The following is a 57335-nucleotide window of genomic DNA, read 5'->3' on the forward strand; positions in this document are numbered from 1 at the left end:
CGTTCGAGAACCAGGGAGATGCGTCGTTGACCGATGACCCCGGTTCAGGCTTCACGACAGTGTGGAATGCGGTCGTTTCCGAGCTCAACGGTGACCCGACCGCGGACGGCGTAGCCGCCAACCGCACCACTGGTGACTCCCCTCACCGCAGCAACGGGCGTGGCTGAATTTGGTCCGGCCGCTGACGATCGTCGAGGGATTTGCCCTGCTGTCCGTCCCGAGCAGCTTCGTGCAAAACGAGATCGAACGGCATCTGCGGGCCCCGATCACCGATGCGCTCAGCCGCCGGCTCGGACAGCAGATCCAGCTGGGAGTCCGCATCGCTCCCCCACCCGACGATGTCGAGGACGCCCTGATCCCGCCGGCGGAGCCGTTCCCGGGATCCGACGGTTCGATTCCCGGCGACGACGCCGCGCTCGACACCGACGAGCCGTTGGAAAACGGCGAGGCCGTCGACGGCGCCCAGCCGGGCTGGCCGAATTACTTCACCGAGCGGCCGCACGCCATCGACCCCGCCGTCGCCGCCGGCACGAGCCTCAACCGCCGCTACACGTTCGACACGTTCGTCATCGGCGCCTCCAACCGGTTCGCCCATGCCGCGGCCCTGGCGATCGCCGAGGCCCCGGCCCGCGCATACAACCCCCTCTTCATCTGGGGCGAATCCGGTCTCGGCAAGACCCACTTGCTGCACGCCGCCGGCAATTACGCCCAGCGCCTGTTCCCGGGGATGCGGGTCAAGTACGTCTCCACCGAAGAATTCACCAACGACTTCATCAACTCGCTGCGCGACGATCGCAAGGTGGCCTTCAAGCGCAGCTATCGCGACGTCGACGTGCTGCTCGTCGATGACATTCAGTTCATCGAGGGCAAGGAAGGTATCCAGGAGGAGTTCTTCCACACCTTCAACACGCTGCATAACGCCAACAAGCAGATCGTCATCTCCTCGGACCGGCCGCCCAAGCAGCTCGCCACCCTGGAAGACCGGCTGCGAACACGGTTCGAATGGGGTCTGATCACCGACGTGCAGCCGCCGGAGCTGGAAACCCGGATCGCCATCCTGCGCAAGAAAGCTCAAATGGAGCGGCTCGCGGTCCCCGACGACGTCCTCGAACTCATCGCCAGCAGCATCGAGCGCAACATCCGCGAGCTCGAGGGCGCCCTGATCCGGGTGACCGCCTTCGCCTCGCTGAACAAGACCCCGATCGACAAGGCGCTGGCCGAAATCGTGCTCCGCGATTTGATCGCCGACGCCAGCACCATGCAGATCAGTGCGGCCACCATCATGGCCGCCACCGCCGAATACTTCGACACCACCGTGGAGGAACTCCGCGGCCCCGGCAAGACGCGGGCGCTCGCCCAGTCACGCCAGATCGCGATGTACCTGTGCCGTGAGCTCACCGATCTTTCGCTGCCCAAGATCGGGCAGGCCTTCGGCCGCGACCACACCACGGTCATGTACGCGCAGCGCAAGATCCTGTCCGAAATGGCCGAGCGGCGTGAGGTTTTTGATCACGTCAAGGAGCTCACCACCCGCATCCGGCAGCGCTCCAAGCGCTGAATCCCCGGGTTTCGGCGCCCCTGCGCGCAATTTTTTCGAGAAACTTCTCGCGCGTCCGTCACATCCGCCACACCCAGGGCATGTGCGCAGCCCTGTGCACACAGCCTTCAAACTCCAGTGCAGTACGGGGCGTTCCGTGCACACCCGTCGTTCGTCCCCACTGGACCAACACCTGACTCACAGGCGCCGCCGCGACGATCCACATCCCGATCGTCGCGCTAGCTGGGCCGGGGCGACGCTGTCCCCAGAATGCACAGGCCTTAATACTGTTACTGAGATCTCTACATCGGTTCTTCTTTGAAATACAGGCCTGGGGACGTTCGGTGCACACCCCTCGCCGAGGCCGTCGTCAGATCGTTTTGTCGGCCTTCGCGATTAGCTTTCAAGATGGCCCCGGAGGATCTACGGTTGTTCTTCGACTGCCGTTACGGTCGTCGTCGGCGCGTTGCGTCGCCGGCGCTCGTGGCGGGGCCCCGTGCTAGCGGGGGGAGGCTAGCCACAATGGATTCGAAAACGCTGAAGGTGAAGGGACGCTATGGACGCGGCGACGACAACGGCTGGCCTCAGCGACTTGAAGTTTCGTTTGGTGCGGGAGTCTTTCGCGGACGCGGTGTCGTGGGTGGCGAAGAACCTGCCGTCCAGACCCGCGGTGCCGGTGCTGTCCGGCGTGCTGCTGTCCGGGACCGATGAGGGCCTGACGATCTCCGGATTCGATTACGAGGTATCCGCGGAAGCTCAGGTTGCGGCCGAAATCGCTTCTCCCGGAAGCGTTTTGGTCTCCGGACGGCTCTTGTCAGACATCGTTCGGGCGTTGCCGAACAAGCCGATCGACTTCTACGTCGACGGCAACCGGGTCGCGCTGAACTGCGGAAATGCCAGGTTCTCGTTGCCGACGATGGCGGTCGAGGATTACCCGACACTGCCGGCCCTCCCGGACGAGACCGGGACGCTGCCCGCCGATCTGTTCGCCGAGGCGATCAGCCAGGTGGCCATCGCGGCCGGGCGCGACGACACGTTGCCCATGTTGACCGGGATCCGGGTTGAGATTTCGGGCGACACCGTGGTGCTGGCCGCCACCGACAGGTTCCGGCTGGCGGTTCGCGAGCTGACCTGGTCGGCGGCCTCACCGGACATCGAAGCCGCGGTCCTGGTGCCGGCCAAGACGCTGGCCGAAGCCGCCCGGGCCGGCACCGACGGCGCTGAGGTTCGGTTGTCGTTGGGCGCGGGTGCCGGCGTCGGAAAGGACGGGTTGCTCGGCATCAGCGGGAACGGCAAGCGCAGCACCACGCGCCTGCTCGATGCGGAATTCCCGAAGTTCCGCCAGCTGCTGCCGGCCGAGCACACGGCCGTCGCGACGATCAACGTGGCGGAGTTGACCGAGGCCATCAAGTTGGTCGCGCTGGTCGCCGACCGCGGGGCGCAGGTGCGGATGGAATTCAGCGAGGGATCGCTGCGGCTGTCCGCGGGGGCCGACGACGTCGGCCGGGCCGAAGAAGACCTGGCGATCGATTTCGCCGGCGAACCGCTGACCATCGCCTTCAATCCGACGTACTTGACCGACGGACTGGGTTCGGTGCATTCCGAGCGGGTGTCGTTTGGTTTCACGACTCCGGGCAAGCCCGCGTTGCTGCGCCCGGCGCTGGACGACGACAGCCACCCGACCGGGCCGGGACCGTTCAGCGCCCTGCCGACCGATTACGTCTACCTGTTGATGCCTGTCCGGTTGCCTGGCTAGGTGTACGTCCGGCATTTAGGACTGCGCGACTTCCGGTCCTGGGCACACGCCGACCTCGAATTGCAACCCGGTCGGACGGTCTTCATCGGCTCCAACGGGTTCGGGAAGACGAATCTCCTTGAGGCGCTGTGGTATTCGAGCACTCTGGGTTCACACCGGGTGGGAACTGATGCGCCGTTGATCCGGGCCGGCGCCGCCCGGGCGGTCGTTTCCACGATCGTGGTCAACGACGGCAGGGAATGCGCCGTAGATCTGGAAATCGCTGCGGGGCGGGCGAATAAGGCGCGGCTGAATCGCTCACCGGTGCGCAGCACCCGCGAGGTCATCGGGGTCTTACGCGCGGTGTTGTTCGCCCCCGAGGACTTGGCGCTGGTGCGCGGCGACCCGTCGGAGCGACGCCGCTACCTCGACGACCTGGCGACGCTGCGCCGGCCGGCCGTGGCGGCGGTGCGCGCCGACTACGAGAGAGTGCTGCGGCAGCGGACCGCGCTGTTGAAATCCCTGTCTGGCGCGCGGTACCGGGGCGATCACGGGGCGTTGGACACGCTCGACGTGTGGGACAGTCGCCTCGCCGAACATGGGGCCCAATTGATGTCCGCCCGTATCGATTTGGTGAACCAGCTGACGCCCGAGGTGGAGAAGGCCTATCAACTGCTGGCCCCGGGATCACGTGCCGCGTCGATCAGCTACCGTTCCAGCCTGGGCGCCGACGCCGCGGCGGACATCGCCGGCGGGGACCGCGAATTCCTCGAGGCCGCTCTGTTGGCCGCTTTGGCGGAGCGCCGCGGTGCGGAGCTGGAGCGCGGCATGTGTTTGGTCGGTCCGCACCGGGACGACCTGGAGCTGTGGCTCGGCGATCAGCCGGCGAAAGGCTTTGCCAGCCATGGGGAATCGTGGTCGTTCGCGTTGGCGCTGCGACTCGCCGCCTACGAGCTGCTGCGCGCCGACGAAAGCGACCCCGTATTGTTGCTCGACGACGTCTTCGCCGAACTCGACGCGACCCGGCGCTGCGCCCTCGCAACCGTGGCCGAATCGGCCGAGCAGGTGCTGGTCACCGCCGCGGTCGTCGAGGACATCCCGGCGGGCTGGGACGCCCGACGGGTCTACGTCGACCTGCATGACAGCGACTCCGGCCGGGTATCGGAGATGCGCGCATGACCGGCACGGGAGAGGGTCCGGGCCGCGACCCCGGCGGGCCGTCGGGCGAGATGAGCGGGATCGACTTGGTCAGGCGCACCCTCGAGGAGGCCCGGGCGGCGGCGCGCGCGCAGGGGAAGGACCCCGGCCGCGGCCGCGCCGTATCGCCTTCCCCGCGCCGGGTGGCGGGCCAGCGGCGAAGCTGGTCGGGGCCCGGGCCGGACGGGCGCGACCCGCAACCGCTGGGCAGATTGGCGCGCGACCTGGCGAAAAAGCGGGGCTGGTCCGCGCAAGTCGCCGAGGGCACCGTGCTGGGCAACTGGACATCGGTGGTCGGCCACCAGATCGCCGACCACGCCGTCCCGACCGCCCTCAAGGACGGCGTGCTGAGCGTCTCCGCGGAATCGACGGCGTGGGCCACGCAGTTGCGGATGATTCAGGCGCAGTTGTTGGCGAAGATCGCCGCCGCGGTCGGCAACGGGGTGGTGACGTCGCTGAAGATCACCGGGCCGGCCGCGCCGTCGTGGCGCAAGGGGCCGCGCCACATCGCCGGGAGAGGCCCGCGGGACACTTACGGTTAGCGCCGTTCGGGGCGCCGCCCGATCCCCGGGCAGACGTTTATCCACAGGCCGCTCAAATCGGCCAGAATCCCGTAGACACCCTTGATGTACGTCGGGACGCGGCCAGAATAAAGAAATCGTCCGCACGGCGCGGTTAGCTGGGTAGAAACGCGGCTAGAAAATCGGTGCGGACGGGGGATCACGCTAGACTAGCCGCATGCGACTGTTGCGGTGATGAGGAACCGCCCGCATGAAACCCCAAGGAGAGCATTCCGACCGTGGCTGCCCAGAAGAAGAAGGCGCAAGACGATTACGGCGCTTCAGCGATCACCGTGCTCGAAGGCCTCGAAGCCGTCCGCAAACGCCCCGGCATGTACATCGGGTCCACCGGCGAGCGTGGTCTGCACCACCTCATCTGGGAGGTGGTCGACAACTCCGTCGACGAGGCGATGGCCGGCTATGCCAACAAGGTCGACGTGCGGATACTCGACGACGGCAGCGTCGAGGTCGCCGACAACGGGCGCGGCATCCCGGTCGCGATGCACGCGACCGGCGCCCCCACCGTCGACGTCGTGATGACCCAACTTCACGCCGGCGGCAAGTTCGGCGGTGAGAACAGCGGTTACAACGTCAGCGGTGGCCTGCACGGCGTCGGCGTCTCGGTGGTCAACGCGCTGTCGACCCGGCTCGAGGTGGACATCGCCCGCGATGGCTACGAATGGTCGCAGTTCTACGACCACGCCGTACCCGGAACGCTCAAACAGGGTGAGGCCACCAAGCGGACGGGCACCACGATCAGGTTCTGGGCCGACCCCGACATCTTCGAGACCACCGAGTACGACTTCGAGACGGTGGCGCGCCGGCTGCAGGAAATGGCGTTCCTCAACAAGGGGTTGACCATCAACCTCACCGACGAGCGGGTGAGCAACGAGGAGGTTGTCGACGAGGTCGTCAGCGACACCGCCGACGCACCCAAGTCCGCCCAGGAAAAGGCGGCGGAATCGACTGCGCCACATAAGGTTAAGCACCGCACCTTCCACTACCCCGGCGGTCTGGTCGACTTCGTCAAGCACATCAACCGCACCAAGAGCCCGATCCAGCAGAGCATCATCGACTTCGACGGCAAAGGCCCCGGCCACGAGGTCGAGATCGCGATGCAGTGGAACGGCGGCTACTCGGAATCCGTGCACACCTTCGCCAACACCATCAACACCCACGAGGGCGGCACCCACGAAGAGGGTTTCCGCAGCGCGCTGACGTCGGTGGTGAACAAGTACGCCAAAGACAAGAAGCTGCTGAAAGACAAGGACCCGAACCTCACCGGCGACGACATTCGCGAAGGCCTGGCCGCGGTGATCTCGGTCAAGGTCAGCGAACCGCAGTTCGAGGGCCAGACCAAGACCAAGCTGGGCAACACCGAAGTGAAGTCGTTCGTGCAGAAGGTCTGCAACGAACAGCTCACCCACTGGTTCGAGGCCAACCCCGCGGACGCCAAGGTGGTGGTCAACAAGGCGGTGTCGTCGGCGCAGGCCCGGATCGCCGCGCGCAAGGCGCGAGAGTTGGTGCGTCGCAAGAGCGCCACCGATCTGGGCGGGCTGCCCGGCAAGCTCGCCGACTGCCGCTCGACGGATCCGCGCAAGTCGGAACTGTATGTGGTGGAGGGTGATTCGGCCGGCGGCTCGGCGAAGAGCGGCCGCGACTCGATGTTCCAGGCCATCCTGCCGCTGCGCGGCAAGATCATCAACGTCGAGAAGGCCCGCATCGACCGGGTGTTGAAGAACACCGAGGTGCAGGCCATCATCACCGCCCTGGGCACCGGCATCCACGACGAGTTCGACATCACCAAGCTGCGCTATCACAAGATCGTGCTGATGGCCGACGCCGACGTCGACGGCCAGCACATCTCGACGCTCTTGTTGACTCTGCTCTTCCGTTTCATGCGGCCCCTGATCGAAAACGGGCACGTGTTCTTGGCGCAACCGCCGCTGTACAAGCTGAAGTGGCAGCGCAGCGACCCCGAATTCGCCTACTCCGACCGCGAGCGCGACGGCTTGTTGGAAGCAGGGCAGAAGGCCGGCAAGAAGATCAACAAGGACGACGGCATTCAGCGCTACAAGGGCCTCGGTGAGATGGATGCGAAGGAATTATGGGAAACCACAATGGATCCCACCGTCCGGGTGTTGCGCCAAGTCACGCTGGACGACGCCGCGGCCGCCGACGAGCTGTTCTCGATCCTGATGGGCGAGGACGTCGATGCGCGCCGCAGCTTTATCACCCGTAACGCCAAGGACGTTCGCTTCTTAGATGTCTAAGACGGCTGAGCGATGCAGACCTGCCACCGTTGACCGACCAACGAGGAATACATGACTGACACCACGCTGCCGCCAGGTGACGACTCCGTCGACCGGATCCAGCCGGTTGACATTCAGCAGGAGATGCAGCGCAGCTACATCGATTACGCGATGAGCGTGATCGTCGGCCGCGCGCTGCCCGAGGTGCGCGACGGCCTCAAGCCGGTGCACCGCCGGGTGCTCTATGCGATGTATGACTCCGGGTTCCGCCCGGACCGCAGCCACGCCAAGTCGGCGCGGTCGGTGGCCGAGACGATGGGTAACTACCACCCGCACGGCGACGCCTCGATCTACGACACCCTGGTGCGGATGGCGCAGCCTTGGTCGCTGCGCTATCCCCTGGTCGACGGGCAGGGCAACTTCGGTTCGCCCGGCAACGACCCGCCGGCGGCCATGAGATATACCGAGGCGCGGCTGACCCCGCTCGCCATGGAAATGTTGCGTGAAATCGACGAGGAGACAGTCGATTTCATCCCCAACTACGACGGACGGGTCCAGGAGCCCACCGTCCTGCCCAGCCGGTTCCCGAACCTGCTCGCCAACGGTTCCGGCGGCATCGCGGTCGGGATGGCGACCAACATCCCGCCGCACAACCTGCGCGAGCTGGCCGAGGCCGTCTACTGGTGCCTGGACAATCACGAGGCCGACGAAGAGGCCACCCTCACCGCGGTCTGCGAGCGGGTCAAGGGCCCCGACTTCCCCACCCACGGCCTGATCGTCGGGTCACAGGGCATCCACGACGCGTACACCACCGGACGCGGCTCGATCCGGATGCGCGGAGTCGTTGAGGTGGAAGAGGATTCACGTGGACGCACCTCGCTGGTCATCACCGAGCTGCCGTACCAGGTGAACCACGACAACTTCATCACCTCGATCGCCGAGCAGGTCCGCGACGGCAAGCTGGCCGGCATCTCCAACATCGAGGACCAGTCCAGCGACCGGGTCGGCTTGCGCATCGTCGTGGAGATCAAGCGCGACGCCGTCGCCAAAGTGGTGCTGAACAACCTCTACAAGCACACCCAGCTGCAGACCAGCTTCGGCGCGAACATGCTGTCGATCGTCGACGGGGTGCCGCGCACGCTGCGCCTCGACCAGATGATTCGCCACTACGTGGCGCATCAACTCGACGTCATCGTGCGGCGCACCACCTACCGGTTGCGCAAGGCCAACGAACGTGCGCACATCTTGCGCGGACTGGTCAAAGCGCTCGACGCGCTCGACGAGGTCATCGCCTTGATCCGCGCGTCGGAGACCGTGGACATCGCACGGGCCGGGCTGATCGAGCTGCTGGATATCGACGAAATCCAGGCGCAGGCGATCCTGGACATGCAGCTACGCCGCCTGGCCGCCCTGGAGCGCCAGCGCATCATCGACGACCTGGCCAAGATCGAAGCCGAGATCGCCGACCTCGAGGACATCCTGGCCAAGCCCGAGCGGCAGCGCCGGATCGTGCACGACGAGCTGTCCGAGATCGTCGACAAACACGGCGACGAGCGGCGCACCCGGATCATCGCCGCCGATGGGGACGTGAACGACGAGGACTTGATCGCTCGCGAGGACGTCGTCGTCACCATCACCGAGACCGGCTACGCCAAGCGCACCAAAACCGACCTGTACCGCAGCCAGAAACGCGGCGGCAAGGGCGTCCAGGGCGCCGGGCTCAAGCAGGACGACATCGTGCGGCACTTCTTCGTGTGCTCGACGCACGACTGGATCCTGTTCTTCACCACGCAGGGCCGGGTCTACCGCGCCAAGGCCTACGAACTGCCGGAGGCGTCCCGCACCGCGCGCGGTCAGCACGTCGCCAACCTGCTGGCGTTCCAGCCCGAGGAGCGGATCGCCCAGGTCATCCAGATCCGCGGCTATGAGGATGCGCCGTACCTGGTGCTGGCCACCCGCAACGGCCTGGTGAAGAAGACCAAGCTGACCGACTTCGATTCCAACCGGTCGGGTGGAATCGTGGCGATCAACCTGCGCGACAACGACGAGCTGGTCGGCGCGGTGTTGTGCTCCTCCGACGAGGACCTGCTGCTGGTGTCGGCCAACGGCCAGTCCATCAGGTTCTCGGCGACCGACGAAGCGCTGCGCCCGATGGGGCGCGCCACCTCCGGCGTGCAGGGCATGCGCTTCAACGCCGACGATTATCTGTTGTCGCTCAACGTCGTTCGTGAGGGCACCTACCTGCTGGTGGCGACCTCCGGCGGGTACGCCAAGCGCACCGCGATCGAGGAGTACCCGGTGCAGGGCCGCGGCGGCAAGGGCGTCTTGACGGTGATGTATGACCGGCGGCGTGGCCGGCTGGTCGGCGCGTTGATCGTCGACGAGGACAGCGAGCTGTACGCGATCACCTCGGGAGGCGGCGTCATCCGGACCGCGGCCGGCCAGGTCCGCAAGGCGGGACGGCAGACCAAGGGTGTGCGGCTGATGAACCTGGGCGAAGAAAACACCCTGTTGGCCATCGCCCGCAATGCCGAAGCGAACGCGGACGAAGCCGTCGAGGAGGTCGAGGGCGCCGAGTCGGAGAGCTAGTCGGTGTAAAACCACTAGACTCAGCCCGATGACGATGCGGGCCGCGGCGCGGCCCGAGGAGGACCGGGGCATTTAGACTCAGCCCGATCAGACATGACGCGACTGCACCGCCTGCGCGGCCGGGGTAGCAGACCTAAGGAGTCGGGGTGACTTCACCGAACGAGCCGGGCGCCCCCAAAAAGGGAGACGTTCCCAACGGGGATGGTGCGGCCGAGCGCGCCGGGGTGCGGCGCCCGGCGCCGTCCGCGCAGGGTGGCCGTCCCCAGGAGCCCGGGGACGGACCGCCGTGGCAGCGTGGCGGAACCCGGCCCCAGCAGCCACCGTCTCGCCAGAGCGAGCCTCCGACCGAGAAGCGACCATCGGGTCCGGCCGGCGGGGTCGAGGCGAGGCTGAACCGTTTCATCTCCGGCACCGCGGCACCCGGAGCCGGCGCCGCGGCGCATGCGAAAGACGCCGACGCGGCACCGGCCCGCGAAGGATCGCCCGCTGAGGCCTACGCCAGCGAGTTGCCGGACCTGTCCGGCCCGCTACCGCGCGGCCCGCACCGCAAGCCCGCACCCGAACAGCGGACGTCCGAGAGTCCGTCGGGAGCCGGCCGGCCTTCGACCACGGAAAGCCGGGAAGCCCGGGAGAACCGCGACCGCGTGCAGGTGTCACGGCGGACGCGAGGACCCGTCCGGGCCAGCATGCAGATCCGCCGGATCGACCCGTGGAGCACGTTGAAGGTGTCGCTGCTGTTGTCGGTGGCGCTGTTCTTCGTGTGGATGATCGCCGTCGCGTTCCTCTACCTCGTGCTCGGCGGCATGGGCGTCTGGTCGAAGTTGAACAGCAACGTCGGCGACCTGCTGAACAACACCAGCGGCAGCAGCGGCGAACTGGTATCCAGCGGCACGATTTTCGGCGGCGCCGTCTTGATCGGCCTGGTAAACATCGTGCTGCTGACCGCGATGGCGACCATCGCCGCGTTCGTCTACAACCTGACCACCGATCTGATCGGCGGCATCGAAGTGACGCTGGCGGATCGCGACTAGCTGATGGCTAGCTCTGGTGCTGCGTTTTTGGGAGTCGGGCGGCTAGTGCGGTAATCTCGTCGCTCGGCCGTACGCGAGTACGGGCCTATAGCTCAGGCGGTTAGAGCGCTTCGCTGATAACGAAGAGGTCGGAGGTTCGAGTCCTCCTAGGCCCACAACCATGTGCCCGTCAAGACGTTGCGTACGACTCGCACTGCCACTGGCACTGATCGCCGTATTGGCAGCGGTGGCGTGGTCACGACGTGGAGTCGAGGTCTGGCACGTGGCTGTGGATGACCCCGGTCAACCACCCAGTCACGATGAGGGGCCTTAGCTCAGTTGGTAGAGCACCGCCTTTGCAAGGCGGGTGTCAGGGGTTCGATTCCCCTAGGCTCCACAAGCCGATTCCCTTTGCACGCCTAATTGGCCATCCCTGTCCGCGGCGCGTAGGACGGGCCGAGGAAGCGTTCCACCAAGGCGCGTTCGGCGGCCGGATCCTTGAGCGGCCAGGCCCACAGCCCCAGGAAGACGCGAATCAGCCACTGTGCGGCCAGCGGATGATGGTTGCCGGGGCCGAGCATCTCGGCGGCCAAGCTCGTCACGGTCGGCGAGCTGATCACCCAGTCGCTGACCGGGGCCGCGTGGATCGATCGCATGAGCTGGGCCAGTGGGTCCGACCGCAGGCGTTCTAACGCGATGATCGTGGCGGCGACGACACGATCGGGCCCGCGGAGGTCCTTGATGGCTTCCCGTGTGGTGTCGACGATGCGAGCCGCGTGGATGGCGACGACGGCATCGCGGATGGTGGCCTTGCCGCCGGCGTGCCGGTAGATCGTCGCGGGTGAGCAGTGAACCCGGGCGGCCAGGGCCTCGATCGTGAAACCTTCATACCCCCGGCGAGCGATGAGATCGGCCGCGGCGCTATAGATCCGCTCGGCCGCTTCGCTACGGCGATCACGGCCCACCAACCAGTCGTCGCGTGGCATCCACCCATGCTCCCCTACGCTGCGGGATGCGAAAATAGCTCTCGCAGGATGAGAAGTATTGGTCTATTTTTCTCACACAAACGTCCTGCTGGCGACCGGTGTCCCTGGTCGCGCGCCTTCGGCGACGGTCGCGCGGGTTCCTCAACTTCTGCGCGATCCATTGACCCCGCGGTGGGCCGCGTCGAGCCTGAAACGCGTGGCGGTCTTGGACAGTGCGATTCGGTTCTTCGGTAGCGAGGCGATACAGGATCCCTACCCGCTGTATGACCGCATGCGTGCGGAGGCACCGGTGCACCGCATCGGCGGTTCAGAGTTCTACGCCGTCTGCGGTTGGGACGCGGTGCAAGAGGCCGTCGAGCGGGTCGAGGATTTTTCGTCGAACCTCACGGCGACCATGGTCTTTCACGAGGACGGCACCGTCGCTCCGCTCGACATGGGACCGCCCGGGGATTCGATGCACGCATTGGCCACCGCGGACGACCCCGTGCATGCGATGCACCGAAAGATCTTGTTGCCACACTTGTCGGCCAAGCGCGTCCGGATCATCGAGGAATTCGCGGCTCAGACCGCCGACCGCCTGTGGGAGCAGAACCTGCGCAACGGCGAAATCGAATGGATGAGCGGCATCGCCAATCGGCTGCCGATGATGGTGGTCTGCAAGCTGCTCGGTCTCCCCGATGACGACGTCGACAAACTCATCCGCCTCGGCTACGCCACCACCACGCTGCTTGACGGGATCGTCACGCCCGCCCAGCTCGCAGAGGCCGGAGCCGCGGCGATGGAACTCTTCGGCTATGTCCTCGAGCGTTTCGAAAGGACAAGCGCCAACGGTGAATACGGCCTGATCGCCGACCTCGCGGCTCGTTACGCCTCGGGGGAACTCGAACAAACACCGGCGCTCGGGATCATGCTGACCCTCTTCAGCGCGGCCGGCGAGTCGACGGCGTCTCTGCTGGGAAGCGCGGCGTGGATCCTCACCGATCGCCCCGCGATCCAACAGCAACTCCGCGAAAAGCCGGAATTGCTAAGCGCTTTCATCGAAGAGACCTTGCGCTTCGAGGCGCCGTTCCGGGGCCATTACCGACACGTGTGGCGCGACACCACGCTCGGTGGGGTCGCGGTGCCGGCCGACTCACATCTGCTGTTGATGTGGGGGGCGGCCAATCGCGACCCGGCGCACTTCGAGGCCCCGAACGAATTCCGGCTCGACCGCGCCGCGACCAAGAGCCACATGAGTTTCGGCAAGGGCGTGCATTTCTGCGTGGGCGCCGCGCTGGCCCGCTTGGAGGCCCACATCGTGTTGCGGATGCTGCTCGAGCGCACCACCTGGATCGACGCCGCCGAGGTCGGAGAATGGTTGCCCAGCATCCTGGTTCGGCGCCGCGAACGCTTGCGCCTCAGCGTGCGGTGAACCTACGGACGCGGCTGTACCTCGACACTGGGCGGGCGCGACTGCGGCTCCTGAGGCTTCGCCCGCACCGAGCGCCGGACGATGCTGAATGCCACGGCGCCGCCCGCGAGGACCGCGACGGCCACCCCCGCAATGATCAACGGCCGCTTGCCGCGACGCTGCGCTCGCCGCGCCTCCTGCAGTGCCTGGGGCAGGTTGGTGACCACTTCCTGCGCGGCGGCCAGTTCCTGGGCGAGGGCCTCTTGGGCCGCCGCGATGTCGGCGGCCAAGCGCCCCTCCCGATACCGGCGACGCAGCTGCGCCGCGGTCGACTGCGCCGACTGGACGCTGAGGCCGACGACTCCGCGGGTGACGTCCACCGGCCCCCTCGTCGAGTAGGTCAGGCCGCGGGCCAGTCGCTCCCGGGGGGTCAGCCGGGACTCCGTCTTCGCGCTCATCTGCCGCCCTTCTGTTCCGCTGGTGACGCCTGTCGTGAGGCCGGCGCGCCGGGCCGGCCCGATACTGAACAGACTGCCAGCATAGGGACGTCGGCGGCGCGGGTGCGCGTTCGCGAGGTTTCGTCGGCGGGTCGGATGGGTGGCACCGCGTGCGGGCGCGCTCACGCGTAGTGGCAGACTCTCATGCCGTGACTAACAGCCCCTTTCAGACTGCTACCGCCACGCTCCACACCAACCGCGGCGACATCAAGGTCGCCCTATTCGGAAACCACGCGCCCAAGACAGTCGCCAACTTCGTCGGCCTGGCGCAGGGGACCAAGGAGTACTCGACCCAGAACGCATCGGGAGGCTCGTCCGGCCCGTTCTACGATGGCGCGGTCTTTCACCGGGTGATCCGGGGCTTCATGATCCAGGGCGGCGACCCGACCGGCACGGGCCGCGGTGGCCCGGGGTACAAGTTCGCCGACGAGTTCCACCCCGAACTGCAATTCGACAAGCCCTACCTGCTGGCGATGGCGAACGCGGGCCCGGGCACCAACGGCTCGCAGTTCTTCATCACCGTCGACAAGACGCCGCACCTGAACCGGCGCCACACGATCTTCGGCGAGGTGACCGACCCGGACTCCCAGCAGGTGGTCGACGCGATCGCCACGACGAGCACCGACGGCAATGACCGCCCCTCCGAGCCGGTCGTCATCGAGTCGATCACCATCTCGTAACCGACCCGCCCGCGCGGGGCGTTCAGGGCTGCGAACGGCCCGCGTAGCCGGCTGCGGTGAGCGCGTCCAGCACGTCCAGCGGGTCGGTCCCAAGGTCCCAGCGGGAGAACAGCACCAGGCCGCCGTCGGCGGTCTCGACCTCCAGCAGCCGCACTTTGCGTCCGTAACGGCGGAACTCGATGATGCGGATGATCTTGATGTCGGATTGCTGCAATAGCTGCGTCCGGAACCAGCCGCGCAACGCCAGGCCGTCGGGCGTGATTGCCAGTTTCGGGCGCGCGCGCCACGACATCCCCGCAAACAACAGCAGACCCCCCGCGGCAACGCCCGCCAGAACCCGCCCCGGCGGGTCTGTGATTAGGGTCACACCGGCGATAGCCAACAAGACGCCCGCGGCTCCACAACCTGCGATTCCGGTCGCGTGTGGCTCCCATTGAGTTTGCTGCATGCGGTCCTTAGCCCCTCCCACCACTGCCGATGCAGTTATCCACAATCTCTATCAACAGTGGGGATAAATCACACGCGTGTGATTGGGTGGTCGGAAAGTTGCTGGCGCAACGACAAATCAGCCCGAAAATGAATTCATTCCGTCGGTCGTGCTGCTCAGTGCCAGCGCATCGTGAGCAACAAACCGGTGATCATGAAAGCGAACGCGATGGCGTAGTTCCAGGGGCCCAGTTGGGCCATCCAGTTCAGCGCGGTCGGCGCCTGGGATCCGACGGCGGCTAACTGAAACACCATCAGCCAGACGAGCCCGATCAGCATGAGGCCGATGAACAGCGCGACAAACCACACGCTGGACGGTCCGACCTTGACCTTCACCGGGGTGCGGCTGACCGCGCTGACGGTGAAGTCGTTCTTCTTGCGGACCTTGGACTTGGGCATGATTACCTCGCGGATTACCTCAACGACACGGTGAGCGGGACGGGGTGCAACGATGAACACGGCAGCTGCACCCATAGCTTGGCTACGAGACTAACGCACCTGGGGCGGTGACCAGGAAATGGAGACTCGATGATCCAGACGCGCCAGTCGCCATGGCGCTTCGGCGTCCCGGTGGTGTGCGCGCTGGCGGGATTGCTGCTCGCCGCCACGCACGGGGTATCCGGCGGCGCCGAGATCCGGGGCAGCGACGCCCCGCGGCTGGTGGACCTGGTCCGTGAGACCCAGTCGTCGGTGAACCGCCTCAACGCCGAACGCGAGGAACTCGCGAAGAAGATCGACACGGCGCACGGGCGCTCTTCGGACGCCGCGCTGGCCGCGATGCTGCGGCGCTCAGCGCAGCTCGCCGGTCAGGCGGACATGAATCCGGTGCACGGACCGGGCCTGGTGGTCACCCTCGAGGACGCGCAGCGCGACGCCAACGGCCGGTTCCCGCGCGACGCGTCACCCGACGACCTGGTGGTGCACCAGCAAGACATCCAGGCCGTGCTCAACGCGCTGTGGAGCGCGGGCGCCGAGGCGATCCAGATGCAAGACCAACGGCTCATCGCCACCTCGGTGCCCCGCTGCGTGGGCAATACGCTGCTGCTCAACGGGCGCACCTACAGCCCGCCGTACACGATCACCGCGATCGGCAACTCCGCGGCCATGCAAGCCGCCCTCGCCGCCGCTCCCCTGGTGGTCCTCTACAAGCAGTACGTGGTCCGGTTCGGCCTCGGCTACCGCGAAGAGGTCAAATCGGACGTGCAGGTCGTCGGGCACTTCGAGCCCGACCGGCTGCATTACGCGCTGCCCAACGGCCCGATCGCCTACTGACGCCGCCCGACCGGTGGCGCGCCCTCGGGCGGTAACCTGGCACGATGCGGATCCTGGTTGTCGACAACTACGACAGCTTCGTGTTCAACCTGGTGCAGTACCTCGGGCAGCTGGGTGTGGACGCGGACGTCTGGCGCAATGACGACGACCGGCTCTCCGACGAGACCGCGGCCGCCCGGCAGTTCGACGGCGTGCTGCTCAGTCCGGGGCCGGGCACCCCGGAGCGCGCGGGCGCTTCCATCGGGATGGTTCGCGCCTGTGCCGCCGAGCAGACCCCGCTGCTCGGGGTCTGCCTGGGGCACCAAGCCATCGGCGTGGCCTTCGGCGCCACCGTCGACCGCGCCCCCGAACTGCTGCACGGCAAGACCAGCAGCGTTCACCACACCAATGTCGGTGTGTTGCAAGGCCTTCCGGATCCCTTCACGGCGACCCGCTACCACTCGCTGACCATCCTGCCCGAATCGCTGCCGCCGGTTCTGGAGGTCACCGCCCACACCGACAGCGGCGTGATCATGGGGGTGCGCCACGCCGAACTGCCGATTCACGGCGTGCAGTTCCATCCCGAGTCGATCCTGACCGAGGGCGGCCACCGCATGCTGGCGAACTGGCTGGCCGTGTGCGGGTTGGTGCGCAACGACACGCTGGTGCGCCAGCTCGAGAATGACGTGCACGCCGCGGTGCGGCCGTATTTCCCGGCCGACCCGGCGGCTACTGACCGAACTTCAGCGTGATGATCCCGTCCCGGTTCACCCCGGAGCCGGCCGGCGGGTTCTGATACACCACCCGGTGGGACTGGGAGCCACCGGCGTCGACGTCGGCGCCCTTGTCGAGGATGCCCGTCCAGCCCAGCGCCCGCAGCCGGGGTTCGGCGTCCGTCCAGAACATGCCGGACAGGTCGGGCATGACGAACTGATTGCCCTTGGACACCTGCAGCTCGATGACCGAGTCCACCGGAACCATCTGTCCCTTGGGCGGATTGGTCCCGATCACCTCACCGGCCGGCCGGGGGCTGTCCACCTGCACCTGGGTCACCTTGCTGAACCCGTAGACGGTGAGGTTGCGTTGCGCGATGTCCACGGTCTGGCCCGCTATGTCGGGAACCTGCTTGGTCTCCGGCCCGGAGCCGACGATGACGGTGATGACGTTGGTGATCGCCGACGTCTGGTTGGCCGGCGGGTTGGTCCCGATCACCTTGCCCAGCAGCTCCGGTGTCGACGGCGAATTGGCCTGCTTGAACTTGGTGAATCCCGCGGCTTTGAGCTTGGTGACCGCGTCGGAGTAACTCAACGAGGACACGTCTGGCACCTCGCGTTGCTCCGGGCCGGTGGAGACGTTGACGGTGATCTCGTCGCCGGCGCTGACCGACGCGTTGGCGCCGGGGTCGGTGCCGATGACGTGGTCGGGCGGAACGATCGAATCCGGCTTTTGCAGCGTGCGCGTTTTGAAGCCGCGGTTTTGCAGCGCCGCGATGGCGTCGGCGGACACCTGCCCGCGCACGTCGGGCACCTGAACGTCACGAGCCCCGCCACCGAAGGTGTTGAACGCGATCACCACAACGATCGTCAGGACGGCCAGTGCCGCCACCGCGACGATCCAGCGACCGACCGACCCGACGGTGCGGTCCTCGCCCGCGTCGGCGAGAACCTGGCGGGGCAGCGGATCGGTCCGGGGCGGGCCCGCGCTGCCGGGGCTCGATGACAGCATCGAGCTTCGGTCGGCGTCGGTGAAAACCTTTGGCGCCTCGGGCTTTTCGCCGTTGTGCACCCGGACCAGATCGGCGCGCATCTCCGCCGCGGTCTGATAGCGGTTTTCGGGATTCTTGGCCAGCGCCTTGAGCACGACGGCGTCGAGGTCGGGCGAGATGCCGTCGTGGCGCTGCGACGGCGGCACGGGGTCCTCGCGGACATGTTGGTAGGCAACCGCGACCGGCGAGTCTCCGACGAAAGGTGGTTCGCCCGTGAGGATTTCATAAAGAACGCAGCCCAACGAATACACATCGGAGCGGGCGTCGACGGCGTCGCCGCGGGCCTGCTCGGGCGAGAGGTACTGCGCGGTGCCGATCACCGCGGCGGTCTGGGTGACGCTGTTGCCGCTGTCGGCGATCGCGCGGGCGATACCGAAATCCATCACCTTGACCGCGTTGGTGGTGCTGATCATGATGTTGGCCGGCTTGACGTCGCGGTGGATGATGCCGTTCTGATGACTGAAGTTCAGCGCCTGGCACGCGTCGGCGATGATCTCGATCGCCCGCCGCGGCGGCAGCGGCCCGTCGGTGTGCACGATGTCGCGCAGGGTGACGCCGTCGACGTACTCCATGACGATGTAGGGCAGCGGCCCGGTGGGGGTCTCCGCCTCGCCGGTGTCGTAGACGGCGACGATGGACGGGTGATTCAGCGCGGCGGCGTTTTGCGCCTCCCGCCGAAAGCGTAGGTAGAAGCTGGGATCGCGGGCCAGATCCGCGCGCAGCACCTTGACCGCGACGTCGCGATGCAGGCGGAGGTCGCGGGCCAGGTGAACCTCGGACATCCCCCCGAAACCGAGGATCTCGCCGAGCTCATAACGGTCGGACAGGTGCTGCGGGGTGGTCATTGCGATGTCCCGTGTCCCGCCGGTCCGCCGCGGAATCCCGACATCCCTATCGTGCCGTCATCCGGCCACTCGAGACGCATGCCTGCCGAACCGCTCGGGGTGTTGGTCGGCGCGGGCGCCGATGCCGGCGGGGTGCCGGTGTCGGTGACCGTCGGGGGCTGTTGCTGCTGATCCCCCCGGGAATTGATGACGATGAGCACCGCGATGATGATCGCCAGCGCGCCGAGTACCCCGGCGGCCCAGAGCAGCGCGCGCTGCCCCGACGAGAAGGTGCGCCGGGCCGGGGGCGGGCGGTGCCCGCCGGTGGTGGGGCGGGATCGACGCGGCGCCGCGCTGCGCGGGGACACCGCGGCCGCCCGGGTCGTCGGGCTGGACGGTATCGCCGCCGGCGAGGCCCGGCCCGGGGGCGGTGACTGGCTGGGGCGGGGCGGACGGCGACCGGCGCGCACCGCCGCGACGGCGTCGGCGAACGGTCCCCCGCTGCGGTACCGCATCGCCGGGTTCTTGACCAGCGTGATCTCGATGAGTTCTCGCACGTTGGGCGGCAGCTCCGCGGGCAGCGGCGGCGGTGGTTCCTTGATGTGCTTCATCGCCACGGTCAGGGCGCCGTCACCGGTGAACGGCCGCTTGCCCGAAACGACCTCGTAGCCAACAACTCCCAGCGAGTACACGTCGCTGGACGGGGTGGCGTCGTGCCCGAGCGCCTGTTCGGGCGCGATGTATTGGGCGGTGCCCATGACCATGCCGGTCTGGGTCACCGGTGCGGCGTCGACGGCCTTGGCGATGCCGAAGTCGGTGATCTTCACCTGGCCGGTCGGGGTGATCAGTATGTTGCCCGGCTTGACGTCGCGGTGGACCAGCCCGGCGGCGTGCGCGACCTGCAGCGCGCGGCCGGTCTGCTCGAGCATGTCCAGGGCGTGCCGCAGGGACAGCCGGCCGGTGCGTTTGAGCACCGAGTTCAGCGGCTCGCCGTTGACCAGCTCCATCACCAGGTAGGCGGTGCGGCCCTCCCCGTCCAGCTGGCTCTCGCCGTAATCGTGGACCGCCGCGATCCCGGGGTGATTGAGCATCGCCGTGGTCCGCGCCTCAGCGCGGAAGCGCTCGATGAACTCGGGGTCTTGGGAGAACTCCTGCTTGAGCACCTTGACCGCGACGCGTCGGCCCAGGCGGCTGTCCACGGCCTCCCAGACCTGACCCATGCCGCCGGTGGCGATCAGGCGCTGCAGGCGGTATCTGCCAGACAGCGTCACACCAACTCGCGGGCTCATGGTCCTCCCTGTAGCGCGGCCTGGATCACAGCCCGTCCGATCGGCGCGGCGAGTGCACCCCCCGTCGCGGACAGGCGGTCGGCGCCATTCTCCACCAACACCGCCACGGCGACTTTCGGGGTCTGTGCGGGCGCGAAAGCGATGTACCACGCGTGCGGCGGTGTGTGCCGCGGATCGGTGCCATGTTCTGCGGTACCCGTCTTGGATGCGATCTGCACGCCGGGAATGGCCCCTTTCTGCTGTGCGACCTTCTCGGCGCCGACCATCAGCTCTGTTAGCTTAGCGGCGACCTGCGGCGACACGGCGCGCCGCTGCTCATACGGTGCCGTGGTGCTGATCGTGGTCAGGTCCGGCCCCTTGAGGCTGTCGATCAGATACGGCTGCATCGTCACCCCGCCGTTCGCGATGGTCGCCGCGATCTCGGCGTTCTGCAGCGGCGTCATCGCGACATCCTTCTGCCCGATGCTCGACATGCCCAGGGCGGCCGCGTCCGGGATGATCCCGATGGTCGACTCCGCGACCTGAAGCGGGATCACGCTCGGGGTGCTGTCCAGGCCGAATGAGCGCGCCATGCCACGCAGCGCGTCGGATCCGGTGAGCATGCCGAGTTGGACGAACGCGGTGTTGCAGGACAGGGCGAAGGCCTGCTGCAAGGACACGGTCGGCTCGTTGCCACACGACTGTCCACCGTAGTTCTCCAGCGTCGCGGTGCTGTTCGGCAGCGGAATCGACGGCGCGGCGGTCAGCTGCTCGGTGTCGGAGGCGCCGGCCTGCAGCGCGGCCGCGGTGGTGATCACCTTGAAGGTGGAGCCGGGCGGGTAGGTCTCCGAGATGGCACGGTTGGTCATCGGGTTGTCGGGATCGTCGCGCAGCAACTGCCAGGCCTTGGCCTGCACCTCGGGATCGTGCGACGACAGCAGGTTGGGGTCGTAGGACGGCGACGACACCATCGCCAGGATCTTGCCGGTGGACGGTTCGAGGGCGACCACGGCGCCTTTGCACGGCGGGCCGCCGCAGCCCTGCTGCATCCCGTCCCAGGCGGCCTGCTGGACGCGCGGCTTGATCGTGGTGTCGACGTTGGCCCCGCGCGGGTCGCGGCCGGTGAAGAAGTCGGCCAGCCGGCGCCCGAACAGCCGTTCGTCGGAGCCGTTTAACAGCGGGTCCTCGGCGCGTTCCAGGCCGGTGCTGGAATAGCGCAGCGAGTAGAACCCGGTGACCGGCGCGTACGTCGCGGGGTTGGGGTAGACCCGTAAGAAGCGGAAGCGGTTATCGGTGGCGACGGAGTACGCCAACAGCTGTCCGCCCGCCACGATCTGGCCGCGCTGGCGCGAATACTCATCGAGCAGCACGCGCTGGTTGCGCGGATCGGCGCGCAGCGAGTCGGCGGCGAAGACCTGCGTCATCGTGGCGTTGATCAACAGCAGCACGATCAACGCCATCACGGTCACCGAGATCCGGCGCAGGGAGGCGTTCATACTTTCTCGATCACCTCGGTGCCGGCCGCCGCGATCGGCGGCTCATGGCGCGCGGGGGCGCGCAGGGGACGACGGGCGCTGTGCGAGATGCGCGCCAGGATGGCCAACAGCACGTAGTTCGCCAGCAACGACGAACCGCCATAGGACATCCACGGGGTGGTCAACCCGGTCAGCGGAATGAGTTGGGTTACCCCGCCGACGACGATGAACAACTGCAGGGCCAGCGTCGACGCCAGGCCCGCCGCGAGCAGCTTGCCGAAGCTGTCCCGGGTGGCGATCGCCGTGCGCATGCCCCGCACGATGACGATGGTGTAGAGCATCAAGATGCTCGCCAGGCCCACCAATCCCAGCTCTTCGCCGAACGCCGCGATGATGAAGTCGGTCGACGCGGCGGGCACGGTGTCGGGCTGACCGTTGCCGAGCCCGGTGCCGAAAATCCCGCCGGTGGCGAAGCTGAAGAGCGACTGCACAATCTGATAGCCGCTGCCGTCGGGGTCGGAAAACGGGTCCCACCACATCTGCACCCGGACCCGGACGTGGCTGAAAATGAAATACGCGACAACGCTTCCCGCGACGAACAGGACCAGACCGATCCCCACCCAGCTGAACCGCTGGGTGGCGAGGTAGACCACCACCAGAAACGACGTGTACAGCAATAGCGAAGTGCCAAGGTCTTTTTCGAAGGCCATCACGCCGACCGAGATCACCCAGGCCGCCAGCAGGGGCGCGAGGTCGCGGGGGCGGGGCAGGGTCAAACCCATGAAGTGCTTGCCGACGCTGGTGAACAGGCCGCGTTTGGCGATCAGCACCGCGGAGAAGAAGATCAGGAGCAGGATTTTGGAGAACTCAGCGGGCTGAATTGAGAAGCCGGGCAAGCGAATCCAGATCTTGGCGCCGTTCTGTTCGGACAGCGAGGCCGGCAACAGGGCGGGAATCACCAGCAAGACCAGACCGACGAGTCCGCAGATGTAACCGTAGCGCGCGAGCTGGCGATGGTCTTTCAAGAAGGTGACCACCAGGGCAAAGGTCACCACCCCGACCAGGGTCCACAGCATCTGCTGGGTTGCGCTGGGGTGGTGACGGCCGCTGAGCTGATTGGTGACCAGATCGAGCCGGTGGATCATCACCAGGCCAAGCCCGTTGAGTAGAGCCACGATTGGCAACAGCAGCGGATCGGTATAGGGCGCGAAGCGCCGGATCGCCATGTGCGCCGATCCGAAGACGACGAGAAACACCAGCCCGTAGTTGATCGCGTCCCAGTGCAGATCGCGGGTTTGATTCGCCTCGACGATCAGCAGCGCGGCGACGGTGATCAGCGATGCGAAGCCCAGCAGCAATAGCTCGGCATTGCGCCGGGTAGGCAGAGGAGGTGTGACCGCGACCGGCGGTTGAAGCTGTGTTGTCATGCCACCGTCCGGCAATCGATGCCCGGTTGGGGTGGGGGCCCGGGGAGAGCGGTCACCGTTTGCGAGGTGGTCGTCGGACCTGCCGGTGCTGGGGACGCGGGGCCGTTGGAGGCGCTTGTGCTGGGTGGGGGGCTGGCGCTGGTGGAACTGGTGGTCTGGGGTGATGGCGTTGCGGTGGTGCTGGATTGGGGTGTACCGCCGGTAGACGGGGATCCGGGCGGAGAGGTGGCGCGCGGCGGCGGACAGATCGGCAGCAGGTATTCGGCCAGCAACTGGCGCAGCTGCGATTCCGCTTGGTCCAGGCTGCCGCCCGGCAGTCCGGTTTGGACCTGGACCTGGCCGGGACGGCGCAGATCTTGCAGGGTCATGAGCTGGCAATTGGGATGGCCGGATTGTCCGTAGCTGACCAGGGCCAGTTCGTTGCGCGCGTTGAGGCAGCCGACCAGGTAAGGCCGTTGCAACGGGACGCCCAGCAGCGTCCCCTGGATACCCCGGACGATCGAGACCCTGCCGTTGTATTCGGCGACGTAATAGTTGCGCTGGATGACCCACCACCCCACGGTGAGGCCCGCGACGACCAGCAGCACCGCCAGCGCGGCGACGACGACCATCCGTCGGCGGGACCACCGCGGCCGGTGCGGCGTTTCGGGTTGCGGCGCAACACGTTTGGCCGACTCGTCGCGCGGCCTGATCGCCGAGGCCCGCCCGGCCGAAGTGTTGGGCAGCGTCATTTGATCCTCGTCACCCGAGACCGCGCCGGCCAGAATCGGCTGGGTCTGCCCGTAGTCGTAGTCGACGACGTCGGCGACCACGACAGTGACGTTGTCCGGCCCACCGCCACGCAGCGCCAACTCGATGAGGCGATAGGCGGCCTCGGCGACGTCGGGAATCTGCAATGCCTCGAGGATGGTCTCGTCGCTGACCGGGTCCGACAGCCCGTCGGAACACAGCAGATAACGGTCGCCGGCGCGCGCTTCCCGCATGGTCAACGTCGGCTCGACCTCGTGGCCGGTGAGCGCCCGCATGATCAGCGACCGCTGCGGGTGGCTGTGCGCCTCTTCCCGGGTGATGCGGCCCTCGTCGACCAGGGTCTGAACGAAGGTGTCGTCCTTGGTGATCTGGCTCAGTTCGCCGTCGCGCAGCAGGTAGCCCCGCGAATCGCCGATGTGTACCAATCCAATTCGGTCGCCCGCGAACAGGATCGCGGTAAGAGTGGTGCCCATCCCCTCGAGTTCGGGCTCCGCCTCTACCTGCGCTGCGATGGCCGCATTGCCGGAGCGCACCGCGTTGTCGAGCTTGGCCAGCAGGTCGCCGCCCGGCTCGTCGTCGTCGAGGTGGGCCAGTGCGGCGATCACCAACTGGGATGCCACCTCGCCGGCCGCATGGCCGCCCATGCCGTCGGCCAGGGCCAGCAGCCGGGCGCCGGCATAGACAGAGTCTTCGTTGTTGGCGCGCACCAGGCCACGGTCACTCCGGGCGGCGTATCGCAGGACCAGGGTCACGGGCGCCACTCCTCGATCCCGGCCGGAAAATCTGCCGAGCCGGCATCATTGTCATTGGCGCGGGTCACGGGCGTAACTCGATCGCCGTTTTGCCGATTCGAATCGGCGTTCCTATCGGGACTCGTACCGCTGTCGTCACTTTCGCCCTGTCAAGGTAAGTACCGTTGGTCGATCCTAGATCCTCGACGTACCACTCCGAGCCGCGCTGAGACAGCCGGGCGTGCCGGGTTGAGGCGTAGTCGTCGGTGAGCACCAGGGTGGAGTCGTCGGCTCGTCCGATCAGCACCGGCTGGCCGCTCAGCGTGATGCGCCCCCCCGCCAGCGCGCCTTCGGTCACCACCAGATAGCGGGCCGCGTGCCGGCGCTGCCGCGACGGAAGCAGCGTGCTGCGCAGCGCCAGACCGCGACGCACCATGACGGCACCGGTCGGGGCGTAGATATCGGTCCGCAGGATTCGCAGCACGGACCAGATGAATACCCAGAGCAACATCAAAAATCCGGCGCGCGTCAGCTGCAGTACCAATCCCTGCATCTGGCGTCCTTTCCGTCCTAGCGTCGTGTTCCCGGCGCCCGTGACTCCGCGCACATCGGCTACGTCACGATACTTGGACGGTGGTCGACACGGGGCGAAGCACGGCAGCGTTGAGCCCAGCGACTTAGTGGATCCGGACGATGATTTCCGAATGGCCCAAACGGATGACGTCTCCGTCGGCCAATTGCCACTCCTGGACCGGCGCGTTGTTCACGGTGGTGCCGTTGGTGGAGTTCAGGTCCGACAGCAGGGCGACCTGCCCGTCCCAGCGGATCTCCAGGTGGCGCCGTGACACGCCCGTATCGGGCAGTCGGAACTGGGCGTCTTGCCCGCGGCCGATGATGTTGGAGCCCTCGCGCAACTGATATGTGCGGCCGCTGCCGTCGTCGAGCTGAAGGGTGATCGTGGTGCCCGTCGCGCCGTAGCCGCCCTGCCCGTATCCGCCGTAGCCGCCCGCCTGTTGACCGTAGTCGGCGGGTTGGCCGTAGTCGGCGGGCTGGCCGTACTCCGCCTGCTGGCTGTAGTCGGGCTGCTGACCGTAGTCGTACTCGGGGCTGGCGGCCTCGGGGTATCCCCCGCCCTGGCCGCCGTACGTCGTGCCCTGCGCGTGCTCGGCGTACTGGGTGTATTCGGGCGAGCCGTAATCCTGGCGGCCGTATCCCCCGCCCTGTTGGTAACCCTGGTCGTACCCACCACCCTGCTCGGGGTAGGCGGGGCGCTGCTCCGGCGGGGCGTAGCCGCCCTCGTCCTGGCGGGCCGGTCCGCGACCGTAGTCGGCGTAGCCGCCGCCGTAGCCCTGCGGGCCACCGCCCGGCTGGCCGGCGGGAGGGCCGTAACCGCCCTGGCGGTATCCCTGCTCGTAGCCTTGCCCACCGCCATAACCGCCCGGCGCGGGCGGCCGCTGTTCATACGACTGCGGGTAGCCGCCCTGCCCCTGGTCGGGGTAGCCGCGCTGGTCCTGGTAGCCCGGCTGCGGCGGGTAACCGCCTTGCCCCTGGTCGGGGTAGCCAGCCTGGCCCTGGTAACCGCCCTGGTCTTGGTAGCCCTGTTGCGGCGGGTAGCCGCCTTGCTCCGGGTAGCCGCCCTGCTCGGGCTGGCGCGGCGGGTAGCCCTGCTGAGGTGGGTAGCCGCCCTGCTCAGGCGGATATCCCCCGCGGGGGTCGGGTGCACCCTGCGGGTCCGGGCCACCGCGCGCGTCGTCCTGGGGACGCCGGTAGCGGTCGTCGTAATACTCGTCGCCGGGCCGCCCCGGCCCCTGATCCCCGCGGTAGCTCGAATTGTCAGTCATTGGCGCTACTCCTCGTTCATCGCCGAACGCGTTATTTGATTGTGGCCGGACGGCGTCTTTGTCCGTCGGGCGGGGCTGGACATCGGGGTTGACAGCACCACGGGCGCGGTACTGGCCGGTACGCAGGTTCGACGACTGCTCGAACCGGACGACCACCTCACCATACGTTTGCCACCCCTGTTCGTGGATGTAGTCAGCCAAGTACCTCGCGAATGAGCTCGACGTGAGATCGGGATCGGTGCTCACCTTTCCGAAGTCGTGCATACCGAGGGTAATGATGTATTCGTTGGGGGCCAAAAGGCGATTTCCGTGAAGCTTCTGAACTCCGTCGCGGGCCTCGCGGCACAACAGGGCTTCTACCTCTTGCGGGACGATCGATCCGCCGAACACCCGGGCGAAGGCGTTGTCCACCGACGCCTCGAGTTTGCGCTCGATCCGCGCGGCCAGCCCCCGTTGGCTACTCATGTCCTACCGTTCGCCTGCACTTGCAGAAGGTATTGCCGGCGCGCGGCAAACGAATCGCCCGCGTGCTGGTTCACTCCCGCATGGTATCGGCACATCGCGACGGCGCGGCACTGTCGAAACAGTGAGAACTGGGTCCCCGCAGCTCAGGGGTGCGCCTGCGGCGAGGGCAGGGCGCCGGACGGGATCCAGGCCCGCTGCGGCGGTTCGGGAATCGGGCCATTACAGTGGTATGGTCCATCGGTTGTTTTTCCGGGCGAGTGGCGGAATGGCAGACGCGCTGGCTTCAGGTGCCAGTGTCCTTCGGGACGTGGGGGTTCAAGTCCCCCTTCGCCCACATTGAGCGGTACTACGCAAAGTCACGACCTCGCAAGGGGTCGTGACTTTCGTGTTTGGGCGACCGGCCACGGCAGCCGAAAAAACGTAAGGTCTGGCGCATGGTCGAAGACAAGACGGCCCACTTGCAGTCCGAAGTCAATCGCATCGCCGCGCTGCTGAACGCCCGGCCGATCCAGGCCGGAGTCGTGCTGAAGGATGATGACCGCAACGTCTATATCGATGACGACGGGCGATACCACTACGACTATTGGGAGCGCGGCAGGCAGAGGGTCGATCACGTCGGCGACATCGACGAGGCCCTCTACTGGTTCGCTTGCGATATAGCTTTCGACATCGGCGGTTCGTACGCCGCCAGACATCGTCCACGGGATCAGGACCCGCGCATCCTGATGTGGGCCAAACAATATGAGGTTCTGAACCGAGTGAATCCGGATTGGGCCGCACGCTGCGTACGCGAAACGGCGGAACTATTACGGCGTTGGGGCAAGCACGACGACGTCGCGTTGTTACCGAACATCCCCGGTCGCGACGGGTAATCCGCGGCGGTAAGTGTCCGCTATTCGCCCACCCGGTATGTCCCGTGGCCCTCGACGATCGCGTCGCCGTCGAAGATCAGGACCTCGTTGACGAGGTCGCCGCTCTGGTTGCGGTAGGCGATGACGATCGTGTTGACGCCTTGGTAGACGCCGTCGACGGTGAATCGGAGATCCGGAATGCGTTCGAGGGCGGCGATCCAGTACCGACGTAGCGCCGCCTTGCCGCGGACCACCCCATGCGTTTCCGGCAGGAGCTTGGCGGCCACGGGCGATGTGAACACCACGTCGTCATGGAAGTCGTCGAGGACCGCGTCGACGTCGCGGGCGTTCCATTGTCGTGCCCATCGTTTCGAGAAGGCGTCCGCGTCGACGTTCATGGCCGGCACTGTAGCGCAGGTGAATTGGGCCGGCCGAGCTGCTTTGATGCGCATCGTGTGTGGCGGTCACAGTTGGCGGCGGATGTCGAGAAGATGGTGCTGGAGTTCGTGCACGGTGTGTACCGCGACCCAGCGCAGTGACCGCTCGTGGATTTCCGGATAGTGGTAAATGACCGTTCGGTCCCAGTCATCGTCGGATAGCCGAGCGAGGACATTGCTGAATAGTGCTGCCGCGTCGGCAAGTTGACGCGCGACCTCGGCCGGACCCTGTTCGCTGTACCCGTCGTGTTCGGCGCGCTCGTCGCGCCCCATGGACGCACAATCGTGGCCGTTCGTGCGCCGTGCTGCGAGCACGCGCTCGCGTTGCACCAGCAGCACGTCTCGCAGATGGCATGCGTACTCCAGCGGTGACCACAGGTCGGGACGCGAGCGGGGTCGCACGTCAATCTTGTTGTTAGACAGAAGTACAACGGCTTCGGCCGCCAACGCCGGGATGTCGTGGCGCGCTGAGGCGGCTCGGCGCAGGTCATAGGCGAAACCGCACTCCGCGCAGGGTTCTGTCACAGCACCATCATTTCAGCGGGCTCCACACGGAGCTGGTCGGCCATTCGCAACCGATCACGCGGCGTTCAAAGTCGTTGTGCCTGTGGGACAATCGTCGGCGCGGGCAAGCCGCAGCTGGCCGACGTCAATGGGTAGCTCATTGCTGTCGGCCTCGACGGTGAGACAACACACACCCTACCCAATGAGGGTAGCCTTACCTAAATCAGCACGGTATGGTCGCGGCTCATGACCTCCTCCAACCCCCCTGTGCCCAGCACCGTCGACGATCAGTTGGTCAGCGTCCTTCGGGATGACCTTGACCTCAAATTCGAATCCGTCACTGCCGCAACGCGTCTGATAGACGACCTGGGAATGGACTCCGTCGCCTTTGCCGCCGGCCTGGTTGCCATCGAAGAACGGTTCGGCACGCAATTGAGCGAGGAAGACCTGTTGACCTGCACGACCGTCGGTGACTTGCAGGCCGCGATCGGAGTCGGGGTCGACGCATGAACGTTCTCGCGGCCGCCATGCGCGATGCGATGACGCGATCGCCGCATGACTTGGTGGTCCTGGACAAAGACACCGACAAATGGACCGTCTGCCCCTGGCCCGAGGTCCACGGGATGGCCGAAAGCATCGCAACGCATCTGCTCCAGCAGGACCACCTCGGTGCCGTGGGAATTGTCGGTGAACCGACCGTCGAGCTGGTCGCCGCCATACAGGGCGCGTGGCTGGCGGGTGCCGCCGTATCGATTCTGCCCCGTCCCAGGCGCGGTGCCGACCCGGCCGAGTGGGCGCACAGCACCCTGAGTCGGTTCAGCGGAATCGGAGTCAGCACGGTATTCAGTCACGGTGCGACCCTGCGCACGCTCGGCGATGCGGAGACGACGCTGTCTGTCTCCAGCCTTGCCGAGGCCGCTCGCACCCCGGCGTCGAATGACCTTCAAAGTCACTCCGATTCGAACGCCGCGATCCTCCAGGGTACTGCCGGCTCGACCGGTGATCCGCGCACTGCCGTCTTGTCGCCGGAGGCCGTGCTGAACAATATGCGCGGCCTCATCGAGCGGCTACAACTCGACGGCTCCGACCGGGCGTGTTCGTGGCTGCCGATCTACCACGACATGGGCTTGGCCTTCCTGTTGACCGCCGTCCTGAGCGGGATGCCGCTTTGGCAGGCGCCGACGGGCGCGTTCTCTGCGGCACCGCTTCGCTGGGCGGATTGGCTTTCGGCCAGCGCGGCAACCTTCACCGCCGGACCCAATTTCGGGTACTCCATGCTCGGTCGCTACTCCGGCCGCGTTTCGGACGTGGACCTGGGGGCGCTGCGGATTGCCATCAATGGCGGCGAACCCGTTGATTGCGAGGGGTTTCAGCGATTCGCCGACGCGATGGCTCCGTTCGGATTGCGGGCGTCGGCGGCGACGCCGGCGTATGGGATGGCGGAGTCAACCTGCGCCGTGACGATGCCCGCCTGTGGGCAGGGGTTGCGCATCGATGAGCGGACGGAATCGGATGTGCGGCAACGCTATGCGCTGTTGGGGCGCCCCATCCCCGGTATGGAGCTACGCATTAGTCCGACCCATCAATCAGCGGATGATGGTGTTGGGGAGGTCGAGATCCGCGGCTCATCGATGATGACGAAATACTTCGGCGACCCCGCCACAGGATCCGATCGCGGTGCGGAATGGTTCCGCACCGGAGACATCGGTTATCTGGTCGACGGTGAGCTGGTTATCTGCGGTCGGTCCAAAGAGGTCATCACGATCGCCGGCCGCAACATCTTTCCCACCGAAATCGAGCAGGTGGCCGCGCAGGTGGATGGAGTGCGACACGGTGGCGTGGTTGCGGTCGGTTCGAAATCCGGTGCCGCCCAGTCGCGGTTGCTCATCGCCGCCGAATTTGTGGGGTCGGATCACGACGTGACCCGCAGCGCTGTCATCAAGCGGGTCATCTCGGTGTGCGGGGTGACTCCGGCCGATGTCGTCTTGATGCCACCAGGCTCATTACCGCGTACGTCGTCGGGCAAGCTCAGACGGCTGGAGGTCCGCAGCCAACTACAGGCCTGAGCGCGAACGCTGTTACGGCGCTGGCCGATTCAGGGCGTAGAGCGCTATCCTGCGGTTCGGCATGTCGTGTTCACCGAGGAATTCACAGCGCAGGAACTCGCAGAGCCGCCGCACCGTCGTATTGCGGTGGTCGGGGTCGAACATGATCCGTTGGCACGCCGGGTCGGCGGCCAGGATGCTGGCGGTCACCTTCCGGAGGATCAGCGGGCCCAGCCCGCGGTTCACGAGCTTCTCGTCTGCGATCGCCCCGTGCAGGCCAAGGTCGTGTGGCCGGCTGTCGTAGCAGTGGGCGATGGAATCCTTGGCAGCACGGTAGATCTCCATGTACGCGCGGTCGACACCATTGATGCTGAGGATCAGCGGTCGCGAGTAGGCGCCATCGACCTGCGCGCGCAAGTGGTTACGCCAACGCGCGACCGGCCAGTCGTACTCCCACGTGGTGACCAAGTGGGGCCGGTTCATCCACTCGGCAACCAATTCCGCGTCCGCTCCGTCAGGATCGGCGACGCGAATTCGGCTCGGCGGCAGCAGTTCAGGCACGGGAGGCGCCGGCACCTGCCGGACGCTGTCGGTGATGTCGGTGAGCTCACGAGCGAGCACAGCCCCGGGGGCGCCTGTCACGAGAGCGCCCCCGTCCCGCAGGCCGTTCTCACCGCGGTACGCGTAACACCGATATGCACTGAGCCGCTCCTTCTAACGGTTGCGAGGTCAGATTCATCGTTTCATGTGTAACTCAGGGGTTCCAGCGGTAACTGACTAGCGAAGCGTTTCGATCGGTCGTGAATTGACGAGCGCGTTTGCGCCAGTAGCCTTATGAGCTAGCTCAGGGAGGGTTGGAATGCGCGCAATGCAATCACTAGGACCGGAGTTTATTGCTGCGCGGCGACCAGCGGTGCTGTGGGACTTCCGTATATAGATGAGCAGGCGCTGATCGCCGAGGCCGGTGGTGACCCCTGGGCGATCAACGCCAGCCTGCAGGCGGGTAGCCCGCTGGAGATTTCCAATCTGGCCGGAGCCTTTCACCGCGCGGGCCGATGCACGGCGGAGGCCGAGAACGCGTTCCAGCAAGCACGCGCACGCTTCGAGGCCGCTTGGAACCACCACGACGGCGGCGGTCATCCCATCAACGACTCCGACGAAGTTCAGCGCGTCACGAAATCCTTAGGGGCGCAGTCGTTACAGCTGCCCAAGATCGCTGCGGACCTGGAAAACATCGCCGCGTCGCTGGCCGATGCGCAAAAGGCCGGGGCCGCGCGCATCGCCACCTTAGAAGCCCAGTTGAAGAACATCTCGGACATGGTCAGCCAGGCCGTCTCCATCTTGCAAAACGACAAAAGCCTCAGCGCAGGGGAAAAGGACGCGCTGCATGCCCTCATCAACACTTGTGAGGACGACGCGCTGCGTGACACCAAAGCTGCGCTCGCAGCCCTGCAATCGATCCGCAACGGATACGCCGATGGCCTTCAGAAATCGCTCGATAACCTTCACGCCGAAGGGTACGACGGCGCCCCGCTGCATGGTGCCGACGCTGACGGCGTGGCCCCACCGTCTCCCGCCCAGCAGGCCGCGTTGGCTGACATTCGCCAAGCCACCAACCAGGCCGTCGTCGACCAAATGGCCAAGGTGCGCGCCGCGCAGGAGGCGCTCAGTAAAGCCGCGGCCGACCTGTATACGCATGGCCCGGGTTCGCCGGAAGGCGAGGCGGCCAGCGCCAAACTGCCCAAGCTCAAGGCGGACCTCGCGCGTGCCCTCGACGACCTGGGCAAGATCCCCGACTACAACAGCATTGACCCGGCGTCCGTAAGCGTTTCCCCCGACGGGCATTTCACGTTCACCTACAAGGTCAACGGGCAGCCGGTGCAGGCTTACGGCCAGCTCAAGAACGGCACGGGCGAGTTCTTCGACCAAGCCACCGGCACGTACTACACATTCAACGGCGGCAAATTGACCGGCATGCGCACACCGGATCCCGGGAAAGTGGAAGCGACTGCCGAACCCCTCTTTACGGCCGTGACCCTGGCGGCCGGGGCGCCAGCGCTCAAGGCGGGCGGCGAGGCGGCCTTTCAGGGCCTGAAGATGCTTTTCAGCCGCGAGATGTTGGAGGGTGTGACGGCCGACAACGTGTTCCCCCGCGCACTCGCCGGAGCCGAGGAACGCTTCCAAGCCGCAGAACAGAACCTGGCTTCTCATGCACCGCTGCCCGGGGAGCCGGTCCCGGGCACTCACCCTCTCGAGCCGCCCCCGGTGGAGCACGCACCGCCGGCCCCGCACGGCGACGTACCCGTCGAACATGCGCCGGCCGGGCCTCACGCAGGAGCCTTACCTGATAGCCCGGCGCCGGTTGTCATAGATCCAGCCCATCCGGAATTCCACTTGGACAACCCGCTCAACTACATGCCTCCCGAGTTGCGAGCGCTGTCCGAAGCGCATCTGACCGGAAGTGGTGAAACCGTTCTCGGACCATTTAGGCCCCCGGGCGGCGGGCCTTCCTACATCCAAGTCGCAGAGGACCGCGGCGCCAGCTACTTCAGTCTGGGCGACGCTTGGGATTCCTTCACGCCGACCGAACAACTAGCCGCCAATCAGCATGTTCTCGACGTCGCTATCTCGAATCAAGATAAGATCACGTTGTCGGTGCCTTTCCATAGGGTCCCACCGAATTCATTTACAGCGGCGGAGCTCCGATACCTCGAAGCGCACGGCTATCGGCGCATAGGTGAAAATACGTTGCTGCCGCCGAGCGAAGGAGCGCGATAAGTAATGAAGACCTTGCTGGAGTTTTTCCTCCACTATTTCGACTTCTTGTATTTAGACCCTCGTTATCACGTCACAAATTCCACGACTTCGGGCAACCCGCTGAGCAATGCGTCATTGACGCTCACCGGCCCTGTCATCAGCTGGGAATTGACCAATGACAGGGGGCAACTCGGTTTCGTCATCGCACCTACTACCTTAGCGGAATCGCCAGATAACTGGTTTCGCGCAACACTGATTCGTCAGTACCTTGACGATTACGACGAGACGAACGTCGTATCTCCACGCGAGACCGTGGCGTGGATTCGGAGCAACCTAAGCCGCATCGAGCAGCTTTTTATCGAGCCAGAAACAGAGCGCTCATGTGAAGAATTGCTTAACCTCGCGAAGGCGCTTGCAATAAAGTACTTTGGCCCGCCGCAGGGATGAGTAGCATCCGTGCGGTTGTGTGCTACCCATCTGCAGTTAGGCCACCTTTTCGGGTGTCTCATGGACTCACCTGTCGATGAGATCCGATGATGGTCTCCGAGGCGCATGTCATCCGGCCGGGGGCCAGGCCCTCGAGACTTCAGCTCTTCCCCTAAGACCGCACCCACTGCGTGATTTCCGGAGTGACCGGGTCCGTGATGTCATCGAACTCCGGATGCTTCTTGAGCACGGTGCCGATCATCGAGCACACCGGAACAATGCGCTTGCCCTCATCGCGCGCCTCGTTGAGCGCCTCCTCGACGAGGATCGTCGCCAGGCCACGTCCGCCGTAGGCCGGATCGATTTCGGTGTGGTAGAAGACGCGCTGCTCGCCGCGGTCGGCGAAATCGGCTAGCCCCACCGTCTTGCCCTCGACGGCGATCGTGTACTTGCCGTCCTCAAGGGTGACCGTGGCTTCCGCGCCGGTCTTATCGGTTGTCATTTGTGCTTTCCTTTCGTCGGGGTATCGGTCGAGGCCGCAGCCGAGCGGTCGGCAGCGGCGGGGCGGGCAGTCGGGCGAGCGCTCCGCGGTACCCGTGCACGGCGCCGAAGCGGTCGTCGCCGTCCTCCCACAGTCGGCGGTAGTTGACGATGTCCTCGTGGCTTCGTCCGACGAAGTTCCACCACATCACCAACTCTTCGGTGAACGGCGTGCCGCCGAGCAACAACATCCGCGCGGGCCGCTTCCCCACGTTGCGTAGGTGCAGCTGCGTGCGGCCGGGACTTAGGTAGGCCAGGTCGGCGACCGCCAGGGACGTCCCATCGACCTCGGCGGTGCCCGAATCGCAGAGCACTCCGTGCTCGAAGGTGGGATCCACGTCGATATCGAAACCTGCATCGGCGTCGAGGTCGAGTTGGGCGCCCAGCAACGGACTGAATGTCTTTGTGGGCGAACGACTCCCGGCCAGCTCGCCGAGGAACACGCGCGCCTGGGCGCCCGGTAGCGAGACCACGGGGGGTGCGTAGTGGGCAAAGTCTCGCGCCGTGTGGCGAGCGGCAGCGGGAAGCGCCACCCAGAGCTGGACGCCGTGCAGGACCGGCCCTGCGTCAACCGACACCTCGGAGTGGCAAATGCCGGCACCGGCGGTCATCAGATTCAGCTCGCCGGGCCGAACGACCGCACGAACGCCAGCGCTGTCACGGTGCTCCACTTCCCCACTGAACAACCAACTCACGGTTTGTAGTCCCGTATGCGGGTGCGGCGGCACATCCATCCTCGCCGCGACGGGACCGTAGTGGTCGATGAAACACCACGCACCGATCAGCGAACGCCCGCGTTGCGGCAACGTGCGTTGCACCGGGATCGCCCTGGGGCCGCCCAAGGGAACCTCCCGCGGCTGCAGCACCTCCACCCCGGGCGAGGCGTCCAGGCGTTGCGAAGCGGCGCAGGCGACTTCGGCCGGCGCGGCTTCCAGGTTGCTCATCGCCCATCCTCCGTCGCAGCCTCGCCAACGGCGCCGTCATCCGCGACCGTACCCGGCCATCTCACTTGCCCGGTGGCCGCAGCACCTTCATGGCCAGCCGCATGACGGGCTCGGGCACCCGATCCTGCATGGACAGCGCGGTGTCGGCGACGCGGGACCGCAACGGCGTACCCCGCCCGAAGACCCGATTCAGCGGACCCCCGGACGGCTCGAGGACCACATGCAGCGGCGGGGTGCCGACGGCGGCGCCCAGGGCGTTGGAGATGACCATCCGCTGGATCTCGCTGGTTCCTTCAAAAATGGTGTACAGCTTGGCATCCCGATACCACTTCTCAACCGGGTGATCGGTGATATAGCCCCAGCCGCCCATGGTTTGGATCGCGCGCTCGGTGGCCTTGACCGCTACCTCGCTGGCGGCCATCTTCGACATCGAGCCCTCACCCCGTTCGAAGGGGACGTTGTTGGCCGCCATCCAGGAGGCGCGCCAGGTGAGCAGCCGAGCCGCGTCGATCTGAGTGGCCAGTTCCGCGAGCGGGAACGCGATGCCCTGGTTGTCGATGATGGGTGCGCCGAACGCCTCCCGCTCGGTGGCATACGCCGTCGCGTACTCCAACGCCGCCCGGGCGATCCCGATGGCTTGGGCGGCGACCATGGGTCGCGTCTGCTCGAAGGTTCCCAATGTCGCTGAACCGGAGCGCTTTCCACCCGCCACGACTTCTCGCGCCTTGGCGAGTTTGTGTTCGAGTTTTTCCTCCCCGCCGAGCAAGTTGGCGCGCGGCACGCGCACACCTTCGAAGAGCAGCTCGGCGGTGTGGGAGGCGCGGCAGCCCAGCTTGTCGAGCTTTCGCAGCAGTTTCAGCCCGGGCGTGCCGCCCGGCACCACGAAGAGCGCCTGACCCCGATGGCCGAGATCCTCGTCGACCACCGCGTTGACCACGTGCAAATTGGCGATCCCGCCGTTGCCGATCCACATTTTGTGGCCGTCGATGATCCAGTCATCGCCGTCACGACGTGCACGCGTGCGCAGGTTGCGTACATCGCTGCCGCCTTCGGGCTCGGAGATCGCCAGCGCGGCGAGCTTGAGATCGCCTGGGGTGCCGAAACATTCGGGTGCCCACTCCAGCATCTGTTCCGGGGACGCGGCCTGGCCGATCGCCGAGAGCGCCAGGGCCGGCATGACGATAGCCAGCCCGATCCCGGCGCACCCCCAGAACAGCTCCTCCATGAACATGGGCAGGGAGATACCGGTCGGATCGCCGATCAGGTCGCGATAGAACAGCGGGCTATAGAAACCTTGCTGGGCCGCCTCCTCGAGCACCGGCCAGGGGAACTCCTGGCGCTGGTCATAGTCGAGGGCTACCGGGCGTATTACGGATTCGGCGAACTCATGCGTGCGTCGGGCCAGATCATGTTGTGCGGCCGTCGGGGTCAGGTCGAACGTCATGGGCGCGCCTTTAAGGTCGACAGACTGGTCTTGCCGACCCCGACTACCCCATTGACCGGTTCAACAAACTGCCGAGCTGGGATTTCGACGGAAGGTCAGGCGGCCGTACGAGGCCCGACCTGGGCCAGCGGCAGATGCAACACGACCGCGGCCACCGGGACCGCCTCGTGTTCGTGCCGCGCCAGCAGCGCCGCGTTCTCGGGCAGCTGCCGGGAGTTGATTTCCCCGGACGCGATACGCCGCAGGACGTCGTGGGCGTGCGCGAGCTGGTCACGCTTGCGGTACTGGCCGCCCGGCAGCTTCACGCCTGCCCACACGCCGTACTCCTCGCGGTGCGCGATGGCGTGCTGGGCGCAGCGGCGCTGTTGCGCCAGTGGGCAGCGCCGCAGGCATTGCAGGCGCGCCTCCGTGGCCGACCGTTCGTATGCGCGCGCCTTCGCCGCGCCGTCACCACCGTCGTCGTCGGGGTAGCCAAACCAAAGCTCCGGATTGGCTGCGCACGGGTGTCCCATGTCGGTCTCCTTGTCGAGCGTGAAACGTAGGCAAAAGCGTATATGGCGAGACGAGTCCAACGCAATAGAAACATCGACAAAAACGTATATACGCATATCCGAGACCCTGGCTGTGTACTATCCGGCCTATGGCCGGAGCGTGTGGTGAGCCGTGAGTCGGCCGGCGCGGCGATCCGCGCGTTGCGAGAATCGCGGGACTGGTCACTAGCCGACCTCGCCGCCGCGACCGGGGTCAGCATCATGGGGCTCAGCTTTTTGGAACGGGGCGCCCGCAAACCGCACAAAAGCACAGTTCAGAAGATCGAAAACGGGCTCGGCCTGCCGCCGGGCACCTACTCCCGGCTGTTGGTGGCCGCCGATCCGGATGCCGAATTGGCGCGCCTGATGGCCGCGCCGGCGACCGCGATGGCGGCGCGGCGCACCGGACCCGTGGTCGTCGACCGCCACAGCGACACCGAAGTGCTGGAAGGTTATGCCGAAGCCCAGCTCGACGCCCTCAAATCCGTCATCGATCGGCTGCCTGCGACAACATCAAACGAATATGAGACGTATATTCTGTCTGTGATCGCTCAGTGCGTGAAGGCGGAGATGCTCGCCGCCAGCTCCTGGCGGGTGGCGGTGAGCGCGGGCGCGGATTCGACCGACCGGCTGATGGAGCATCTGCAGGCCCTCGAGGCGACGCGCACGGCCCTGCTGAAGCGGATGCCCGGCAGCCTGAGCGCGCGTTTCGACCGGGCCTGCGCGCAGTCCTCGTTGCCGGAGACGATCATCGCCGCGCTGGTCGGTGTCGACGTCGACGAGATGTGGGACATCCGCAATCGCGGGGTCATTTCGCCCGGCGCCCTCCCCCGCGTGCGCGCCTTCACCGAGGCGGTCGAGACGGCGGGCCAAGAACAACAGGGAAGCCACGACGGCGCCGAGGGGGCACAGTGAGCCGTAGCGAAGTCGAGGCGTTGAGCCGCGCGCATCAACTCTTCGCCGGCAGCACGACGCCTGCGTCCCTGGACGCCGACACCGGGCACTATCGCAGCCTGTTGCGCCGCGCCGCCCGACTGAACGACGGATTGGCCCACGGTGGCTACCAGCTCGCGGTGGACCACGGTCGCCAACGCCTCTCGTCGGCGGCCGGGACCGACGCCGCCGTCACCGACGTGCTCGCCGGAGCCCACCGAGACCGCGCGCAGGCGCGCGACCTGACCCAAAACGTCCTCGACGCGGCGCGCGCCGATGTCAACACGCTCCCGTCGACCCCGTTGGCGCAGCGAGAGGCGATGCGCCGCCGCGTGGCGCGACTGCGCACGCAACGGGCCCACGTCGTATCGGCGAGGTTGCGTGCGCGACGGCACCACGCGGCGCTGCTGGCCCTGCGGTATCGGCTGCGGCATGGGCGCGGCCTCGGGTTGCCGCCGAACGATCGGGCCGCGGTCGCGGTGCGGGCGGCGTTGTCGCGGCTGGGCCGCCCCTACGTCTGGGGCGCCAGCGGCCCGGAGGCGTTCGACTGCTCCGGGCTCGTTCAGTGGAGCTACGCGCGGGCCGGTATTCACTTGGACCGCACCACATATCAGCAGATCAACGACGGCATTCCGGTTCCGCGTGCGCAGGTGCGACCGGGAGATCTGGTCTTTCCGCACGCCGGTCACGTCCAGCTCGCTATCGGCAACAACCTGGTTGTCGAGGCGCCGTACTCGGGGGCGTCGGTGCGAATAAGCCGACTGGGCAACAACGTTGCGATCCGCCGACCGTTATGACACGCCAACTTCGCCCGGCGATACGGGCACGACGAGAAGGGTGAGCCGATGCCGGAACAACCCGGGCACTCGTTAGAGGCCGTCGAAGCACGGCGATCGACGCTGGCGAGCCAGCACGGCGCCGCGTCCGAAGCCGACCTTGTGCTGACCGACGTGCTGAACACCGCTCACAGCGCAGCGCGCGAAAGCGTCCGGCGACTGGACGCCATCGCCGAACAGATCGACCACGCGGTCGTCCAGCAAGCGAACCTCGCCGTGGATACACCCATGGGAGCGCGAGAGTTTCACAAGTTCCTGCTGGACAAGCAGCGCGAGATCGCCGCAGTCGTCGCCGGGGCGCGCGAACTCGCTCAGGCGAAAAGGGCTGCGTTGGAGAACCTTCGGGCGCAGTACACCGCGGGCCGCAGTTAACCGGAACTAGTCCACAACCATGCTGCTCAGTGAATTGTCGGCAGGAACGCCCCCCACTACTGTCGCCGGACATGGAGGGGTCGCGTCACTTTCCGCAGCGAGTGCCGCTGCAGCGCCGGCTGCGCGGCTGATGTCGGCGTACGACGACCTGCTGGCCACGGTCAAGTCCGTCCGAGACCGCACCGGCGATCCCAACGCGTGGCAGACGGGATTGGCGCCGACCGAAGTCTCCGCTGTGATCACGCCGACCACGCGCACCGACCAACTCGAGGCAATCGCAGCCAAGATCCGCCGACAGCACGCGGACGTGTTCGGCGCCGTGCCCGCGAGCGGCCCGCCGACGGGCCGATCCCTGGCGGGAACCGCGACACCGCCGGACCGGGAATCGGGTGCGGCCGCGGACGCCATCGCCAGCGCCGAAGCCGCTCTCGCACAGCAGAATTCCGCGAGTTCGCAACTGGACATGCAAGTGGTGTCGGCCATCCTGAACGCGCACCTGAGTGCGGTCGACGGCAGAGAAGCGCTCACCAAGTTGCAGCACGAAACCGAAGCCGCGGTGCTGATGAGATCGGACCTGGACACTCCGGCGGGAGCGCGCGATTTCCAACGTTTCCTGATCGGCAAGCTCAGAGACATTCGCGCGGTGGTCCTGAACGCCAGCCTGGACGACACGTCGAAGTCGGCGCTGATGGCCGCCTGGACGTCGCTCTACGACGCGTCCAAGAATGAACCGAACCGGCCGGGGGAACACGCGCCGGCGGCGTCCGTTGGTGATGCGCCCGCGCTCGGTTCGGCCGCCGAATCGAGCGATACCGACGCCGAATGGGATCCGCTGCTGGACTCGCTGTTGGCCGATGATGACGGACTGTGGCCCGAAGACGCTCCGGCGCCAGATCCGGCGGCGGGCGCCCCGATCCCAACGGCGACGGAAACGCCGATGGCGCCCCCGATGCCCAACTTCGGTGGTGGGCCACTTCCGGGCCTGGGCACCATGCCCGCCTCCACGGCGGGATGGGAAGCGCCCGGCGGCCTTCCCTTTTCGGGCGGCGACGCGGACGATCCGGCGCTGCAGGACCTGGCCGGCGAAGAACTACCGGATGCCCAAGAGGAAGACCCCAGCGCGCACGACGCCTCGGACAACCCCGACGAGAACAACGACCCACAGGACGCGTCATCCGATGAGCCAGCGGCCGGCCCTACGCCGGTGACCCTGCCCGACGGCGAGACAGTGACCGCCGCCAGCCCACAGTTGGCAGCGGCGATCCAGGCCGCCGTCGGCGGCACGCCGATCGCGGAAGCCTTCCAACAAGAGGGAATTACCATTCCCCCACCGGGGACGGCGGTCGCCAACCCAATCGATGCCCTACGGGTGGGCCCGGGCGACATCGGTATGTTCACGGACCGTCACGCCCTTGCCCTGGGCCCTGACAAGGCGCTTCTCGATGGCCAAATTCAGCACATCGCCACCGTGAGCGGACCGAACTTTCTAGGCTGGGAGCATCCGCCGGCGGCGGCCGCGCCCGCGACCACGCCGACTAAGCCTGAACCACCGACACCTACCCGGCCGGCAACCTCGTCGACCACCTGAGAAAAATGAACTCGCCGGCACGTACGGCGGTCGTCAACAGGAGACAGCGGATGGCAGATTCGATACATGTGGTGCCCGCGCACTTACGTCAGGCCGCCGCGCATCATCAGGACACGTCGGAGTACTTACGCACCGTTCCGTCGTCGCACGCCGCGATCCAGGAGAGCCTCGATTCGCTCGGGCCGATCTTTAGTGAGCTTCGCGATGCCGGCCGCGAGCTGCTCGAGCTGCGACGGCAGTGCTATGAGCAGCAGGCCGCTGACCACGCGGATTTGGCCGACCAATTGACCGTATCGGCGACGATGTGGGAACAGCACGAGCAGGAGGCTGCACGCAAGTTCGGCGACGTCGTCGACCGCGGTCGATGACCGACGCGAATCCCGCTTTCGACACCGTTCACCCGAGTGGGCACATCCTGGTCCGCTCTTGCCGCGGCGGATACATGCACAGCGTCGCGCTGAGCGAAGAGGCGATGGAAACCGACGCCGAGACTTTGGCGCAGGGCATCGTGCTCACCGCGGATGTGTCGTGCCTCAAGGCGTTGCTGGAGATCCGCGACGAGATTGTCGCGGCAGGGCACACCCCTTCCGCCGAGGTTCCGACCCCCCGGGACCTCGACGCCGCCATCGAGAAGTTGCTGGCGCACAAACTGCGCCGCCGCAATGGCGGACGCTAGCCGGGCTGCACGAATCTCACATGCGACGCCGGCCTAGCGCAGCCACGGCTTAGCTGCGCTGGGATCGGGAGCGATCCCCGTGGGCGGCTCGACGGGATTGGGGCCGAACAACTCTCGCGCGCGGGCGAGTAGGGCGCGCACCTCGTCGAGTTGCTGCTGCAGTGCAGATTCAGCCATGGCCCCACGCTACCCAGGCCGTTGCGGGCGCACAATTCACTGACCGCACAAGTCGAACGCCCGCTGCCGGTACGCTTAGCTGGTGGCGATCTTCGGTCGGATGACGGCGCGTCAGCGCCTCCGGAGGGCTACCCGGGAGTCGCTGGCGATTCCGGCTTTCAGCTCTCCGATCGACTGCACCCCTTGGGTGACAGGCGGGCTGTGGCCTGCCGAATTGTCGACGGTCACCGCCGAAACCGCAACTCTCGCAGAGTATCTCAAGGCCGACCTGCAGCGAATCGCCAACGGCGCCAACGACCAACTCAAGATGCTCAAGCGGGCGGGCATGACCGACCCGGCGCGGCAGGCGGCCGAGGCGCGAGTCATCGAGGAGGCCCGCGGCCGCGCCGTGCGCCGAGTCGAATCGACGATCCGCTATCTGCACACGGTGCAGAGCGGTGCGCAGCGCCCCGCCGCAGCCCCGCCCACCCTCGAGGGTCCGGGCGCTGACCTGGAAAGGACGCAGGTGCTGCCCGCGGTCCGCGAGCTCGACGACGTCGCCGAGCCACCCCCGCCGCCGCCGAGATGGCGTCCCCGCCCGGCCGAACCAGTCGAACCAGCCGAACCGGTCGAACCGGAGGCGGGCGAACCAGCCCAACCGGTCGAACCGGAGGCGGGCGAACCGGAAGCGGCCCACGCTGAGGAGCCGGCCGCGGCCCCCGATGTGTCCCATCTCGAGGAGACTCAGGTCATCCCGGTCGTCTCCGAAGCGGAGCCGGTCGTCGAGACGCCCGTGGACCGCGAGGCCGAGCCGGTCGAGGAGCCCGTCGCAACCGGCCGCCACCATGCGGTGGTGGACGAGCCCGCTACCGGCGACGAGCCGGCGGCCGGGCCGGGGCCCACCCCCGGCGAGGACGAGCCGGCCCATGTCGCCGACGCGTCACACCTCGAGGAGACGCAGGTCATTCCGGTGGTCACCGACGCGGAGCCCCCGTTCGCGGCGCCGGCCGATCGCGCGCCGGCGCCCGTCGAGGAACCCGTCGAACCCGTCGAGGGCGGGCGCCACCACGCGCCCGCGGAGGAACCGGCGGAGGACACCCGCGACGAGCCGGCCGCGGTGAGCGAGGAAGTTCCCGTCGAGCCGGCCGCGGTGAGCCAGGAAGCCCCGGCCGAGGAGGCCGAACCCGTCGTAGCCGCGCCGACCGCCATCGAAAAACCGGTGACCCCAACGGGTTTCGACAACGCCCGGCTGAACCGGCTGCTTGAGTTCGTGGTCCGGCAAGAGCCACGGCTGAGTTGGGCGATCGGGGATCGCGCCGACGGGACCACGGTCTTGGTCACCGACCTCGCCCACGGCTGGATCCCGTCTGGCATCAGCCTTCCCGCAGGCGTGCGGCTGTTGGAACCCGAGCGACGCGGCGGCAGGGTCGCCGCACTGATCGGCGACACGACACGCGTCGTCACTTACGCTCCCGGTGATTCGTTGCGCCGCTCGGCCGACTTCGCCGCGACACGGTCGTCGGTGGACCCGCGCCAGCTGCCGGCCATCGATGACCTGGCAAGGGTGCTCAGCCAGGTCACCCGCGCGCACGCCGAACTGCCCAAGATCGTGACGCGGCTGGCCGACGCCGCGGCCGCGGGCACGTTTGTCGTCGATCAGGAGGTCGACGTGCTACGCGTGCACCTCGACACGGCGCGCTATCAGCTGCTGGTTCAGTATCCGAACGTCAATCCGGGATTGCTGCTCAAATGCATGCTGATGGCCGCCACCGAAGGCATTGCCAGCGGCGACACGGTGTCGGCGAACTATCACCTCGCGTGGTATCGCATGCTCGCCGCGTCGACGCCCGGCGGTTGAGTCGAGAACCCATCGCGTATGAATTGACGCTGGTCGGAGGGGTCGACGATACTGTTCCTCGTGTCGGGTTCGGGCAGTCGCGCGAATCTCAGCGATAAGGATCTCGTCGAATCGGTTCTTCGGGAACTGAGCGAAGCGGCCGACAAGTGGGAAGCCCTTGTGGCGCAGGCCGAGGCGGTGACCTACAGCGTCGACCTGGGCGACGTGTACGCCGTGGCGAATTCCGACGGTCGCCTGCTGAAACTGACCCTCCATCCCGGTGTGATGACCGGGTACGGCCACGGCGAGTTGGCCGACAGGCTGAACCTCGCGATCACGGCGCTGCGAGAAGAGGCCGAGGCCGAAAACCGGGCGAGTTACGGCGGCCCCCTGCACTGACGTCGCTTACGCGCTCATCGCGCGGGCTCGGTTGACGGGCCCGCCGCGTTGGTCATACCGGTCGCACACGTCTCTCCGGGTGCTTGGTGCCCACCTCGTAGCGACACCGTGCGTTCGACGGGCCGGCGGCACCGCGCTGGATTTTGTCGCTGTGAGGCGGGCAAAGGATGGGTGCCGACTCCGAGCGACGCACGAGACAGAAGTGGCGCTCCGCGTGACCGGCACCCGCGGCTTCAGCCAAATCGCGCGCTCATCGCCCGGCGCCGGGAGGTCCCGCGAAAGCCTGCGCGATCTCCAGCCAGCGCCGCGCGTCGGCGCCCTGGGCCGTGATGTCCAGGGCGCTCAGCGGGCGCCGCTGGGTGACCAGGTAGCAGAAATCCTCCGCGGAGCCGCTGACCCGTTGCTCAGCCTCCGGCGGTCCCCAGGACCAAATGTCACCGCCGGGTCCGCGCAGTTCGACCAGGAACGGTTCGGCCGGGGGCGCGAGATTGTTGACGGCGAAGGCGAAGTCGCGGGTGCGGACCCCCAGATGCGCGATCGACCGTAGGCGGTCGGTCGCGGGCCGCGTGACGCGCAGCGCGTCGGCGACGTCGAGACCGTGCGCCCACGTCTCCATCAACCGCGCGGTGGCCATCGAGGCCGCACTCATCGATGGGCCGAACCACGGGAGTTTGCGGCCGGCGGTGACCCCGAGCAGCTCCTCGTGCAGCCGACGTCGCGTGGCGCGCCAGTCGGCGAGCAGCTCGGCCGGCGCCAGGGCCGCAAGTTCTTCGGCACCCTTGTCGACGAAGCCCGTCGGGTCGGCGGCCGCACCCGCCAGCACGTCGGCGAATCCGGGCTCGTCGGTCACCGCGATCAGGGCGACGCGGTCGGTCCACAACAGGTGTCCGATCTGGTGCGCGATGGTCCAGCCGGGCGCGGGCGTCGGGTCGGCCCAGCGCTCGGGCTGCAACGGCGCGACCAGGGCGTCGAGCGCCTCGCTCTCGGCGCGCAGGTCCTCGACCATCGGTGCGGGGCCGGTCATCGCTGCGCTCCCCTGCCGGCCGGGGACGTCGGACACCTCACGTCGTCACCCTAGCGATCATTCGCCTGCTCGCCGCGGCGACCGATGAAGCTGTGCACCGCGAGGCCGGCCAGGTAGAGCACCGAGCCGAACAGTGCGAACGCGGGCGCGTGTCCGTCACCGGGGATCAACATTCCGGCCACCGTGATCGCGACGATGAACGCCACCCAAAACAGCGCGTCCTGCACGGCGAACACATGCCCGCGAAGGGCGTCGTCGACATCCATCTGGATCGCCGTGTCAGCGCAGAGTTTGACCACCTGACCGGTGACGCCGAGGAGAAAGCCACACGCCACCATGACGGGGACCAGCAGCTGGGCGCCGGCGATCTCGATGATCGCCGAGGCCGCCAACGCGCCGTTTGCCGTGGCATAGCGCCCCCAGCGCCGGATCGCGGGCGGTGTCAGCAGGTTGGCCAAAAAGGCGCCCAAGCCCGCCGCGCCGAAGAACAGCAGCGCGGTCCCGAATCCCCCGCCATCGGCGTCGGGCATGTGATGGACCAGCAACAGGACCAGCAGCGAGTTGATGCCGACCACCATCCGGTGCGAGGCCAGCCCGGACAGCGTGGCGCCGACCGTCGGGCGCTGCGCCACCGTGCGCGCACCGTGCAGCCAGCCGGTGACCACCGCGTAGATGACCGGGCCGTGGATCGCGCGCCGGGTGTCGTCGGGGCCCAGCGCCCGCGCACCGAACCGCCACGACAACAGCAACGCGATCGCCACGGGAATCGCGGTGATGAAGACGATTGCCGAGGCGCCCTTGTCGCCGGCGCCGAAGACGAACCGCGGCACCAGCATGAAGTTTGCGCCGACGAACGCCGCGATGGCACCGACCGCGGTGGCCACCGAGTTCATCGTCACCACCTGCTCGCGCGGCACCACGTGGGGCAGCGACGCGGACAGCCCGGACCCGACGAATCGGGCTAAGCCGTTGGCGAACAACGCGCCCAGCAGCAGGGGCAGGTCGCCCGCCCGGACCGCCAGGATCGTGCCGATGGCGGCGATGAGGATCAAGCGGCCCGCGTTGGCTCCGACGAGCACGAGCCGGCGGTCCCACCTATCCATCAGTGCGCCGGCGAACGGCCCTAGCAGCGAGTAGGGCAGAAACAGGACCGTGAAGGCGCGCGCGATGGAAAGCGGATCGGCCGCGCGATCCGGGTTGAACAGCAGCGCTCCGGCCAGCGCCGCCTGAAACAGTCCGTCACCGAACTGGCTCGCCATGCGCACCTGCAGCAGCCGCCAGAAGTCTGGCAAACCGCGCACGGACCGCCAGATTTCGACGGGTGCGCTGGACTGCATCCGGGTTGGGATCACCGAAACCGACTTCCGCGATTGGGGCTGGCAAACTCGTGCGCTCAGAGCTGTCCCAACAACAGTACAAATCGCCGTGGCCCGCGGTCTCGATTGCCCTGGGCGACGATCGGCCGGATGCGATGATGGTGGGGTGCCGCCGCCGGAGGATCCAGAGGACTATGTCGCACCCGCCGCGCAACGGGTGCGCGCGGGCACTTTGCTGCTCGCCAACACCGACCTTCTCGAACCGACGTTTCGGCGCAGCGTGATCTACATCGTCGAGCACAACGATGGCGGCACGCTGGGTGTGGTGCTCAACCGCGCCAGCGAAACCGCGGTGTACAACGTGCTGCCCCAGTGGACCAACCTGGCGGCGAAGCCGAAGACGATGTTCATCGGGGGCCCGGTGAAGCGTGACGCCGCGCTGTGTCTGGCGACGTTGCGGGTCGGCGCCGATCCGCACGACGTGCCGGGCTTGCGGCATGTGGACGGCCGGGTGGTGATGGTCGATTTGGACGCCGACCCCGACGCGATCGCACCGCTGGTGGAGGGCGTGCGGATCTTCGCCGGGTACTCCGGCTGGACAATCGGTCAACTCGAAGGCGAGATCGAACGCGACGACTGGATTGTCTTGTCCGCCTTGCCATCCGACGTTCTCGTCGGGCCGAGGTCAGATTTGTGGGGTCACGTCCTGCGCCGGCAGCCGTTGCCGCTGTCGCTGCTCGCGACCCACCCGATCGACATCAGCCGAAACTAGGCCTCCCCAGCTAGAAGGTCAGTGGCACGACTGCGTGCAGCCGGCGCAGCTGCCCGCGCACGCGGGCGCCGCCGCTTCCTGGCGCAGCGCGAAACGCGCGCTCTGCCAGGAGCCCGCGGCCAGCGTCCCCAGCGCCCCCGCGACACACACGATCAGCACCACCAGTGCGGTGTGCGGGACCGCGGCCAGCGCCACCACACCACCGGCGCCCAGCATCACCGCGGCCGCCAACTGGGTGGGTGCCATGGCGCGCAACGCGAGCGCCGTGGCGCCGAAATTCCGATTGTGCGCAAGCGACCAGGTGCCGAACCCCGCCGAGGCCACCGCCGCACACATGCACAGCACGCCCGCAATCAGCATGGGCCCACAATACGAGCCGGGTTGGCCGCCCGCTCATCCGGCTCTGCGGGGTGGGTGCCGCCGGGCTCAGTGCTGGAGGAACGAAAAGTTCGGCAGCGGCGGCAAGCCGGGCACCATGGCCAGCAGGCTGGGCGTGTGCTGCTGGTTGGGCAGCGGTGTCTGCGCGGGGAGCCGGGCCGGGGCCGCGGGTGTCGTCTGGGCGAGCGGCACCAACGGGGCCGTGGCGGGGGCCGGGGCGACCGGAGCAACCGGAGCCGCCGGGGCGACCGGGGCCGCTGGGGTGGCCGGGGCAGCTGGAGCCGGAGCGGCCGGGGCGGTGGCGGGTGCCGGAGCGACGGGTGGCTGGGCGGGTCGCCCGACTGGGGAGGCGGCCGGGGCCTGCGCCGGCGCCGGGGCGGCCCCACCGGGGGCGGCGACCCGGAAACCGTTGATGATGGCGTCGGTCGCCGGGGCGTCGGCGACGCTGACCGCGCGGTCGGTGGTCACCGCGAGCGAGACGAGGTATTTGTCGGGTCCCGACGTGGCGATGACGTGGCGCCGGGACGTGTTCAGCGTCAGGTCCCCGTCGCGGTAGGTGCCCTCGACGATGGACGACGGGAAGCCCCCGAAGTCGGCCATCGAGGCATTGGTGGGCTGCCACGCCGGCAGCTTCTGGCTGTCGACGTAGCCGTGGGTGATCGCCTCTTTCGGATCGAAATCCCCGACCAGCTTGTACACCACCACCTGGGCGTTGGAGGAATAGATGCTGCTGCCGCGCCGATCGGCGATGACCGCGAACGCGTCGGGCACGTTAGGGTCGGGCACCTGGGTCCAGCGGGCGGGCACCGGCAGCGTGATGTCGAGCGCCTTGAAGTTCTGCGGCTTCTGCGCCTCGAGCTTGACGCCCTTCGACTGCAGGAATTCACGAATCGTGCCGGAGGTCGCGGGAACGGGAGCCGGGGCCGCGGCCGGGGCCGGAGCGGCAGCCGGGGCGGCCGCGGCGGGTGCCGTCGTTCCTGGAGTCCCGGCGGTGGCCGGCGGCGCCAGGGGAGTGGCCGCCTGCGGCGCGGCGAGGTATCTGCTCGGAGGCACCAGCTCGGGCCCGAGGTTCTGCGGCGCCTGCGCGGGGACCGTGGGAACCGGTGCCGGCGCCGGGGGCAACGGGTCCGCCGATGCGGTGCCGCTCGCAACAACCGCCAAACCCATCAGGCCGGCGACCATGCCGCCGAGAAGTGCCCGGTGGACGGGGACGATGTCAATCATCTGCGTCGGTCCTTCCCATGGCTCAAATACCAGAAGCCGTCGATAGTGGCCGACTGTAACTAGAGGTCAAAGGCGGTGACCAGGCCCGAAATACACCTGGGATGAACCCCTGATCGGCGCGCAACGGAACCGAGACCAACCTGTGGCCGGCGAACGGCCGTGTCGGCCCTTATACCCTGTTCAAGTGACCGAATCCCCGACCACTTCGACAGGCGGCGGCCCTGGCGCCGCCCAGCCGGACTCCGACGCGCCGCCGCATCGTTACACCGCGGCGCTGGCGGCCCGGATCGAGGGCGCGTGGCAGGACAACTGGGCGAAGCTGGGGACGTTCAATGTGCCCAACCCGGTCGGATCGCTGGCGCCGCCAGACGGGTCTTCGGTCCCCGACGACAAGTTGTTCGTGCAGGACATGTTCCCCTACCCGTCGGGGGAGGGGCTGCACGTCGGCCACCCGCTGGGCTACATCGCGACGGACGTGTACGCCCGCTATTTCCGCATGACGGGCCGTAACGTGCTGCACGCGTTGGGGTTTGACGCATTCGGGCTGCCCGCCGAGCAGTACGCCGTCCAGACCGGCACCCACCCGCGCACCCGCACCGAGGCCAACGTCGTCAATTTCCGGCGCCAGCTGGGCCGCCTGGGGCTGGGCCACGACAGCCGACGCAGCTTCTCGACCACCGACGTCGAGTTCTACAAGTGGACGCAGTGGATCTTCCTGCAGATCTACAACGCGTGGTTCGACACCGCCGCCAACAAGGCGCGTCCCATCGCCGAGCTGGTCGCCGAATTCGATTCCGGGGCGCGCCGGCTCGAGGACGGGCGGGACTGGGCCGCTCTGTCGGCGGGGGAGCGGGCCGACGTGGTCGATAGTCACCGGCTGGTCTACCGGGCCGACTCGATGGTGAACTGGTGCCCCGGGCTGGGCACCGTGCTGGCCAACGAGGAGGTGACCGCCGACGGCCGCAGCGACCGCGGCAACTTCCCGGTGTTCCGGAAGCGGTTGCGGCAGTGGATGATGCGGATCACCGCCTATTCCGACCGGCTGCTCGACGACCTCGAACTGCTGGACTGGCCGGAGCCGGTCAAGGCCATGCAGCGCAACTGGATCGGCCGGTCCACCGGCGCGAAGGCGCTGTTCGCGGCGACCAGGGCAGATGGCGAGGCGGTCGACATCGAGGTGTTCACCACCCGGCCCGACACGCTGTTCGGCGCCACCTATCTGGTGCTGGCCCCCGAGCACGACCTGGTCGACGAGCTGGTCGCCGCCGCCTGGCCCGACGGGACCGACCCGCGTTGGACGTATCGCGCCGCGACGCCCGGCGAAGCCGTCGCCGCCTACCGCAAGGCCATCGCCTCGAAGTCGGACCTCGAGCGCCAGGAGAGCAAGGCGAAGACCGGCGTCTTTTTGGGCAGCTACGCAACCAACCCCACCAACGGCAAACCCGTGCCGATCTTCATCGCCGACTACGTCCTGGCCGGGTACGGGACCGGGGCCATCATGGCCGTCCCCGGCCACGACCAGCGGGACTGGGACTTCGCCCACGAGTTCGGCCTGCCCGTCGTGGAAGTCATTGCCGGCGGGGATATTTCGGAAGCGGCCTACGCCGGTGACGGGGTGCTGGTCAACTCCGGCTACCTCGACGGCCTGGACGTGGCTGCCGCCAAGGAAAAGATCACCGCCCGCCTGGAGTCCGAAGGCCGGGGCCGGGCCCGCATCGAATTCAAGTTGCGCGACTGGCTTTTCGCCCGCCAGCGGTACTGGGGTGAACCGTTCCCGATCGTCTACGACAGCGACGGGCGCGCGCACGCACTCGACGAAGCCGCCCTGCCGGTCGAGCTGCCCGACGTGCCGGACTACTCGCCCGTACTGTTCGACCCCGACGACGCCGACAGCGAGCCCTCGCCGCCGCTGGCCAAAGCCACCGAATGGGTGCACGTCGAGCTGGATCTCGGCGACGGCCTCAAGCCCTACACCCGCGACACCAACGTGATGCCGCAGTGGGCCGGCAGCTCCTGGTACGAACTGCGCTACACCGACCCGCACAACTCGGAACGGTTCTGCGCCAAGGAGAATGAGGCCTACTGGATGGGCCCGCGGCCGGCCGAGCACGGACCGCAGGATCCCGGCGGAGTCGACCTGTACGTCGGCGGCGCCGAACACGCCGTGCTGCACCTGCTCTATGCGCGGTTCTGGCACAAGGTTCTCTACGACCTGGGACACGTCAGTTCGCGGGAGCCCTACCGCCGGCTGGTCAACCAAGGCTACATCCAGGCCTTCGCCTACACGGACGCCCGAGGGTCGTACGTGCCGGCCGAAGAGGTGGTCGAGCGGGACGGCCGTTTCGTCTACCCGGGACCCGGGGGAGAGGTCGAAGTCTTTCAGGAGTTCGGCAAAATCGGTAAGAGCCTCAAGAATTCGATCTCGCCCGACGAGATCTGCGACGACTACGGCGCCGACACGCTGCGGGTCTACGAGATGTCGATGGGACCGCTGGAGGCCTCCCGGCCCTGGGCGACCAAGGACGTCGTCGGGGCCCACCGATTCCTGCAGCGCGTATGGCGGCTGGTGGTCGACGAACAGACCGGTGAGACGCGGGTGCTCGACGGGCCCGCGCAGGAGCTCGCCACCGGCACCCTGCGGATGCTGCACCGCACAATCGCCGGAGTCGCGGAAGACTATGCCGCACTGCGCAATAACACGGCCGCGGCCAAGCTGATCGAATACACCAACCACCTCACCAAGGAGCACCGTGAGGCGGTGCCCCGCGCGGCGGTCGAGCCGCTGGTGTTGATGCTGGCGCCCCTGGCTCCGCACCTAGCCGAGGAATTGTGGTTGCGGCTGGGTCACACCACCTCGCTGGCGCACGGGCCGTTCCCGGTGGCCGACCCCGCGTACCTCGTCGACGACACGGTGGAATACCCGGTGCAGGTGAACGGCAAGGTCCGTGGACGCGTGACGGTGGCAGCCGACGCCGACCAGGACACGTTGAAGGCCGCCGCGCTGGCCGACGAGAAGGTTCAGGCGTTCCTGGCGGGCACGAACCCGCGCAAGGTGATCGTGGTGCCCGGCCGGCTGGTCAACCTCGTCGTGTAACGCCGCTACCGACCGGCCGGCCGAAGCATCACCTCGTGGACGTGCCCGTCGGGTGGGGTGGCCACCACGTTGGCGACCGCGGCCGCAACGGTTTCCGGCTTCAAGAACTTGGCGGGATCGTAGCTTCCGCCTTCGAATTCGATGAGTTCGCGTTGCATGTCGGTGTCGGTGCGGCCCGGATAGACCGTGGTGACGCGCAAGTCCGGCTCGTCGTTGCGCAGGGAGTCCGCGAAGGCGCGGACGGCGAACTTGCTGGCCGAATAGGAGGCCATGCCGGGCGAGACGTTGCGGCCCGCTCCGGAGTTGATGAAGATGACCTGGCCACGGGCGCGTCGCAGCGCGGGCAACAGCGCCAGCGTGAGTTCCACCGGCCCAAAGACGTTGACGGCGAAGGTGGCACGCCACTCGTCGACGTGGGAATCGGCGACGTTCCCGGGGATCGACAGTCCCGCGTTGTGCACGAGCACGTCGAGTTCGTCCACGATTTCGCAGGCGGCCTCGATGTCGCCCCCGTCGGTCAGGTCCAGTGGAAAGGTGGTGGCATCGAGTCGCTCCGCGACCCCGTCGAGGCGATCGGATGGGCGGCCGGCCAGCAGCAGGGTGTGCGTCGGCGCCAGCGCCGTCGCGATCGCCGTACCGATCCCGCGTCCGGCGCCGGTGATGAGTGCAGTGGGCATGTGGGAAAGTCTACCCAGACCGGAACGGCAGGCGAAAAGCGTTGAACGCCAGCAGCTTTCAGGCTTCCTGGCGGGCGGGCGGCACCCCGGCCGGCCCGGATGTGGGATCGCCGGAGGCTAACCGCTCCAGCGGTGCCAGCGCCTTCATCAGGGTGTCGAGGTCATCGGTGGGGAGCTGGCTGAGCATCGCGGCCAGGGCCGCGCGGCGGTTGGCCAGCGACTCACCGTGGACGGCTCGCCCGCGCGGGGTGATGTCGACCAGGACCGCCCGCAGGTCGGACGGGTCGCGGGAACGCTTGACCAACCCCACCTTCTCGAGTCGCCGGATCGCCACGGTCGTGGTGGGGGTCCGCACCCGTTCGTGTGCCGCCAGATCGGTCATCCGGATCGGCCCCTGATCGAGCAGGGTGACCAGGATCGACAGCTGCGCGAGGGTCAGTTCCCCGGCGGCGGCCCCGCTGGGGTCCCCACGCCGGAGCATGGCAAACAATTTGGACAGCGCACGGTGCAAACCTTCGGCGAGCTCGGCAACCTCGGCCGGGTTCGATTCGCTGTCTGCCATAAATCGGGAGTCTAACCCGTTATCAGATGCTTACAAGGTAGCTATTGCCCATTAGGCGGTGGGGATCAAAGCACTTGGGACAAAAACCGCTGCAGCCGTTCGGTCTCGGCGGCTTCGAATATCTGCTCGGGCGGACCCGATTCCACGACCTTGCCGTGATCCATGAAAACCACCGCGTCGGATGCCGACCGGGCGAAACCCATTTCGTGGGTTACGACAACCATTGTCATGCCGTCGGCACCGAGGTCGGCAATGAGTTCCAAAATTCCCTTGACCATTTCGGGATCCAGCGCCGAGGTCGCCTCGTCGAAAAACATCACCTGCGGCGACATCGCCAGGGCGCGGGCGATCGCCACCCGCTGCTGTTGGCCTCCCGATAGCATGCCGGGGCGGGAACCGGCCTTGTGTTTCAGGCCAACTCGGTCCAGCTGCGTCAGCGCCAAGTCGCGCGCCCGGTCGGCGGGCAGACGCCGCAACTTGCGCGGTGCCAGGGCCACGTTGTCCAGTACGGTGCGGTGCGGGAAGAGATTGAAATGCTGGAACACCATGCCGATGCGCTGGCGTAGCTGGTCGGGATCGTCTTTCAACACCGACCTGCCGTCGAGCAGGATGTCGCCGCTGTCCGGCTCATGCAAGCGGTTGAGCGTGCGCAGCAGCGTCGACTTGCCCGAGCCGGACGGCCCGATGACCGCCACCGTGCTGCCGGCGGGGACGTCGATATCGACGCCGCGAAGCACCGCGGTGCCGTCCAGTGTTTTGTGAATACCGTTGCACGCCAAAGAGACTGGCGAACGGGCGACGACGCTGGAACTCACGTGATCTCCTGGCCGAACGTCGAGGTGAGCATGTCGGGCCGGTCCTCGGGGTCGACCGCGGCGCGACCGCGGCGCAGCCGAGCGTCGATGTAGTTCACCAAATGCGTTAACGGCACAGTCAATATCAGGTAGAAGGCGCCGGCGGCGACGAGCGGCGACAGGTTGCCGGTCTGCGCGTTGAGGTCGCGGCCCACCTGGAACAGCTCCCGCTGGTCGGCGACCAGGCCCAGGAAGTACACCAGCGCAGAGGCTTTCAGCAACGCGATGAATTGATTGACCAGCGCCGGCAGCACCCGTCGCACGCCCTGGGGCACCACCACCAACCGCATCGCCACCGGATAGCTGAACCCCAGCGCGCGGGACGCTTCCAACTGGCCGGGATCGACGCTCTGGATCCCCGAGCGCAGGATTTCGCCGATGTAGGCGGCGGCCATCATCCCCAACGCGGCAACGCCGATCGGATACGGGTTGTTGTTGGTCAGCCCGCCCACTATCGGCCCGACACCGAGCCCGATGATCAGGATGATCACCACTTCCGGGAGCCCCCGGAAAACGTCGGTGTACACGCGCGCCGGCCAGCGCAGCCACCGCGACTGTGATATCCCGGCGATGGCCAGCAGCATGCCCAGCGTCAGCCCGATCGCGCTGGCGCTGCTGGTCAGGATCAACGTGTTGGGCAGCCCCGTGCTGAACAGAGCGGGAATGGCCTGCCGGTACATCTCCCAGTCGAAGAACGAGTCACGCAACTGCGCAAGCGTCGACTTGGGCGCGGCCGGGCCCACGTTCTTGTGGTGTTGACTCGCCGCGATGGCGGCGAAATCCGGCAGGACCGGCGGGGGCGCGGCCAGCGATCCGGGCTTCCAGCCCGGCGGCAGGGTGCGGGGAACCCACTGCGAGTACAGGTTTGACCAGGTGCCGTCGGCGATCACGGCGTCGAGCCCGGAATTCAGTGCGTCCACCAAAGGCTTGTTGTCCTTGGCCACCGCGTACGCCACGAAGCCCTCGTTGCTGAAGGCGTGCGCCACGATCACCGCCGGATCGCCCCGCTGGATCGTGCTGGCCGCCTCCCCGGCCGGCGCCACCCACGCGTCGATCTGGCGCGTCTTGAGGCTGGCATACACCGTGGCGAAGTCGGGGTACTTCACCGGCTGCAAATGCAGATTGTCGACGACGTAGGACTCTTCGACGGTGCCCTGCACGACGCCGATGCGCTGCCGCGCGGTCAGATTGCTGAAGTCTTTTATGGCGGAGCCGGGGGGCACCACCAGCGAGTAGTAGCCGAAGTCGTAGCCGTTGGTGAAGGCGACGGTCCGGCGGCGCTCCTCGGTGGCCTTGATCGACGAGGACCCGACGTCGAAGCGGTGCGTCGCCACCTGTGCGAGCAGCCCGGCGAAATCCGTGCCGACGAAACGGACTTGAAGACCGAGCTTGCGGGCGATCGCCCGCAGCAGCTGGTTGTCGAACCCGCTGTACTGGCCGGTGGGGGTGATGCAGATGTGGGGCGGAGCGCCCGAGAGGGTGCCGACGGTCAACACCCCCGGCGTGCCCAAACCCAGGGTGTCGACGTTCACCGAACTCAACGGCTCGACGCCGGGCGTGGTGTGCTCGTCGGGCCGGCCCATGGCGCCACTATGGGCCAGTTCCTCCGGCAACACGGCCGCGCTCTTCGGGCCGGCGGGCGCGCATTGGTTCCGATCGGCCGCCGCGGGACCGGCCAGCGTGATCGACGTCGACCCCCACACCACCAGCAATGTCGAGGCCAATGCGAACAGCTTGGCAAGGCGCGTGGCGCGCCGGCGCACGGGCAAACTCATCACTGCCACCGTATCGACCCGGCGGCGGCACGGCCCGGACAGCGCCGGTTCTACAGCGCCAACGACGCTTCGGCCGAGATCGCCTCGCCGCCGGTAATCACTTGAAGGGGGCCGGCAGCCACGCGTCCGATGTCGTCGGACGGCGTGAAGACCCTGCGCCGAACCAGCTCGGCAAGCATGGTCTGGGCCATCAGGTAGGAGCGGTCGACGCAGGCCGCCCGCGCGGCGTCGGGATCGCGGCGGTGTATCGCGGAGTTCTCGTCCTCGTAGAACGGCAGTATTTCCTCGCGTCCGCCCTGATAGGTCGTCCAGAACAGGCGGGGGATGAGGTTTTGCGAGGCGCGGATCGTCGCGTGCAGCCGCGGCCCGGCGTACTCGTCGTTGACGGTGCGCCGATATTCGGCGGCGATATCGCTGAACGCGCGCGCATCCTTGGCGGCGCGCAGCGAGCGCATGAGGGTGTCGAGCTGCCCCAGGATCCGCGGGGTGGGACTGGTCGCCGCGCGTGCGGACGCGATCCCGTTGAGCAGCCCGTCCAGTTCGTGGTGCTCGAGGACGGTGGCTTCATCGAAACGCTCGACAAAGGCGCCGCGGTGGTACCGGGTGGACACAATGCCGTCGTGCTCGAGTTGGACCAGTGCCTCCTGAATGGGGACCCGGCTGACTCCCAAGCCCAGCGCAATTTCGTTGCGGTCGACGCGGTCCCCGCTGCGCAGCTTGCCGGTCAACAACAGGTGGAGGATGTGCGAAACAACCAGGTCCTTTTCTTTGACCCCGTATTTCTTCGGCATCTTTTTGTCGAATCTCTTTCGCGCCGGTTCGGCCATCTGGCGCTGAGAGTTTCTCACGAATTGACGCGCGCGTTCACGAGTTTGGCGAATGAACCCGGAGCAAAGCCGGCGGCCACCCATTCAGCGGTTATTGCGCCACTTGCATAACGCTTCGGCGTCGCTCAGGTCGTAACCCGGGCCGTCGCATCCCACGGTCAGCAGTGTGACGCCGAGGCCGACCAGCGTTTCGGCGTTCGCCAGCAGTTCGCCGCCGTTTTTCACGGCCGCCGAGCGTTCGATGCCGGCCGGATCGCGACCGACGTCGGCGCAGTGGCGCGCCAGGACCTCCGACTTGGCCGGGAACTCGTCGGCGGCGGTGAAGCTGTGCCAGATGTGCGCGTGTTCGGCGACCAGTCGCAGCGTCTTGCGTTCGCCCCCGCCGCCGATCAGGATCGGGATCTCCCGGGTGGGCGCCGGGTTCAGCTTGGCCAGCCGGTTTTTGATCCGGGGGAGCGCGGTCGCCAGGTCGTCGAGGCGACTGCCGGCGGTGCCGAATTCGTAGCCGTACTCGTCGTAGTCCTTTTGCTTCCACCCCGAACCGATGCCGAGGATCAGTCGCCCGTCGGAGATGTGGTCGACGGTGCGGGCCATATCGGCGAGCAGTTCCGGGTTGCGGTACGAGTTACATGTCACCAGCGCACCAATCTGAATGCGCGACGTCTGCTCGGCCCAAGCCCCGAGCATCGTCCAGCATTCGAAATGCGCGCCGTCCGGATCGCCGTAGAGCGGGAAGAAGTGGTCCCAGTTGAAGGCGATGTCCACGCCGATGTCCTCGCACCGGCGCACGGCGTCGCGGATCTGACCGTACTGCGGAGCGTGTTGGGGTTGTAGCTGCACA

54 protein-coding genes, 3 tRNA genes and 1 pseudogene (1 of these 58 running past the window's edge) are annotated in these 57335 nt (G+C 67.2%); 29 read left to right on the forward strand and 29 right to left on the reverse strand.

Annotated elements, in window-relative coordinates; translation table 11 throughout:
- The first annotated feature begins 26 nt into the window (after positions 1-26).
- The 9 genes and pseudogenes from dnaA (at position 27) to W7S_RS00045 (ending at position 11277) form a co-directional block, all read left to right on the forward strand.
- Positions 27-1558, forward strand: a pseudogene (dnaA, locus tag W7S_RS00005) (chromosomal replication initiator protein DnaA).
- 535 nt (positions 1559-2093) lie between these two features.
- Positions 2094-3293, forward strand: a complete 1200-nt coding sequence (gene dnaN, locus W7S_RS00010) for a DNA polymerase III subunit beta (RefSeq protein WP_008262505.1) — start codon at positions 2094-2096, stop codon at positions 3291-3293.
- A complete protein-coding gene (gene recF / locus W7S_RS00015) occupies positions 3294-4451 on the forward strand; it encodes a DNA replication/repair protein RecF (RefSeq protein WP_008262508.1) in 1158 nt (385 codons plus the stop codon).
- Positions 4448-5011 carry a DUF721 family protein gene (locus tag W7S_RS00020; RefSeq protein WP_008262510.1) on the forward strand — a complete coding sequence of 188 codons (564 nt, stop codon included), beginning with the start codon at positions 4448-4450 and terminating at the stop codon, positions 5009-5011. The genes recF and W7S_RS00020 overlap by 4 nt, the downstream gene beginning before the upstream one ends.
- Before the next feature lie 257 nt (positions 5012-5268).
- The gene (gene gyrB / locus W7S_RS00025) at positions 5269-7302 is read left to right on the forward strand and encodes a DNA topoisomerase (ATP-hydrolyzing) subunit B (protein ID WP_009954877.1); all 2034 of its coding nucleotides are present in this window, start codon (positions 5269-5271) and stop codon (positions 7300-7302) included.
- Between the two features lie 51 nt (positions 7303-7353).
- Complete coding sequence (gene gyrA / locus W7S_RS00030; RefSeq protein WP_008262517.1) at positions 7354-9870, forward strand: DNA gyrase subunit A; 2517 nt, start codon at positions 7354-7356, stop codon at positions 9868-9870.
- A gap of 146 nt (positions 9871-10016) precedes the next feature.
- Complete coding sequence (locus tag W7S_RS00035; RefSeq protein WP_008262519.1) at positions 10017-10901, forward strand: DUF3566 domain-containing protein; 885 nt, start codon at positions 10017-10019, stop codon at positions 10899-10901.
- Between the two features lie 81 nt (positions 10902-10982).
- A tRNA-Ile gene (locus W7S_RS00040) sits at positions 10983-11056 on the forward strand.
- A 148-nt stretch (positions 11057-11204) separates the two neighbouring features.
- Positions 11205-11277, forward strand: a tRNA-Ala gene (locus tag W7S_RS00045).
- Between the two features lie 22 nt (positions 11278-11299).
- On the opposite strand, the gene W7S_RS00050 is transcribed toward W7S_RS00045, so the two are convergent.
- On the reverse strand, positions 11300-11866 hold the full coding sequence (locus tag W7S_RS00050; RefSeq protein ID WP_008262523.1) for a TetR/AcrR family transcriptional regulator: 567 nt from the start codon (positions 11864-11866) through the stop codon (positions 11300-11302).
- Between the two features lie 196 nt (positions 11867-12062).
- On the opposite strand from W7S_RS00050, the gene W7S_RS00055 reads away from it, so the two are divergent.
- Positions 12063-13277 (forward strand): cytochrome P450, encoded by a 1215-nt coding sequence (locus W7S_RS00055; protein WP_008262524.1) that lies wholly within the window; start codon positions 12063-12065, stop codon positions 13275-13277.
- A 2-nt stretch (positions 13278-13279) separates the two neighbouring features.
- On the opposite strand, the gene cwsA is transcribed toward W7S_RS00055, so the two are convergent.
- Positions 13280-13714, reverse strand: a complete 435-nt coding sequence (gene cwsA, locus W7S_RS00060) for a cell wall synthesis protein CwsA (RefSeq protein WP_008262526.1) — start codon at positions 13712-13714, stop codon at positions 13280-13282.
- A gap of 170 nt (positions 13715-13884) precedes the next feature.
- Between cwsA and W7S_RS00065 the strand changes: the two genes are divergently transcribed.
- The gene (locus W7S_RS00065; protein ID WP_008262529.1) at positions 13885-14433 is read left to right on the forward strand and encodes a peptidylprolyl isomerase; all 549 of its coding nucleotides are present in this window, start codon (positions 13885-13887) and stop codon (positions 14431-14433) included.
- A 22-nt stretch (positions 14434-14455) separates the two neighbouring features.
- On the opposite strand, the gene W7S_RS25735 is transcribed toward W7S_RS00065, so the two are convergent.
- Positions 14456-14881: a PH domain-containing protein gene (locus W7S_RS25735; protein ID WP_080587904.1), complete on the reverse strand. Its 426-nt coding sequence runs from the start codon at positions 14879-14881 to the stop codon at positions 14456-14458.
- 155 nt (positions 14882-15036) lie between these two features.
- On the reverse strand, positions 15037-15318 hold the full coding sequence (gene crgA, locus W7S_RS00075; RefSeq protein ID WP_003872098.1) for a cell division protein CrgA: 282 nt from the start codon (positions 15316-15318) through the stop codon (positions 15037-15039).
- A 129-nt stretch (positions 15319-15447) separates the two neighbouring features.
- On the opposite strand from crgA, the gene W7S_RS00080 reads away from it, so the two are divergent.
- The gene (locus W7S_RS00080) at positions 15448-16191 is read left to right on the forward strand and encodes a DUF881 domain-containing protein (RefSeq protein ID WP_008262548.1); all 744 of its coding nucleotides are present in this window, start codon (positions 15448-15450) and stop codon (positions 16189-16191) included.
- 44 nt (positions 16192-16235) lie between these two features.
- The gene (locus tag W7S_RS00085) at positions 16236-16922 is read left to right on the forward strand and encodes an aminodeoxychorismate/anthranilate synthase component II (protein WP_014710738.1); all 687 of its coding nucleotides are present in this window, start codon (positions 16236-16238) and stop codon (positions 16920-16922) included.
- Here the strand turns inward: W7S_RS00085 and pknB are convergent.
- From pknB to W7S_RS00120, 7 genes are all read right to left on the reverse strand, one after another.
- The gene (pknB, locus tag W7S_RS00090) at positions 16900-18780 is read right to left on the reverse strand and encodes a Stk1 family PASTA domain-containing Ser/Thr kinase (protein WP_014710739.1); all 1881 of its coding nucleotides are present in this window, start codon (positions 18778-18780) and stop codon (positions 16900-16902) included. The genes W7S_RS00085 and pknB overlap by 23 nt on opposite strands.
- Entirely contained in the window at positions 18777-20048 is a 1272-nt protein-coding gene (locus W7S_RS00095) for a serine/threonine-protein kinase (RefSeq protein ID WP_041297605.1), read from the reverse strand. The genes pknB and W7S_RS00095 overlap by 4 nt, the downstream gene beginning before the upstream one ends.
- The gene (pbpA, locus tag W7S_RS00100) at positions 20045-21523 is read right to left on the reverse strand and encodes a D,D-transpeptidase PbpA (RefSeq protein WP_009952767.1); all 1479 of its coding nucleotides are present in this window, start codon (positions 21521-21523) and stop codon (positions 20045-20047) included. The genes W7S_RS00095 and pbpA overlap by 4 nt, the downstream gene beginning before the upstream one ends.
- The gene (locus tag W7S_RS00105) at positions 21520-22929 is read right to left on the reverse strand and encodes an FtsW/RodA/SpoVE family cell cycle protein (protein WP_008262556.1); all 1410 of its coding nucleotides are present in this window, start codon (positions 22927-22929) and stop codon (positions 21520-21522) included. Before W7S_RS00105 ends, pbpA begins: the two co-directional genes overlap by 4 nt.
- The gene (locus W7S_RS00110) at positions 22926-24431 is read right to left on the reverse strand and encodes a PP2C family serine/threonine-protein phosphatase (protein WP_014383570.1); all 1506 of its coding nucleotides are present in this window, start codon (positions 24429-24431) and stop codon (positions 22926-22928) included. Before W7S_RS00110 ends, W7S_RS00105 begins: the two co-directional genes overlap by 4 nt.
- A gap of 64 nt (positions 24432-24495) precedes the next feature.
- Positions 24496-24963 (reverse strand): FHA domain-containing protein, encoded by a 468-nt coding sequence (locus tag W7S_RS00115; RefSeq protein WP_007771646.1) that lies wholly within the window; start codon positions 24961-24963, stop codon positions 24496-24498.
- A 124-nt stretch (positions 24964-25087) separates the two neighbouring features.
- Positions 25088-26716, reverse strand: a complete 1629-nt coding sequence (locus W7S_RS00120; RefSeq protein ID WP_014710741.1) for a DUF3662 and FHA domain-containing protein — start codon at positions 26714-26716, stop codon at positions 25088-25090.
- 251 nt (positions 26717-26967) lie between these two features.
- Here W7S_RS00120 and W7S_RS00125 point away from each other — a divergent pair.
- Both W7S_RS00125 and W7S_RS00130 read left to right on the forward strand, forming a co-directional pair.
- Positions 26968-27050, forward strand: a tRNA-Leu gene (locus W7S_RS00125).
- A 100-nt stretch (positions 27051-27150) separates the two neighbouring features.
- On the forward strand, positions 27151-27588 hold the full coding sequence (locus W7S_RS00130) for an Imm63 family immunity protein (RefSeq protein WP_014710742.1): 438 nt from the start codon (positions 27151-27153) through the stop codon (positions 27586-27588).
- A gap of 20 nt (positions 27589-27608) precedes the next feature.
- Here W7S_RS00130 and W7S_RS00135 read toward each other — a convergent pair whose 3' ends face one another.
- The gene (locus W7S_RS00135; RefSeq protein ID WP_014710743.1) at positions 27609-27965 is read right to left on the reverse strand and encodes a nuclear transport factor 2 family protein; all 357 of its coding nucleotides are present in this window, start codon (positions 27963-27965) and stop codon (positions 27609-27611) included.
- A 66-nt stretch (positions 27966-28031) separates the two neighbouring features.
- The gene (locus W7S_RS00140) at positions 28032-28529 is read right to left on the reverse strand and encodes a DinB family protein (protein WP_014710744.1); all 498 of its coding nucleotides are present in this window, start codon (positions 28527-28529) and stop codon (positions 28032-28034) included.
- Between the two features lie 225 nt (positions 28530-28754).
- Here W7S_RS00140 and W7S_RS00145 point away from each other — a divergent pair, with 225 nt between their 5' ends.
- Together W7S_RS00145 and mbtM are read left to right on the forward strand one after the other, a co-directional pair.
- Positions 28755-29018: an acyl carrier protein gene (locus tag W7S_RS00145; RefSeq protein ID WP_050989361.1), complete on the forward strand. Its 264-nt coding sequence runs from the start codon at positions 28755-28757 to the stop codon at positions 29016-29018.
- Positions 29015-30574 (forward strand): long-chain-fatty acid--ACP ligase MbtM, encoded by a 1560-nt coding sequence (gene mbtM, locus W7S_RS00150; RefSeq protein ID WP_014710745.1) that lies wholly within the window; start codon positions 29015-29017, stop codon positions 30572-30574. Before W7S_RS00145 ends, mbtM begins: the two co-directional genes overlap by 4 nt.
- Before the next feature lie 12 nt (positions 30575-30586).
- Here the strand turns inward: mbtM and W7S_RS00155 are convergent, their stop codons facing one another.
- Complete coding sequence (locus W7S_RS00155) at positions 30587-31174, reverse strand: GNAT family N-acetyltransferase (RefSeq protein WP_014710746.1); 588 nt, start codon at positions 31172-31174, stop codon at positions 30587-30589.
- A 297-nt stretch (positions 31175-31471) separates the two neighbouring features.
- On the opposite strand from W7S_RS00155, the gene W7S_RS00160 reads away from it, so the two are divergent.
- On the forward strand, positions 31472-33331 hold the full coding sequence (locus W7S_RS00160; protein WP_014710747.1) for a hypothetical protein: 1860 nt from the start codon (positions 31472-31474) through the stop codon (positions 33329-33331).
- Positions 33332-33334: 3 nt separating this feature from the next.
- Complete coding sequence (locus tag W7S_RS00165; RefSeq protein ID WP_009952753.1) at positions 33335-33757, forward strand: hypothetical protein; 423 nt, start codon at positions 33335-33337, stop codon at positions 33755-33757.
- Between the two features lie 151 nt (positions 33758-33908).
- On the opposite strand, the gene W7S_RS00170 is transcribed toward W7S_RS00165, so the two are convergent.
- From W7S_RS00170 to W7S_RS00185, 4 genes are all read right to left on the reverse strand, one after another.
- On the reverse strand, positions 33909-34238 hold the full coding sequence (locus tag W7S_RS00170) for a GNAT family N-acetyltransferase (RefSeq protein WP_014710748.1): 330 nt from the start codon (positions 34236-34238) through the stop codon (positions 33909-33911).
- The gene (locus tag W7S_RS00175; protein ID WP_014710749.1) at positions 34225-35220 is read right to left on the reverse strand and encodes a pirin family protein; all 996 of its coding nucleotides are present in this window, start codon (positions 35218-35220) and stop codon (positions 34225-34227) included. Before W7S_RS00175 ends, W7S_RS00170 begins: the two co-directional genes overlap by 14 nt.
- A 61-nt stretch (positions 35221-35281) precedes the next feature.
- On the reverse strand, positions 35282-36664 hold the full coding sequence (locus W7S_RS00180) for an acyl-CoA dehydrogenase family protein (RefSeq protein ID WP_014710750.1): 1383 nt from the start codon (positions 36662-36664) through the stop codon (positions 35282-35284).
- A 95-nt stretch (positions 36665-36759) separates the two neighbouring features.
- Positions 36760-37176: a WhiB family transcriptional regulator gene (locus tag W7S_RS00185; RefSeq protein WP_008262579.1), complete on the reverse strand. Its 417-nt coding sequence runs from the start codon at positions 37174-37176 to the stop codon at positions 36760-36762.
- A 144-nt stretch (positions 37177-37320) separates the two neighbouring features.
- On the opposite strand from W7S_RS00185, the gene W7S_RS00190 reads away from it, so the two are divergent.
- From W7S_RS00190 to W7S_RS00215, 6 genes are all read left to right on the forward strand, one after another.
- Positions 37321-38109, forward strand: coding sequence for a helix-turn-helix domain-containing protein (locus W7S_RS00190; protein ID WP_008262595.1), 789 nt, complete (start codon positions 37321-37323; stop codon positions 38107-38109).
- Positions 38106-38924 (forward strand): C40 family peptidase, encoded by an 819-nt coding sequence (locus W7S_RS00195; protein ID WP_008262596.1) that lies wholly within the window; start codon positions 38106-38108, stop codon positions 38922-38924. Before W7S_RS00190 ends, W7S_RS00195 begins: the two co-directional genes overlap by 4 nt.
- A 48-nt stretch (positions 38925-38972) precedes the next feature.
- Positions 38973-39335: a DUF4226 domain-containing protein gene (locus tag W7S_RS00200; protein ID WP_008262597.1), complete on the forward strand. Its 363-nt coding sequence runs from the start codon at positions 38973-38975 to the stop codon at positions 39333-39335.
- A 130-nt stretch (positions 39336-39465) separates the two neighbouring features.
- Entirely contained in the window at positions 39466-40923 is a 1458-nt protein-coding gene (locus tag W7S_RS00205) for a DUF4226 domain-containing protein (RefSeq protein ID WP_014710751.1), read from the forward strand.
- Between the two features lie 50 nt (positions 40924-40973).
- Positions 40974-41291, forward strand: a complete 318-nt coding sequence (locus W7S_RS00210) for an ESX-1 secretion-associated protein (RefSeq protein ID WP_008262603.1) — start codon at positions 40974-40976, stop codon at positions 41289-41291.
- The gene (locus W7S_RS00215) at positions 41288-41599 is read left to right on the forward strand and encodes a DUF2694 family protein (RefSeq protein WP_008262605.1); all 312 of its coding nucleotides are present in this window, start codon (positions 41288-41290) and stop codon (positions 41597-41599) included. Before W7S_RS00210 ends, W7S_RS00215 begins: the two co-directional genes overlap by 4 nt.
- A gap of 33 nt (positions 41600-41632) precedes the next feature.
- Here the strand turns inward: W7S_RS00215 and W7S_RS27075 are convergent, their stop codons facing one another.
- A complete protein-coding gene (locus W7S_RS27075; RefSeq protein ID WP_014378759.1) occupies positions 41633-41776 on the reverse strand; it encodes a hypothetical protein in 144 nt (47 codons plus the stop codon).
- Between the two features lie 82 nt (positions 41777-41858).
- Between W7S_RS27075 and W7S_RS00220 the strand changes: the two genes are divergently transcribed.
- Complete coding sequence (locus W7S_RS00220; RefSeq protein WP_041297613.1) at positions 41859-43613, forward strand: DUF5632 domain-containing protein; 1755 nt, start codon at positions 41859-41861, stop codon at positions 43611-43613.
- Positions 43614-43664: 51 nt separating this feature from the next.
- Entirely contained in the window at positions 43665-43991 is a 327-nt protein-coding gene (locus W7S_RS00225) for a DUF2710 family protein (RefSeq protein WP_172417549.1), read from the forward strand.
- A 250-nt stretch (positions 43992-44241) separates the two neighbouring features.
- Here W7S_RS00225 and W7S_RS00230 read toward each other — a convergent pair whose 3' ends face one another.
- On the reverse strand, positions 44242-45015 hold the full coding sequence (locus tag W7S_RS00230; RefSeq protein ID WP_008262612.1) for a TIGR03084 family metal-binding protein: 774 nt from the start codon (positions 45013-45015) through the stop codon (positions 44242-44244).
- 50 nt (positions 45016-45065) lie between these two features.
- Entirely contained in the window at positions 45066-46352 is a 1287-nt protein-coding gene (locus tag W7S_RS00235) for an MFS transporter (protein ID WP_008262617.1), read from the reverse strand.
- 145 nt (positions 46353-46497) lie between these two features.
- Between W7S_RS00235 and W7S_RS00240 the strand changes: the two genes are divergently transcribed.
- Positions 46498-47103 (forward strand): YqgE/AlgH family protein, encoded by a 606-nt coding sequence (locus W7S_RS00240; RefSeq protein ID WP_008262619.1) that lies wholly within the window; start codon positions 46498-46500, stop codon positions 47101-47103.
- A gap of 18 nt (positions 47104-47121) precedes the next feature.
- Here the strand turns inward: W7S_RS00240 and W7S_RS00245 are convergent, their stop codons facing one another.
- Positions 47122-47463 carry a hypothetical protein gene (locus tag W7S_RS00245; RefSeq protein ID WP_008262622.1) on the reverse strand — a complete coding sequence of 114 codons (342 nt, stop codon included), beginning with the start codon at positions 47461-47463 and terminating at the stop codon, positions 47122-47124.
- A 66-nt stretch (positions 47464-47529) separates the two neighbouring features.
- On the reverse strand, positions 47530-48705 hold the full coding sequence (locus W7S_RS00250) for an LpqN/LpqT family lipoprotein (protein ID WP_008262626.1): 1176 nt from the start codon (positions 48703-48705) through the stop codon (positions 47530-47532).
- A 184-nt stretch (positions 48706-48889) separates the two neighbouring features.
- On the opposite strand from W7S_RS00250, the gene leuS reads away from it, so the two are divergent.
- Positions 48890-51799, forward strand: a complete 2910-nt coding sequence (leuS, locus tag W7S_RS00255; RefSeq protein ID WP_014710754.1) for a leucine--tRNA ligase — start codon at positions 48890-48892, stop codon at positions 51797-51799.
- 5 nt (positions 51800-51804) lie between these two features.
- Here the strand turns inward: leuS and W7S_RS00260 are convergent, their stop codons facing one another.
- The 6 genes from W7S_RS00260 to W7S_RS00285 all read right to left on the reverse strand — a co-directional run.
- On the reverse strand, positions 51805-52476 hold the full coding sequence (locus W7S_RS00260; protein WP_008262630.1) for an SDR family oxidoreductase: 672 nt from the start codon (positions 52474-52476) through the stop codon (positions 51805-51807).
- A 58-nt stretch (positions 52477-52534) separates the two neighbouring features.
- Positions 52535-53038 carry a MarR family winged helix-turn-helix transcriptional regulator gene (locus W7S_RS00265; RefSeq protein ID WP_008262632.1) on the reverse strand — a complete coding sequence of 168 codons (504 nt, stop codon included), beginning with the start codon at positions 53036-53038 and terminating at the stop codon, positions 52535-52537.
- Positions 53039-53103: 65 nt separating this feature from the next.
- Positions 53104-53853: an amino acid ABC transporter ATP-binding protein gene (locus W7S_RS00270; protein ID WP_008262634.1), complete on the reverse strand. Its 750-nt coding sequence runs from the start codon at positions 53851-53853 to the stop codon at positions 53104-53106.
- Positions 53850-55667 carry an ABC transporter substrate-binding protein/permease gene (locus W7S_RS00275; RefSeq protein ID WP_008262636.1) on the reverse strand — a complete coding sequence of 606 codons (1818 nt, stop codon included), beginning with the start codon at positions 55665-55667 and terminating at the stop codon, positions 53850-53852. The genes W7S_RS00270 and W7S_RS00275 overlap by 4 nt, the downstream gene beginning before the upstream one ends.
- 50 nt (positions 55668-55717) lie before the next feature.
- Positions 55718-56458 carry a GntR family transcriptional regulator gene (locus W7S_RS00280; protein WP_014710756.1) on the reverse strand — a complete coding sequence of 247 codons (741 nt, stop codon included), beginning with the start codon at positions 56456-56458 and terminating at the stop codon, positions 55718-55720.
- 120 nt (positions 56459-56578) lie between these two features.
- Positions 56579-57335: the 3' portion of an LLM class F420-dependent oxidoreductase gene (locus tag W7S_RS00285; protein WP_020821284.1), read on the reverse strand. The gene runs 29 nt beyond the window's last position; the window shows 757 of its 786 coding nt (coding positions 30-786); its start codon lies beyond the right edge, outside the window; its stop codon occupies positions 56579-56581.

This window comes from Mycobacterium sp. MOTT36Y (assembly GCF_000262165.1).
GTDB lineage: Bacteria > Actinomycetota > Actinomycetes > Mycobacteriales > Mycobacteriaceae > Mycobacterium > Mycobacterium intracellulare.

Coding starts and splice junctions, on each gene's coding strand:
- W7S_RS00095 (WP_041297605.1), bottom strand. CDS start 20,048: ATGAGCCCGCGAGTTGGTGTGACGCTGTCTGGCAGATACCGCCTGCAG.
- W7S_RS00170 (WP_014710748.1), bottom strand. CDS start 34,238: ATGACAACCGATAAGACCGGCGCGGAAGCCACGGTCACCCTTGAGGAC.
- W7S_RS00260 (WP_008262630.1), bottom strand. CDS start 52,476: ATGCCCACTGCACTCATCACCGGCGCCGGACGCGGGATCGGTACGGCG.
- W7S_RS00050 (WP_008262523.1), bottom strand. CDS start 11,866: ATGCCACGCGACGACTGGTTGGTGGGCCGTGATCGCCGTAGCGAAGCG.
- W7S_RS25735 (WP_080587904.1), bottom strand. CDS start 14,881: ATGCAGCAAACTCAATGGGAGCCACACGCGACCGGAATCGCAGGTTGT.
- dnaN (WP_008262505.1), top strand. CDS start 2,094: ATGGACGCGGCGACGACAACGGCTGGCCTCAGCGACTTGAAGTTTCGT.
- W7S_RS00130 (WP_014710742.1), top strand. CDS start 27,151: ATGGTCGAAGACAAGACGGCCCACTTGCAGTCCGAAGTCAATCGCATC.
- W7S_RS00185 (WP_008262579.1), bottom strand. CDS start 37,176: ATGGGACACCCGTGCGCAGCCAATCCGGAGCTTTGGTTTGGCTACCCC.
- cwsA (WP_008262526.1), bottom strand. CDS start 13,714: ATGAGCGCGAAGACGGAGTCCCGGCTGACCCCCCGGGAGCGACTGGCC.
- W7S_RS00275 (WP_008262636.1), bottom strand. CDS start 55,667: ATGAGTTTGCCCGTGCGCCGGCGCGCCACGCGCCTTGCCAAGCTGTTC.
- W7S_RS27075 (WP_014378759.1), bottom strand. CDS start 41,776: ATGGCTGAATCTGCACTGCAGCAGCAACTCGACGAGGTGCGCGCCCTA.
- gyrA (WP_008262517.1), top strand. CDS start 7,354: ATGACTGACACCACGCTGCCGCCAGGTGACGACTCCGTCGACCGGATC.
- W7S_RS00085 (WP_014710738.1), top strand. CDS start 16,236: ATGCGGATCCTGGTTGTCGACAACTACGACAGCTTCGTGTTCAACCTG.
- W7S_RS00200 (WP_008262597.1), top strand. CDS start 38,973: ATGCCGGAACAACCCGGGCACTCGTTAGAGGCCGTCGAAGCACGGCGA.
- W7S_RS00120 (WP_014710741.1), bottom strand. CDS start 26,716: ATGAGTAGCCAACGGGGGCTGGCCGCGCGGATCGAGCGCAAACTCGAG.
- W7S_RS00230 (WP_008262612.1), bottom strand. CDS start 45,015: ATGACCGGCCCCGCACCGATGGTCGAGGACCTGCGCGCCGAGAGCGAG.
- W7S_RS00280 (WP_014710756.1), bottom strand. CDS start 56,458: ATGCCGAAGAAATACGGGGTCAAAGAAAAGGACCTGGTTGTTTCGCAC.
- pknB (WP_014710739.1), bottom strand. CDS start 18,780: ATGACCACCCCGCAGCACCTGTCCGACCGTTATGAGCTCGGCGAGATC.
- W7S_RS00210 (WP_008262603.1), top strand. CDS start 40,974: ATGGCAGATTCGATACATGTGGTGCCCGCGCACTTACGTCAGGCCGCC.
- W7S_RS00115 (WP_007771646.1), bottom strand. CDS start 24,963: ATGCAGGGATTGGTACTGCAGCTGACGCGCGCCGGATTTTTGATGTTG.
- W7S_RS00215 (WP_008262605.1), top strand. CDS start 41,288: ATGACCGACGCGAATCCCGCTTTCGACACCGTTCACCCGAGTGGGCAC.
- crgA (WP_003872098.1), bottom strand. CDS start 15,318: ATGCCCAAGTCCAAGGTCCGCAAGAAGAACGACTTCACCGTCAGCGCG.
- W7S_RS00165 (WP_009952753.1), top strand. CDS start 33,335: ATGAAGACCTTGCTGGAGTTTTTCCTCCACTATTTCGACTTCTTGTAT.
- W7S_RS00105 (WP_008262556.1), bottom strand. CDS start 22,929: ATGACAACACAGCTTCAACCGCCGGTCGCGGTCACACCTCCTCTGCCT.
- W7S_RS00245 (WP_008262622.1), bottom strand. CDS start 47,463: ATGCTGATTGCGGGCGTGCTGTGCATGTGTGCGGCGGTGGCCTCGGCG.
- W7S_RS00265 (WP_008262632.1), bottom strand. CDS start 53,038: ATGGCAGACAGCGAATCGAACCCGGCCGAGGTTGCCGAGCTCGCCGAA.
- W7S_RS00020 (WP_008262510.1), top strand. CDS start 4,448: ATGACCGGCACGGGAGAGGGTCCGGGCCGCGACCCCGGCGGGCCGTCG.
- W7S_RS00235 (WP_008262617.1), bottom strand. CDS start 46,352: ATGCAGTCCAGCGCACCCGTCGAAATCTGGCGGTCCGTGCGCGGTTTG.
- W7S_RS00205 (WP_014710751.1), top strand. CDS start 39,466: ATGTCGGCGTACGACGACCTGCTGGCCACGGTCAAGTCCGTCCGAGAC.
- W7S_RS00080 (WP_008262548.1), top strand. CDS start 15,448: ATGATCCAGACGCGCCAGTCGCCATGGCGCTTCGGCGTCCCGGTGGTG.
- mbtM (WP_014710745.1), top strand. CDS start 29,015: ATGAACGTTCTCGCGGCCGCCATGCGCGATGCGATGACGCGATCGCCG.
- W7S_RS00180 (WP_014710750.1), bottom strand. CDS start 36,664: ATGACGTTCGACCTGACCCCGACGGCCGCACAACATGATCTGGCCCGA.
- W7S_RS00145 (WP_050989361.1), top strand. CDS start 28,755: ATGACCTCCTCCAACCCCCCTGTGCCCAGCACCGTCGACGATCAGTTG.
- W7S_RS00135 (WP_014710743.1), bottom strand. CDS start 27,965: ATGAACGTCGACGCGGACGCCTTCTCGAAACGATGGGCACGACAATGG.
- pbpA (WP_009952767.1), bottom strand. CDS start 21,523: ATGAACGCCTCCCTGCGCCGGATCTCGGTGACCGTGATGGCGTTGATC.
- W7S_RS00175 (WP_014710749.1), bottom strand. CDS start 35,220: ATGAGCAACCTGGAAGCCGCGCCGGCCGAAGTCGCCTGCGCCGCTTCG.
- W7S_RS00250 (WP_008262626.1), bottom strand. CDS start 48,705: ATGATTGACATCGTCCCCGTCCACCGGGCACTTCTCGGCGGCATGGTC.